The organism is Nocardiopsis sp. FIRDI 009 (assembly GCF_003386285.1).
Classification (GTDB): Bacteria; Actinomycetota; Actinomycetes; order Streptosporangiales; family Streptosporangiaceae; genus Nocardiopsis.
The window spans coordinates 57,672-101,969 of sequence record NZ_QPNC01000033.1; the positions used below are offsets into that span (position 1 = coordinate 57,672).

33 protein-coding genes and 1 pseudogene (1 of these 34 cut by a window edge) are annotated in these 44,298 nt (G+C 72.7%); 7 read left to right on the forward strand and 27 right to left on the reverse strand.

Annotated features, from left to right (window positions below; all coding sequences use genetic code 11):
• A protein-coding gene (locus tag DVR05_RS23745) for a hypothetical protein (RefSeq protein ID WP_116248130.1) crosses the window boundary here: on the forward strand, positions 1-758 show its 3' portion. The gene continues 7 nt to the left of window position 1, outside the view; the window shows 758 of its 765 coding nt (coding positions 8-765); its start codon lies off the left edge, out of view; it ends in the stop codon at positions 756-758.
• A gap of 58 nt (positions 759-816) precedes the next feature.
• On the opposite strand, the gene DVR05_RS23750 is transcribed toward DVR05_RS23745, so the two are convergent.
• Positions 817-1,560, reverse strand: a complete 744-nt coding sequence (locus DVR05_RS23750) for a spermidine synthase (RefSeq protein WP_116248131.1) — start codon at positions 1,558-1,560, stop codon at positions 817-819.
• 172 nt (positions 1,561-1,732) lie between these two features.
• Here DVR05_RS23750 and pulA point away from each other — a divergent pair, with 172 nt between their 5' ends.
• The gene (gene pulA, locus DVR05_RS23755; protein WP_232832284.1) at positions 1,733-4,519 is read left to right on the forward strand and encodes a pullulanase-type alpha-1,6-glucosidase; all 2,787 of its coding nucleotides are present in this window, start codon (positions 1,733-1,735) and stop codon (positions 4,517-4,519) included.
• An 825-nt stretch (positions 4,520-5,344) separates the two neighbouring features.
• On the opposite strand, the gene DVR05_RS23760 is transcribed toward pulA, so the two are convergent.
• Genes DVR05_RS23760 through DVR05_RS23780 form a run of 5 tightly spaced genes read right to left on the reverse strand, consistent with a single transcriptional unit; the run spans position 5,345 to position 12,763 of the window.
• Positions 5,345-6,502 (reverse strand): VWA domain-containing protein, encoded by a 1,158-nt coding sequence (locus tag DVR05_RS23760; RefSeq protein WP_116248132.1) that lies wholly within the window; start codon positions 6,500-6,502, stop codon positions 5,345-5,347.
• Positions 6,499-8,865 carry a DUF5682 family protein gene (locus DVR05_RS23765; protein ID WP_116248133.1) on the reverse strand — a complete coding sequence of 789 codons (2,367 nt, stop codon included), beginning with the start codon at positions 8,863-8,865 and terminating at the stop codon, positions 6,499-6,501. The genes DVR05_RS23760 and DVR05_RS23765 overlap by 4 nt, the downstream gene beginning before the upstream one ends.
• Positions 8,865-9,980, reverse strand: coding sequence for an AAA family ATPase (locus DVR05_RS23770; protein ID WP_116248134.1), 1,116 nt, complete (start codon positions 9,978-9,980; stop codon positions 8,865-8,867). The genes DVR05_RS23765 and DVR05_RS23770 overlap by 1 nt, the downstream gene beginning before the upstream one ends.
• Complete coding sequence (locus DVR05_RS23775) at positions 9,981-11,510, reverse strand: DUF5691 domain-containing protein (RefSeq protein WP_116248135.1); 1,530 nt, start codon at positions 11,508-11,510, stop codon at positions 9,981-9,983. It lies immediately after the preceding gene.
• Positions 11,507-12,763, reverse strand: a complete 1,257-nt coding sequence (locus DVR05_RS23780; RefSeq protein ID WP_116248158.1) for an SWIM zinc finger family protein — start codon at positions 12,761-12,763, stop codon at positions 11,507-11,509. Before DVR05_RS23780 ends, DVR05_RS23775 begins: the two co-directional genes overlap by 4 nt.
• Positions 12,764-13,233: 470 nt before the next feature.
• Here DVR05_RS23780 and DVR05_RS23785 point away from each other — a divergent pair, with 470 nt between their 5' ends.
• A complete protein-coding gene (locus tag DVR05_RS23785) occupies positions 13,234-14,643 on the forward strand; it encodes a cytochrome P450 (RefSeq protein ID WP_116248136.1) in 1,410 nt (469 codons plus the stop codon).
• Positions 14,644-14,954: 311 nt separating this feature from the next.
• Positions 14,955-15,893 carry an alpha/beta hydrolase family protein gene (locus tag DVR05_RS23790; protein ID WP_369974576.1) on the forward strand — a complete coding sequence of 313 codons (939 nt, stop codon included), beginning with the start codon at positions 14,955-14,957 and terminating at the stop codon, positions 15,891-15,893.
• Positions 15,894-15,973: 80 nt separating this feature from the next.
• On the opposite strand, the gene DVR05_RS23795 is transcribed toward DVR05_RS23790, so the two are convergent.
• The gene (locus DVR05_RS23795) at positions 15,974-16,210 is read right to left on the reverse strand and encodes a DUF397 domain-containing protein (protein ID WP_116248137.1); all 237 of its coding nucleotides are present in this window, start codon (positions 16,208-16,210) and stop codon (positions 15,974-15,976) included.
• Positions 16,150-16,956, reverse strand: a complete 807-nt coding sequence (locus DVR05_RS23800; protein WP_116248138.1) for a helix-turn-helix transcriptional regulator — start codon at positions 16,954-16,956, stop codon at positions 16,150-16,152. Before DVR05_RS23800 ends, DVR05_RS23795 begins: the two co-directional genes overlap by 61 nt.
• 108 nt (positions 16,957-17,064) lie before the next feature.
• Here DVR05_RS23800 and DVR05_RS23805 point away from each other — a divergent pair, with 108 nt between their 5' ends.
• Complete coding sequence (locus DVR05_RS23805) at positions 17,065-17,445, forward strand: hypothetical protein (protein WP_116248139.1); 381 nt, start codon at positions 17,065-17,067, stop codon at positions 17,443-17,445.
• 102 nt (positions 17,446-17,547) lie between these two features.
• On the opposite strand, the gene DVR05_RS23810 is transcribed toward DVR05_RS23805, so the two are convergent.
• The 6 genes from DVR05_RS23810 to DVR05_RS23835 form a co-directional block, all read right to left on the reverse strand.
• A complete protein-coding gene (locus DVR05_RS23810; protein ID WP_116248140.1) occupies positions 17,548-18,873 on the reverse strand; it encodes an ABC transporter substrate-binding protein in 1,326 nt (441 codons plus the stop codon).
• 15 nt (positions 18,874-18,888) lie between these two features.
• Positions 18,889-19,980 carry a branched-chain amino acid ABC transporter permease gene (locus tag DVR05_RS23815; protein WP_116248141.1) on the reverse strand — a complete coding sequence of 364 codons (1,092 nt, stop codon included), beginning with the start codon at positions 19,978-19,980 and terminating at the stop codon, positions 18,889-18,891.
• A 5-nt stretch (positions 19,981-19,985) separates the two neighbouring features.
• Positions 19,986-20,837 (reverse strand): branched-chain amino acid ABC transporter permease, encoded by an 852-nt coding sequence (locus DVR05_RS23820; protein ID WP_116248142.1) that lies wholly within the window; start codon positions 20,835-20,837, stop codon positions 19,986-19,988.
• A gap of 9 nt (positions 20,838-20,846) precedes the next feature.
• Positions 20,847-21,566 carry an ABC transporter ATP-binding protein gene (locus DVR05_RS23825; RefSeq protein WP_116248143.1) on the reverse strand — a complete coding sequence of 240 codons (720 nt, stop codon included), beginning with the start codon at positions 21,564-21,566 and terminating at the stop codon, positions 20,847-20,849.
• Complete coding sequence (locus DVR05_RS23830) at positions 21,563-22,399, reverse strand: ABC transporter ATP-binding protein (protein WP_116248144.1); 837 nt, start codon at positions 22,397-22,399, stop codon at positions 21,563-21,565. Before DVR05_RS23830 ends, DVR05_RS23825 begins: the two co-directional genes overlap by 4 nt.
• Positions 22,400-22,552: 153 nt before the next feature.
• Positions 22,553-25,405 (reverse strand): LuxR family transcriptional regulator, encoded by a 2,853-nt coding sequence (locus DVR05_RS23835; RefSeq protein WP_116248145.1) that lies wholly within the window; start codon positions 25,403-25,405, stop codon positions 22,553-22,555.
• Positions 25,406-25,790: 385 nt separating this feature from the next.
• On the opposite strand from DVR05_RS23835, the gene DVR05_RS23840 reads away from it, so the two are divergent.
• Positions 25,791-26,963: a glutamate--cysteine ligase gene (locus tag DVR05_RS23840; RefSeq protein ID WP_116248146.1), complete on the forward strand. Its 1,173-nt coding sequence runs from the start codon at positions 25,791-25,793 to the stop codon at positions 26,961-26,963.
• 71 nt (positions 26,964-27,034) lie between these two features.
• Here DVR05_RS23840 and DVR05_RS23845 read toward each other — a convergent pair whose 3' ends face one another.
• Together DVR05_RS23845 and DVR05_RS23850 are read right to left on the reverse strand one after the other, a co-directional pair.
• A complete protein-coding gene (locus tag DVR05_RS23845) occupies positions 27,035-28,030 on the reverse strand; it encodes a carbohydrate kinase (RefSeq protein ID WP_116248147.1) in 996 nt (331 codons plus the stop codon).
• The gene (locus DVR05_RS23850; RefSeq protein ID WP_116248148.1) at positions 28,027-29,334 is read right to left on the reverse strand and encodes an AGE family epimerase/isomerase; all 1,308 of its coding nucleotides are present in this window, start codon (positions 29,332-29,334) and stop codon (positions 28,027-28,029) included. Before DVR05_RS23850 ends, DVR05_RS23845 begins: the two co-directional genes overlap by 4 nt.
• A gap of 292 nt (positions 29,335-29,626) precedes the next feature.
• Here DVR05_RS23850 and DVR05_RS23855 point away from each other — a divergent pair, with 292 nt between their 5' ends.
• The gene (locus tag DVR05_RS23855) at positions 29,627-31,612 is read left to right on the forward strand and encodes a cation:proton antiporter (protein ID WP_116248149.1); all 1,986 of its coding nucleotides are present in this window, start codon (positions 29,627-29,629) and stop codon (positions 31,610-31,612) included.
• Between the two features lie 76 nt (positions 31,613-31,688).
• On the opposite strand, the gene DVR05_RS23860 is transcribed toward DVR05_RS23855, so the two are convergent.
• The 11 genes and pseudogenes from DVR05_RS23860 to DVR05_RS27850 form a co-directional block, all read right to left on the reverse strand.
• Positions 31,689-32,504, reverse strand: a complete 816-nt coding sequence (locus tag DVR05_RS23860; RefSeq protein WP_116248160.1) for an alpha/beta fold hydrolase — start codon at positions 32,502-32,504, stop codon at positions 31,689-31,691.
• Positions 32,505-32,592: 88 nt separating this feature from the next.
• A complete protein-coding gene (locus DVR05_RS23865; RefSeq protein WP_116248150.1) occupies positions 32,593-33,948 on the reverse strand; it encodes an acyltransferase family protein in 1,356 nt (451 codons plus the stop codon).
• Positions 33,949-34,224: 276 nt separating this feature from the next.
• On the reverse strand, positions 34,225-35,064 hold the full coding sequence (gene nadE, locus DVR05_RS23870) for an ammonia-dependent NAD(+) synthetase (RefSeq protein WP_116248151.1): 840 nt from the start codon (positions 35,062-35,064) through the stop codon (positions 34,225-34,227).
• Between the two features lie 82 nt (positions 35,065-35,146).
• Entirely contained in the window at positions 35,147-35,731 is a 585-nt protein-coding gene (locus DVR05_RS23875; protein WP_116248152.1) for a putative glycolipid-binding domain-containing protein, read from the reverse strand.
• A gap of 137 nt (positions 35,732-35,868) precedes the next feature.
• Positions 35,869-37,437: a sodium/proline symporter PutP gene (putP, locus tag DVR05_RS23880; protein WP_116248161.1), complete on the reverse strand. Its 1,569-nt coding sequence runs from the start codon at positions 37,435-37,437 to the stop codon at positions 35,869-35,871.
• 335 nt (positions 37,438-37,772) lie between these two features.
• Positions 37,773-38,240 carry an NUDIX domain-containing protein gene (locus tag DVR05_RS23885; RefSeq protein ID WP_116248153.1) on the reverse strand — a complete coding sequence of 156 codons (468 nt, stop codon included), beginning with the start codon at positions 38,238-38,240 and terminating at the stop codon, positions 37,773-37,775.
• 237 nt (positions 38,241-38,477) lie between these two features.
• Complete coding sequence (locus DVR05_RS27800) at positions 38,478-38,612, reverse strand: hypothetical protein (RefSeq protein ID WP_255423115.1); 135 nt, start codon at positions 38,610-38,612, stop codon at positions 38,478-38,480.
• A gap of 629 nt (positions 38,613-39,241) precedes the next feature.
• Complete coding sequence (locus DVR05_RS23895) at positions 39,242-40,690, reverse strand: DUF6177 family protein (RefSeq protein WP_116248154.1); 1,449 nt, start codon at positions 40,688-40,690, stop codon at positions 39,242-39,244.
• Positions 40,691-41,154: 464 nt separating this feature from the next.
• The gene (locus tag DVR05_RS26780) at positions 41,155-41,475 is read right to left on the reverse strand and encodes a hypothetical protein (protein WP_157982524.1); all 321 of its coding nucleotides are present in this window, start codon (positions 41,473-41,475) and stop codon (positions 41,155-41,157) included.
• A gap of 13 nt (positions 41,476-41,488) precedes the next feature.
• Positions 41,489-43,918 (reverse strand): hypothetical protein, encoded by a 2,430-nt coding sequence (locus DVR05_RS23900; protein ID WP_116248155.1) that lies wholly within the window; start codon positions 43,916-43,918, stop codon positions 41,489-41,491.
• A 236-nt stretch (positions 43,919-44,154) separates the two neighbouring features.
• Positions 44,155-44,226: pseudogene (locus DVR05_RS27850) on the reverse strand (DUF6507 family protein); the annotation flags it as partial.
• Positions 44,227-44,298 lie beyond the last annotated feature (72 nt).

Genomic DNA, 44,298 nt, shown 5'->3' on the forward strand with positions numbered 1-44,298 from the left:
CTGAGGCAACCCAGGTAATGACCAGGACCGGTCAGTTCACGACCACGACCGTCAGCTGGGAGACCCCCGTACGCAGCAGGCTCGCCGCCGCGATCGACCGCCTCTCCGGCCCGCTGGCCGAGCTGGTCGAGCGCGACGCCAACGAGGGCGACACCCGCATGCTGGTCGCCGACCTCCTCAGCGTCGGCATGAACTACAGCAAGTACCAGGACCTGACCACCGAGTACCGCACCGGCGGCGAGTCGGTCGACTACGCGATCGTCCGCGACGACGAGCTCTTCGCCCCCGTCGAGGTCAAGGGCATCGCGCAGGACCTGGACATCCGCAACATCCAGACGGCCCGCAGGGTGGCCGCCGAGCACGGGGCCGAGTGGATCGTGCTGACCAACGGACGGTTGTGGAAGGCCTACCACCTGCGTCCCGACGAGGACGGCGAGTCGACCCGCCCCGTCCTGATCGTCGACGTCGACCTCATGGACGCCGACGCCCACGACCGCAACATCGACGCCCTGTTCCACCTCACCCACGAGGCGGTCGAGCACGGGCGCCTGGAGACGCTGCGCAGGTGGAACGAGGCGCTGGAGGCCGCCCCGCTCGCGGCGGTCCTGCGGTCGGAGGCCGTGGTCGCGGCGGTCCGCGAGGAGGTCCGCCGCGCGACCGGGCACCCCGGGCACCTCGGCGACGCCGACCAGGTCCTGCGCGCGCTGACCGAGGACGTCATCGCGCGGGGGCTGCTGTCCGAGGACGACGGGGAGTAACGAGGACGTCCCCGGCGTGAGCGACGACGCCCCCGGCGCCTGACCCGGCCCGGGGCGGTCAGGCCGTACGGGCCGGACGCGTGCCCAGGTAGACCGTGTTGCTGGAGGGCCGCTCCTGGTAGGGGTTGGGGAAGGCGACCACCTCGGCGCGGACCCGGTCCAGGACCGCGCCGAGCACCTCCAGATACGCCTCGTCGGGCGGGTCGTCGGACCACAGCGCGAACACCCCGCCGGGACGCAGGTGCTCGGCGAGCCTCCGGGTCCCCTCAAGGGTGTAGAACGCCTCGTGCGCGGGGGCGAGGACGTGGCGCGGCGAGTGGTCGATGTCGACGACGACCGCGTCGAACACGCGGTCGGGCTCCTCGGGCAGCAGACCCCCGGGCGAGGCGACCGCCGCGAAGAAGTCGCCGTGCACCAGACGGCAGCGGGGGTCGGCGGACAGGTTCCCCGCCGCCGGGACCAGGCCCCGTTCGTGCCAGTCGACCACCGCGGCCAGGGCCTCGATGACGGTCAGCGAACGCACCCCGGGGTCGTCGAGCACGGTGGCGGCCGTGTAGCCCAGGCCGAGCCCGCCGACGACCACGTCGAACCCGCCCTCCCCGTCCCCGGCGCGCAGTTCGGCGAGGGCGAGCCGCGCCATCTCCTCCTCCGCCGCGGTGAACAGGCTCGACATGAGGAACTCGTCGTCGAGCCGGATCTCGTGGACGTCGGCGCCCGCCACGGGGTCCCACCGGCGGCGGAGGCTGATCTCACCCATGGGGGTGGGGCACCAGCCCAGTTCCTCGATCTTCGGTTTCGCCACGGGCACTCCTGGCCTGGGAGGAAGCGGGTACACCGGCGACCCTACGACACGGCGGGCTTTCCCCAGGGAGATCCGCAAGTTTGCGGAAATTTTCCGGAAACTCTTGCAGAGCGAGCTCGGCCCTCATTACCGTTCCGGTGACCGCCCCCCGGCGAGAGGACCGGCCTCCCCCATGAGACCCCCGTGGACCCGAACCGACGACCCTGACCACCGAGACCGCCCACGACCAGCGCGGACGATCACCTCCGGACTGATCGCGCTGCTGGTGGCGCTCCCGCCGCTCTCCACCACCCCCGGCGCGACCGCGACGACGGAGCCCGTCGGCACGGACCTCGGCGCCCAGCGCGCTCACTGGCTCGAGACGGACACCCTGCTGTGGCCCGCCGCGCTCGACCCCGACCGCACCTACTCCCTGGTGTCCTCCCGGGGCGCGGACCTCGACGTCTCCGACGGCGCACTCGACGGCTCCGACATCACCGTGGAGCTGAGCGCGGACCCCGACGGCCTGACCGACGCCCAGCGCGCCGCCTGGCCCCACCTGGCCGACCTCTCCGTCCTCACCCCGGACCGCGTCATCACCCCCCAGATACGCAGGGCCCTGACCGGTCAGCTCGCTGTCGTCGAGCACGACGAGGACGGCCGGGTCACCGCCGCGACGGGCGTCCAGATCCCCGGAGTCCTCGACGACCTCTACGCGGACGCCGCCGACGCCGACCTCGGCGCCGTCTGGGACGACCGGGGACGACCGACCGTCTCCGTGTGGGCGCCCACCGCGCAGTCGGTCCGGCTGGAGCTGTACGACGACTCCGCCACCGACGAGTTCCGCTCCGTCCCGATGCGGTTGGACCGGCGTACGGGCGTGTGGTCGGTCACCGGCCGGGAGGACTGGAAGGGCCGCTACTACACGTTCGACGTGCGCGTCTTCGCCCCCGCCACCGGACGGGTGGAGGACAACCGCGTGACCGACCCCTACAGCGTCTCGCTGGCCACCGACGCCGCCCGGTCCCACCTGGTCGACCTCGACGATCCGGCCCTCGCCCCACCGGGATGGGACGAGCGGGTCAAGCCCGAGGCCGTGCCGGTGCACGAGGCGGTCGTCTACGAGCTCCACGTCCGCGACCACTCCGTCAGCGACCCGACCGTGGCCGAGGAGCTGCGCGGGACGTTCCGGGCGTTCGCCGAGCGGGACTCGGCGGGGATGCGGGACCTGGCCGCGCTCGCCGAGGACGGCGTCGACTACGTGCACCTGCTGCCCGCCTACGACATCGGTTCGGTCCCCGAGGACCCCGCCGACCGGACCGAACCCGACTGCGACCTGGCCTCGTTCGCGCCCGACTCCCCCGAGCAGCAGGCGTGCGTCGGCGACACGCGCGGCGGGGACTCGTTCAACTGGGGCTACGACCCCGTCCACTACACGGTGCCCGAGGGCTCGTACGCGACCGACCCCGACGGCCCCGCCCGGATCACCGAGTTCCGCTCCATGGTGGGCGGGCTCAACGACGCGGGGCTGCGCGTGGTGATGGACGTCGTGTACAACCACACCTACGCGGCCGGTCAGGACGAGCGGTCGGTGCTCGACCGGATCGTGCCCGGCTACTACCACCGGCTCCTGGCGGACGGCTCGGTGTCCACCTCCACCTGCTGCCCCAACACGGCCCCGGAGCACCTGATGATGGGGCGACTGGTCGTGGACTCGGTGACCACCTGGGCCCGCGAGTACCGCGTGGACGGCTTCCGGTTCGACCTCATGGGCCACCACCCGAAACAGAACATGCTGGACGTGCGCGAGGCGCTGGACGCGCTCACCCCGGAGGAGGACGGGGTCGACGGCTCCGAGATCATCCTGTACGGGGAGGGCTGGAACTTCGGCGAGGTCGCCGACGACGCACGGTTCGAGCAGGCCACGCAGACCAACATGGCCGGGACCGGTATCGGCACCTTCAACGACCGGCTGCGCGACGGGGTGCGCGGCGGCGGCCCCTTCGACGCGGACCCGCGCGTGCAGGGCTTCGGCAGCGGTCTGTACACCGACCCGAACGCCTCCCCCGCCAACGGCACGGAGGAGCAGCAGCACGCCCGCCTGCTCGCCTACCACGACCTGATCAGGGTCGGGCTGACGGGCAACCTCCGCGACTACCGGTTCACGTCCTCCTCGGGCGAGGAGGTGACCGGCGGGGAGGTCGACTACAACGGAGCCCCGGCGGGCTACACGCTCGCTCCGGGCGAGGCGGTGACGTACGTCGACGCGCATGACAACGAGACCCTGTACGACGCGCTCGCCTACAAGCTGCCCCAGGACACCCCGATGGCGGACCGGGTGCGTATGCAGTCGCTGTCCCTGGCCACGGCGCTGCTCGGGCAGGGCACGGCCTTCGTGCACGCGGGTTCGGAACGGCTGCGGTCGAAGTCGCTGGACCGCAACTCCTACGACTCCGGCGACTGGTTCAACCGGTTCGACCGGGACTGCGAACGGGGCAACAACTTCGGTGTGGGCCTGCCCCCGGCGTGGGACAACGAGGACAAGTGGCCCTACGCCGCTCCGCTCCTCGCCGACCCGGCGCTGGTCGCTGACTGCGCGGCGACGGAGGCGAGCCGGGAGCGGTTCGGCGAGCTGCTGCGGATCCGCGCCTCGACACCGGCCTTCTCCCTGGGGACGGCCGAGGAGATCCAGGCGCGGCTGACCTTCCCGACCAGCGGCGCGGACGAGACCCCGGGCGTCATCACGATGCACGTGGACACCGCGGGGCTCGACGGCGGGTGGGAGTCGGTGACGGTCGTGTTCAACGCCGGTGTCGAGACCGCCGAGGAGAGCGTGGCCGCCCTGGTCGGCGCGGACGTGCGCCTGCACCCCGTACAGGCGGACTCCACGGACCCGGTGGTGCGCGAGTCGGCCTTCGATCCGGCGACCGGCACGCTGACGGTGCCGCCCCGGACCGTCGCCGTGTTCGTCGAAGGCTGAGGGGGGCGACCCCGGTCCGGCGCGAACGGCCGGGACCGCTGGGGGATCCCGGCCGACGCCCCTGCGGAAGGCGCGTCCCCGGGGGCGTCCCACCAGGTGGAGGAGTCAGGGGCGGAATCCGTTTCCCACCGTTCGTGCACGCCCCCAAAGCTCCGGCACGGTTCCCGTGAGAAACCCCGTAGAACACTCCCGGTAAAAATGCCATAATGCGTTTCGGTCGGCCCGTACCGACCAGGAGAAGAACGGAATCCGAAACGTCCCGCCATCGGCAGCGCGCGTGGTGGGACGGCCTCCCGCCCGCGCCGGACCGCCGCCGCGCTCCGGTTCCGCGCGTACGCGGACGGCGGTACGCACCGCTGACGGGGGTTCGGATCCCGCGCGTGCGGCCCGGCTGCGACCCCCCAGCAGCCGGGCCGCCACCCTCGCCGGGAGACGGCCCGGGACACGTGTCCACCGCCCCGCCGCACCCCGGCCCCTGCCCCGGCGAGGGCGACGGGCGCGAGGTGCGCGAGGGCGCGGTCCCACCGGCGGCGGGGGCGGTACACGCACGCCCCGAAATCACGATCGCGGGACCGGACCGGATTTCGTTTCCCCAGCTACGGGAGATCGACGGCCCGCGGGAATTCGGTACGGAGGGAATATCGCCCCTGGAGCCGGTACCACGCCTGTTCGATCCGCCTTTTCCCAACGGTCACCGCCGCACCATGACGAGGACTCGGCGGAACCGGTCGAACAGCGGCGGGGGTCCCCGGCCCTGCCCCTCCACGGGTGTTCCCGGCGGTCCCACCCGCGGGTGGGACCGCCGGGCGACCCCACCCGCGTACGTCACGCGTCCTGGTGCCTGTCCACCCAGGCGGTGAGCGGCTGGCCCTGGATGGCCGCGGCCATCAGCTCCGGGAACATGTCCGGCGTGCACGCGAACGCGGGCACGTCCATCTCCGCGAGCGCCGCCGCGTTCTCCCGGTCGTAGAAGGGCGCGCCCTCGTCGGACAGGGCGAGCAGCACCACGACCTGTGTCCCGGCGGCCTTCATCGCCGCCACCCGCTTGAGCATCTCCGCCCGGACGCCGCCCTCGTACAGGTCGCTGATCAGCACGAACACCGAGTCGTCCGGTTTGGTGATCAGCCCCTGGCAGTAGCGGATCGCCTTGTTGATGTGCGTGCCGCCGCCCAGCTGCGTCCCGAACAGCACCTCCACCGGGTCGGTCAGCTGCTCGGTCAGGTCCACCACGGCGGTGTCGAAGACCACGAGCGACGTCCTCAGCGTGCTCATCGACGCCAGCACGGCGCCGAACACGCTCGCGTAGACCACGGAGGCCGCCATCGACCCGCTCTGGTCGATCGCCAGCACGACCTCCTTCTGCACGCCCCGGCTCCGCCGCCCGTACCCGACCAGGGTCTGCGGCACGACCGTGTTGTGCTCGGGCAGGTAGTTGGCCAGGTTCCGGCGGATCGTGGCGTTCCAGTCGATGTCGGCCGCCCGGCGCGGCCGGTGCGTGCGCGCCGACCGGTCGATCGCGCCCCGCACCAGCGACGTCGTCTTCTGGGCGACCCTGCGTTCCAAGTCCTCGACGACCTTGCGCACCACGGCGCGGGCCGACTCGCGGGCCTCGTCCGGCATCACCCGGTTCAGCGACAGCAGCGTCCCCACCAGGTGCACGTCCGGTTCGACGGACCGCATCATCTCCGGCTCCAGCAGGAGCTGGTGCAGCCCCAGCCGTTCCATGGCGTCCCGCTGCATGACCTGGACGACCGAGGTCGGGAAGTACTCCCGGATGTCCCCGAGCCACCGGGCCACCCTGGGGGCCGAGCCCCCGAGCCCGGCGCTCCTGCGCCCGGAGGCGTCACCGGTTCCGTCCCCCCGGTTGTACAGGGCCTCCAAGGCGCCGTCCATGCCCTGGTCGCCCGCGCCCAGCCCGGAGCACCGGGCCTCCCTGCCGAGCACCAGCCGCCAGCGGCGCTCGCGTTCGTCCACGGCGTTCACGACCCACTCCTTCCGTTGCCGAGGATGGCCGCGACGGCGGCCAGGGCGGGGGCGGCCCGTTCGGCGTCCACCGGCCGCCGGTCGGCGGTCGGGATCCGCTCGCCGCCGCCCCCGATCCGTGCGGCGGCCTCGCCGATCTCCCGCCGTTCGGGCCCGTCGAACGCCCCGAAGGTGCGCCGCAGCAGGGGCAGGACCGACGTGAACCGGTCCTCGGGCAGCCCCAGCAGCCAGGTGTCGATCAGCCTGAGGAGCCGGTCGTCGTGCACCAGGATGAGTCCGCTGCCCTGGAGGAAGCCCTCCAGCCAGGCCGCTGCCTCGGCTGGTTCGGCGCCCGGCGACATCGCCAACCCCAGGCGGCGGCGCAGCTCGTCCGCCTCCAGCAGCGAGGAGTCCAGGAGCATCCGGTTGACCCGCCCGGCGATCCGGCCCGGCAGCGGGTCGCGCGTGGCCAGGGCGACCAGCGCCTCCGTCCACACCCGCTCGCCCTCGCCGCCGAGCAGCGTGGCGGCGGTGTGGGTCGCGTCGATCCGCGCGACGAACTCCGCCGCCGCGTCGTCGTCCAGCCCGTGCACGGCCGGGGCGAGCCCGACGCACACCCTGCGCAGGATCTGCTCGGCGACCGCGCGCAGGTGCGTGTCGTCGGTGCCGCGCACGTCCCCGTACCGTGCCGACCGCGCCAGCGGGGGCAGCGCCGCCATCAGGTGCGTGACGTCGCTGTCGGTGGCGGCCCGGTCCGTGAGCAGGGACAGCACCTCGGGCAGGGCGTCGCCGAGCTCGGCGAACAGGCACTGCTCGGTGAGCGAGGTCAGCGTGGGCAGCGGCGCCTCACGCGCCTGGTGGACGACCCTGGCCGTCGCCGCCGACTCCACCGTGGTCCCCCACTGGCTGGCCTCGATGAGCGCGACGTCCATGTCCGGTTCCCACCGGATCCGCCACGTCTCGCGGAACGTGCCCTTCTGGCCCCGGTCGGGGGTGCGCGGCACGCCCCACTCGACCCCGAGCAGCCGCAGCCGGTGCAGCAGCACCCCGCGTTCGCGCTGGCCGTCCCTGCGCAGGTCGAGGTCGAGGTCGCGGTCGAACGGCTCGGGCTTGAGCCGCAGCCGCTTCTGCGCCGCCGTCACGTCGCGCTGCAACGGCACCATCGGGGTCGACGGCGGCACCGACCCCATGCGCTCGCCGACCGACATCCGCCCGTGGACCAGCGCCGCCCGGGTCGGTTCGCCCTCGCACAGCACGGCGGTGAGCGCCTCGGACACCTCGTCGAGCCCGGCGAGCGGCCGCCCGCGCAGGACGGCGAGGCTCTCGGCCAGCCGCACCCCCTCGATGACGTGCGACGACGACACGTGCTGCCCCTCCTCGCGGAGCAGGCGCGCGGCGTCGGCCAGCCACCGGTGCACCGGCCGGTCGGGGGCGGTGAACAGGTGGTGGTACCAGCCGGGGGCGGTCACACCGGCCCCGTACCCGCTGGCGGTGGCCAGGCGGCCGTGCGTCCACGGCACCCAGGTGGCGGTGACCTTCGCCTTGGGCAGCCCCCTGAGCAGGGCGGTGTCGTCCTTGGCCGGGTGGTCGGCGACGTCGCGCAGGGCGGGCGCGTGCCAGGCTCCGCACACGACCGCCACGCGTTCGTGCCCCTGTTTGAGGACGGCGCGCAGGGTCTGACGCATGTACGCCTCGCGGCGGGCGTCCCGGCCCGTCTCCGGCCCGGCCTCGGCGCGGACGGCGGCCATCGCGTCGGCGATCGCGGGGAACGGGGAGGGCTCCCCGTCGCGCCGCTGCTCGACGACGTCGTCCCACCAGCGTTCGGCGTCGTCGTACCCGGCGGCCTCGGCGAGCACACCGAGCGGGTCGGCCCGGACGCGTTCGTCCCCGACGGCCGTCGGGGCGGTGGACGCGTCCTGATCACCCGGGGGAGGACCGTCGGCCCCGTCGCCCCAAGGCGGGCCGTCGGCGCTCCGGTCCCTCTCCCGCTCGGCCCCGGTCTCGGCGCGGGCGACCCGGTCGGCCAGGGTGTGGGCGGCGGGCAGGTCGCAGAAGCGCACCGGCACGCCGGCGGAGACCGCGTACCGCAGCGCCGCCCACTCCGGGGAGAAGCTCGCGAACGGCCAGAACGCCCACCCGTCACGGGAGGCGGCGGTCGCCGGTCCGCCCCTGGCCGCGTCGTTCACGTACGCCAGCAGGGCCACGGGGGGCTCCAGCTCCCCCACCAGGTGGGTGAGCGCGTCCGCCTCCGGCGGCCCCTCGATCAGCACCGCGTCGGGTTCGATCTCCTCCAGGGCCGCCCGGACGGCCCGGGCCGACCCCGGGCCGTGGTGCCGCACGCCCAGGACGTGCAGCCCGCTCGTGTCCAGTCGGGCTCGGGCCATCAGGCGCCCACCTCGCGGCACGCCCGGTAGAACTCGCCCCACCCGTCGCGGGTGCGCGCGACGGTCTCCAGGTACTCGCGCCAGACCACGCCGTCGGACACCCGGTCCTGGACGACGGCGCCCTGGATTCCGGCCGCCACGTCCGCGGGACGCAGCAGGCCGTCGCCGAAGTGCGCGGCCAGCGCCATGCCGTTGGTGATCACCGAGATGGCCTCGGCGGTGCTCAGGGTGCCGCTGGGCGACTTGAGCTTGGTCCCGTTGTCCTCGGTCACGCCCGAGCGCAGCTCGCGGAAGACCGTGACCACGCGCTGGATCTCGGTGAGGCTGGTCGGCACCTCCGGCAGGTCGAGCGACCGCCCCAGCTGCTCCACCCGCTGGGTGACGATGCGGATCTCGTCCTCCACGCTGTCCGGGACCGGCAGCACCACCGTGTTGAAGCGGCGGCGCAGCGCGCTGGACAGGTCGTTGACCCCGCGGTCGCGGTCGTTGGCGGTCGCGATGACGTTGAACCCGCGCCGCGCCTGGACCTCGGTCCCCAGCTCCGCGACGGGCAGCGACTTCTCCGACAGCACGGTGATCAGGCCGTCCTGCACGTCGGAGGGCATGCGGGTGAGCTCCTCGATGCGCGCGATCGACCCGCGCGCCATCGCCGTCATCACCGGGCTGGGCACGAGCGCCGCCTCGGACGGCCCCTCGGCGAGCAGCCGCGCGTAGTTCCACCCGTACCGGACGGCCTCCTCGGAGGTGCCCGCGGTGCCCTGCACCAGGAGGGTGGAGTCACCGGCGACGGCCGCCGCGAGGTGCTCGGACAGCCAGGTCTTGGCCGTGCCCGGCACACCGATGAGCAGCAGCGCGCGGTCGGTGGCCAGGGTGGCCACGGCGACCTCCACGACTCGGCGCGACCCGATGTACTTGGGCGTGATCTCCGTCCCGTCCTCCAACGTGGTGCCCATCAGGTACTGGGTGACGGCCCAGGGGGAGAGCTTCCAGCCGGGCGGGCGCTGGCGGTCGTCCGTCTTGGCCAGCGCCTCCAGTTCGGCGGCGTAGGTCTGTTCGGCGTGGGGGCGCAGTGCCTGCGACGCGTCGGTGCCGATGGAGGGGGTGCTGCTGGTCAACTAGAGCTCCTTGTGCATGTCGAGACGGAAGCGGAGGAGTTCCCTCAGGCGGAGGAAGGCGTCGGCCTCGGCACCGCCGCGCGGCGGGTCGTCCGGCAGGTCGGCGAGGTGGTCGGGGGGCAGGCGCTCGGCCGCCAGGTCGCAGAGGGAGCGGTAGGCGGAGGGTGAACGGCCCTGCTTGGGGGCCGGTCCGCCCAGCCGGTCGAGGAACAGCTCGCACAGCTCGCGGTCCCAGGGGTCGCCGACCGCATGGGCCAGGTGGGCGAGGTCGGCGTCGCGGGTCTTGGCCCGGCTCCGGTCGCGCGCGGCGGCCAGGGCCACCGAGCAGCGCTCCTTGGCGGGGAGCACGCCCAGCAGGGCCTCCACGTGGACCGCCTCGCGGCCGCGGGCGGTGTCGGCGAGCTGCCCCACCAGCCCCCCGCCCAGGAAGCCGAGCACGGCGCGCGCCCACTCAGGATCCGCCTGGAGGCCGACGGCGTTGGCGAGCGCGTCCCGCAGACGGACCTCGCGCGCCGCGTCGGCCGCGGCGAAGACCTCACCGGGGGTGGTGTCGAACAGGTCGGTCCACACGTCCAGGGGCGCGTGCGTGATCAGGGCCCAGGTCCGCTCGAAGACCTCGCCGGAGCGGGGGGGCTCGGGGACGACCAGGGCCAGGTCGCGCAGGACGTCGGTGCGGGCGGCGTCGACGTCGTCGACCACCAGTTCCCCGCGTCCGCCGAGCCGGGCGTGCTCGCGGACGTACCCGCGCAGGCGGTCGGCGTGCGCGCTGTCGGGGAGCCGGGTGAGCAGGGACAGGGCCAGACCGCGCACGTTGGCGGCCTTGTCGTCCAGGACGCGGTCCAGGAACGCGGCGTCGCCGGGGACCGGGCCGGTGGAGAAGGTGTCGAGCAGGCGGCGGCGCCATTCCGCCCTGCCCAGCCCGTCCCACACCGCCTCCAGGAGCGCGCGGGCGGCGTCCGGGTCGATCGCGCGCAGTGCGGCGAGGGCGCGGCGGCGTTCGGAGGGGGTGCCGTCGGTCCAGTCCCGCTCGACGAACGTGTCGCCGGGCAGCGGTTCGGCGGTCACGTACTCCCACCGCTCGTTGAGTCCGGCCAACCAGCGGCCCCGGGCGCCGACGGCGGCGGCGACGGCGGGGCGCAGTCGGCTGTCGCGCTCACCGCGTTCGAGCAGGGCGGGGATGTTGGCGCGGTCCACCTCGCGGCCGGTGGCCGCGACCAGTGCCAGCCACTCGGGGAGGAGTTCGGGCCGCTGGGCCAGGATCAGCGCGAGCCGGTGCGCGGCCGCGCCCTCGATCCGGGGCGGTTCGTCCCCGGGGTCCGGGGCGACGGGTTCGGCGGTTCCGGGCGTGTACCCGGCCGCCCGCCGGACCGTGGCCAGGGCCGCGCGGTCCAGCAGGGCCTCGGCGCCCTCGGCGGCGGGGGTGTCGGGAAGGTCGGGGGTGGCGGGCACGGCGCGGCGGGCGGTGCCCACGAGGGCGGTGGAGACCAGCCGGTCCCACGAGTCGGCGGGGGCCAGGGGGTCCGGTGTCACAGTGCGTCGGCCTTTCCATCCGCGTCCCACACGGTCAGGGGGGTGAGTCCGTGCCGGGGGGACCACTCGGCGACCACGGTGCGGGGGTGGCCGCCGGTCAGGGCGAGGAGTCGCCAGGGCGAACCGGCGGCGAGGGGGAGCGCGGCGCCGGTGGGGTCGGCCAGGTGCCAGCCGCCGTCGTCGTCGTGGGCGGGGGCGGCCCGGTCCAGGACCACCGGCCAGGTGTCCCGCCAGGGGTCGACCGCGAGTGCCGCGGCGAAGGCGTCGAGCGCCTCGACCACCGTCGTGCCCCGTGGCGGGGGCGCGGGGCGGGGGTCGACGTCGGCCGTGGGGACCACGCGCTGGCCGTCCGGGTAGAAGGCGAGTTCCGTGTCCACCTCGGTCCCGACGCGGAAGGGGGCGCGCGGCGCCTGCCCCGAGCGCGCGAAGCTCAGCGACAGGGCGAGGCGGCCGCTGTCCGCTCCCCGCAGCCACACGCGGTGGGCGGTCATGTCGCCCTCGGGTGTGGGGGTGTTCCGTTCCCCCAGGACGCACCAGGTGTCGCGGACGCGTTCCCCGTCGGCCAGGACCTCGTCCGCCCGGGTGGTGATGCCGATCCGGGCGCGGACCACGCCGCGCGTGCGCTCGTCCAGGTCCTCCCCGGCGCGGTGGGCGCCGACCAGCAGGTGGAGCATGCTGAGGCGCTCCAGCAGGACCTCGGGCCAGCCGGTCGCCCGAACGGCGCCGGGCAGCTCGGCGACGGCGGAGGCCGCGCCGCCCGCCTTGGCGTCCACCAGGCGCTTGGCCATGCGGTCCCAGTGGTCGTAGCGGTGCTTGGGCGCCTCGGCCAGTCCGGCGTCGATCTGGTCGTTGAGCCAGAGCCGGAGCTCGTCCATACCGCCAGCGACGGCCTTCTCCCGTTCCCTGAGCGTGGCCTCCGCCCGCTTGGGGTCGGCGGGCCCGGCCGCCTTCTTCGCCGCCTTGGCCCGGCGTGCGGCACGCCCGGCCAGCCAGGAGGCGACCCACTCGGGGCGCTCGTCCCGCGCGTCCACGTTCCCCTGGGCCCACAGGGCGAGCAGGGCGAGGACGTGTTTGCAGGGGATCTTGCGGCTGGGGCAGCTGCACTTGTAGGCGGGGCCGCCGTCACCGTCCAGGTGGGCGGCGGCGAGGTAGGGCTTGGCGCCGCTCCCCGCGCACTCGCCCCAGACCGCGGAGGCGGTGTCCGCGGGGCCGGTGATCACTCCGCTCCGGGGCCAGGAGCCCGTCTTGGCCACCTTGAGCGCCGCCTTGCGTGAGGGGGGATCCGGGGCCAGGGCCCAGACGTCGTCGGTACTCCATCGATCGCTCACGTGGTCGACGCTACGGTCCGGTACCGACAGTCCGGGGCGGGGCGCCGGCCGCCCCGCGCACGAGGCGGGGAAGGGGGCGCGGAACGGCGGAAAAGGAATACAACGGCGGAAATATCAGAATTCACGGCCCGCCCGATCCACCGCCCCGGGAAAACCCCGACGCACGTTTCCGTGAACTGTTGAGGAAGGACGGGAATCCCCTCTAGAATTCCACGACCAGGGCGGACATCCCCGTTTTCCGCCGTGTCCGGGACGCCCACCCCCGAAAGGTCCGCGCGCCCGCACGGCCCCGCCCCGACGTCCGGTCGGGTCCGCCCACCCCTCCCGTCACCCCGACGACGTTTCTTCTCCTCGAAGGGAGGGAGGCGGCCCGGCGCCCCGGGGCCGCGCACCCGATGACGACCATCCGAACGGACGGCGGCGACCCCGCCCCGTCCGCCTCGCGCTGCCCGTACCAGCTCACCCGTCTGCACGGGCCCCTGCCCGACACCGGGCTCGACGGGCTCTGGGAGCGGTTGCGCGAACGCCACGGCGCGGTCGCCCCGGTGGAGCTGGAGGACGGTGTCCGCGCGTGGGTCCTGCTGGGCTATCACGAGAACCTCACGGTCCTGCGGAACCAGCGGCTGTTCTCCAGGGACACCCGCCGCTGGCGCGAGGTGGTCGAGGGCCGTGTCGACCTGGCCACCTCCCGACCCACCCTGTCCTGGCGGCCCAACGCCCTGTACACCGACGGCGCAACGCACACGCGGCTGCGCGCCCCCATCGTGGACGCCCTGTCCAGAGTGGATCTGGCCGCGACCGAGCGGGTGGTCCGCCGCATCGCCGACGACCTGGTCGACGCCTTCGTCACGCGGGGCCGGGCCGACCTCATCGCGGAGTTCGCCGCCCCGCTGCCGGTCCTGGTGGTCAACCGCCTGTACGGGCTGCCCGACAGCTACGGCCACATGCTCGGCGACCTGACCTCGATCGTCTTCGAGGAGGACGCCAAGCGGGGCGCGGACGCGGTGTCGCGGATCCAGCAGTACTTCGCCGGCCTGGTGGTGCGCAAGCGGGAGCGGCCCGGTGAGGATCTCGTGTCGTGGATGCTGGCGCACCCGGCGGGGCTCAGCGACCACGAGGTCGCCCACCAGGCCGCGCTGATCAACAACGCCAGCCACCAGCCGACCACACACCTCATCGGCAACACCATGCGCACCCTGCTCACCAACCCCCGGCTCCGGCAGGCCCAGGCCGACGCGTGCGTGTCGGTCCAGGACCTCCTGGACCACGTGATGTGGACGGACATGCCGTTCCAGCTCATCGCCGCCCGCTTCGCCCTGCAGGACGTGCGGATCGGGGACGCCGACGTGCGGGCGGGCGACGCCCTGCTGATCGGTTTCGCCCCCGCGCACCGCGACCCCGCGGTCCGGCCCGCCTCGGAGCACGGGACCTCGGGGGTGGTCAGCGGCAACCGCGCGCATCTGATGTTCGGGGCGGGGCCGCACGCCTGCCCGGCGCGGGAGCTGGCGCGGATGATCACGGCCGTCGCCGTCCGCACGCTCAACGAACGGCTCACCGGGCTGCACCTGGCCGTCCCGCCCGAGGAGCTGCGCGCGGTCCCCTCGGTGTTCGTCCGGGGGCTGCGCGAACTGCCCGTCGCCTTCGTCCCCGGCGAACCCCTGCGACGGGTCGAGCCCGAGGCCACGGAGCCGCGGCGCGGATCCCAGCTCCCCGCGCCCCGCCCGGAGCCGGACGCGGGACGCCGCGAACCGGACCTGCTCGACCGCCTCCTGTCCTGGTGGCGGGGTCCGCGCCAGCGGGGTTGAGCCCGGCGGGGCGTCCCGGGCGGGGCGCCCGTGGCGGGGGGTCGGGCACCGCCGCCGAACCGGCCGGTCGGTCGGACTGGTGATCACACGGATTCCATTTCATCGAAACGACACCATAGTGAAACCAGGCACAGAAAGGAGAAACCCGACCAGCACCCCCGACGAACCCCGGGGCACGGAATCCGACATTCCCCCGCGAAGCCCCAGAAGAACACCGAATACGGACGGCGCGACCGTTTTTCGGCAACGGACGAACCCCCCGGAGCGCGGCCTTGTCCCGCGTTTCCCCGCTGCACGAAAAGGACACCGACGTGCGAACGAAGACCCCCCGTTCCCCCATCGACACGACCGCCGACGGCACCGCCCGCTCCTGGGCGGGCCGCGTCGTCGCGAGGGCGGCCCTGGCCGTGGCCCTGACCCTGGGCGCGGCCGGAGGGCTGGCCGCCCCCGCCCAGGCCGCCGACAACCCCTACGAGCGCGGCCCGGACCCCACGGAGGAGAGCGTCACCGCCGTGCGCGGCCCCTTCGACACCGACACGACCAGTGTGTCGTCCCTGGTGTGGGGCTTCGGCGGCGGCACGATCTACTACCCCACCGACACCAGCGAGGGCACCTTCGGCGGCGTGGTGATCGCCCCCGGGTACACGGCGAGCCAGTCGTCGATGTCCTGGTACGGGCACCGGATCGCCTCACAGGGCTTCGTGGTGTTCACCATCGACACCAACACCCGGTACGACCAGCCCGACAGCCGGGGCCGTCAGATCGACGCCGCCCTGGACTACCTGGTGGACCGCAGTGACGTGGCGAACCGGGTGGACGGCGACCGCCTGGCCGTGATGGGCCACTCGATGGGCGGCGGCGGCACGCTGGCCGTCGCGGAGGACCGCCCGGAGATCCAGGCGGCGATCCCGCTCACGCCCTGGCACACCCAGAAGGACTGGTCGGACGTGGAGGTGCCGACGCTGGTCATCGGCGCCGAGGACGACACGATCGCTCCGGTCTGGTCGCACTCCATCCCGTTCTACGAGAGCCTGGACTCCGACTTGGACTCGGCCTACCTGGAGCTGCGCGGCGCGAGCCACTTCGCGCCGAACTTCTCCGACACGACGATCGCCCGGTTCAGCATCTCCTGGCTGAAGCGGTTCGTCGACGACGACCTGCGGTACGAGCAGTTCCTGTGCCCGCCGCCCAGGACCGGCTGGGGTACGGACTTCTCGGACTACCGGGACTCCTGCCCGCACGGCTCCTGACCCCGTCCCGCCCACGGGGGCGGCGGACCGCGCGCAGCGGTCCGCCGCCCCCTCGCCGTGTCGGACGGGTCCCGGGACCGCTATCCGACGGAATCGGCCTTGAGGTCCCCGAGGAAGGAGCCCCACTCGGGGAGGGTGAAGCTCAGGTGGCCGAGTTCCCGGTTCTGCGTGTCGCGCATGAGGACGGAGTCCGACATCTCCTTGACCTCAACGCATCGAACATCGGTCGCGCTGTAAGAGGATTTGTGCCATTCGTTCACAGTACGTCCCTCAGTGCCTTGATCTTGTGCAACGAGTCGTTCGGAGAAAGTGCCCATACCTGCAGCCTGTTGTATGCGGACTCCAGTTTCCGCACGTACCTGGCCTCACTCGTCATGTGTCCGCCGATGCAGTGTTCGGTACACACAATAGGACTTTGGTCCTCAATGTATACCAGCCAGAAGGCGCCGACGGTCCACGCGAAGTCACTGATCCCCTCCGGAAGGACCTGGAGGGTGAGCCCCTCGGTCTGCGACTCCTGGATCAGCCTCTCCAGTTGTTCCCGCATCGTCTCGGCCCCGCCCACCAGGCGGGTGAGGACGAACTCCGGGATGACGACGCTCAGCCGGAGATCCTCGTTCTCCCGCAGGAGCCGCCGCCACGCCTGCCGCATTCCGACGGTCTTCTCCAGGCTCTCCCGGTCGATGTTCGGAACCGAGTGGGACGTGATGATCCGCGCGTAGCTCTCGGTCTGGAGGAAACCGGGGAGGACAAAGGGGTGGAAGAACCTTATCTCGGTCGCTTCCTTCTCATACTCGTCCGGCTGCTCGTACCAGGAGCCGCTTTCCGAACGCGCGACGTCCCGCCACATCCTGAGCAACGCGCCCCTTGTACCGAGTTCCCGGTCCAGAGCCTCGACAATTCCGACATTGGGCACCCGAACCGCGCGCTCGATCTTGCTGTGGTACGTGGCCGAGTACGTGGTCAGCCGGGCGAGGCGGTCAAGGGAGAGGTTCGCCTGGGTGCGGAGACGACGGACGTGCTTGCCGAACTCGACCCAGGCGGGCTTCGGTCGGTCCACCATGTACCGACCCTGTCAAGAATTCGGTACTGACGTGTATGGAACTGCCCAGAGCGTGATCTCTTTGTATCCTCCCTTCCCTCGCGTCGGCGCGGGTGCGAACCTCTCAGCATGACCAGTACACGCACCGACGCGGAAGGGACCGCCCCGTGGGAGGCCCGAGACCGGTGGGCGCGCCTGCCGGACGGCCCGGGCACGGGGCTCCGCACCGCGGCGACGTACGGCGCGCTGGCCGTCCGCCGGGACGAGGCGCTCAAGGAGCTGTACGCCGCCCTGCGGCGGGCCGACGTCCCCGGCACCAGACTCGACCTCTACGGCGAACCGGCGGTCTACACCCGAGGCACACGCACCCGGGTCCTCGGCCGGTACTTCCTCACCCAGCGCGTCCTCGGCGACGGCTCCGTCCTGGAGACGGGTTCGGTGCCCGTCCGGTGCACCGACGCCGCGGTCGACCTCGTCCGCGACCTGGCCTCGCCCCGCCGCGTCGCCTGAACCGCGAAGGGCGGCGGCCCGGGAGGGTTCCCGGGCCGCCGTGTCCCTGTGGGCCTCCGCTGCGCTTCGGACCGGGTTGCGGCGACCCCGGGGGTGGGCGTGTCAGTCGTGGAAGTCCAGCTCCTCGGGCGAGAGCCGCGCGAAGTCGGGCTCCTCGACGGGGCCGCCGGAACGGTCGGTCACCCGCGGCCCCTGGACCATCTCGATGTCGTCACCGGCCGAGTACTGGACCACGTACACGCCCTGGTGGCCGCCGTGGTCGTCGCCGGACGAACTGAACGGGACGAGCCCGGGACCGCGCCACTCCTGGGTCTCCAGCGCGTCGATGAGCGACTGACGGGTGAGGTCCTCCCCCGCCGACTTCAGGACCTGCGCGAACATCACCGCCTGGGTCATCCCGAACAGGTGCGTGTTGGTCAGCGGACCGCCGTCCCCGTACTCCTCGTGCACCTCGATGAAGAACTGGGACCACTCGTCCTCGGTGTCCTCCACCCTGGGCAGGTAGCTGGTGATGAGCAGCCCGTCCAGAAAGGCGTCCGCGGGCACCTCCTCGGCGTCGCTGCCCTCGGTGAACCGGGCGAGCAGCCCCTGGAGGGTCGCGGTGTCGCCGCCGATGCTGGACACCACCCACTGCGGCTCGTAGCCGATGCTCGCCGCCTCCAGCAGCGCCAGCGCGACGAAGGCCGGGATGCACGAGCACACGACCACCTCGGCGCCGGAGCGCTCCAGCTCGGCGATCTGCGACCCCAGGTCGGTCACCTCCGTCTCGTAGTGCTCCCGCGCCACGACCTCCTCACTGAGGTACTGGTCGAGCCCGGCCTGGGCGTCGACGCCGATGTCGTCGTTCTGGTACAGGTAGCCGACGCTCTGCCCGGCGAAGTTCTCGGCGACGTACTCGCCCTGGATCTTCGCCTCCTTCGTGTAGTCCGTCTGCCACCCGTAGGTGAGCGGGTGCTCCTCCGGGTTGTTCCACGCCAGGGCGCCCGAGGACGGGAACACGTCGGGAACGCCCTCGTCGTTCAGGTAGTCCAGGACACCGGTGTGCGTCGGGGTGCCCAGACCGCCGACCATCGCGAAGATCTCGTCCTCGATCACCAGTTCCCGGGTCACATCGATCGTCTGGGCCGGGTCGTAGGCGTCGTCCTCGGCGCGGTAGTCGATCCGCCGCCCGTTCACCCCTCCCTGGTCGTTGACGTAGTCGAACACGGCGGCCGCGCCCTGCGAGACCGCCGCGTAACCGGGGGCTGCGGGTCCGGTCAGCGGTTGGTGGCTGCCGATGACGACGGCGTCGTCCGTGACGCCCGGGGCGACGTCCAGGTCGACGGCGTCGGTCTCGGCGACCTCACCGGCGCCGGTGCACGCGGTGGCCAGCAGGGCCAGGGTCAGGGCCGCCGACGTGGCGGCCGTCGTTCCTCTGCGGATACGCATCGGTGTTCTCCTTCGTCAGGGGGTGGGCGCGGACGCGGAGGACCCGCGTCGCGAGATGAGGCGCTGGACCAGTCCCTGGATCCCCAGGGGCCAGAAGCGCAGGACGAGGATGAGGACGACGCCGAAGAACACCACGGGGAGGTTGTTCTCGACGTCGCGCCCGAGGTCGAGGGCGCCGGCCAGGTCCGACGCCCACACCTCCAGGTAGACGAGGGCGAGGGCGGCCCAGAGGGCGCCCCACATGCTGCCGATCCCGCCCAGGACCAGGGCGGCGATCAGGCTCAGGGACAGCGCGAGCGTGAAGCTGCCGGGGGTGACGGTGCCCAGCACGTAGGCCTGGAGGCCCCCGGCCAGACCGCCCGCGGTGGAGGCGATGACGAACGCGGCCACCTTGGTCGAGCCGACCGGGACGCCCGACATGGCCGCGGCGGTCTCGTCGTCGCGGACGGCCCGCATCCGCCTGCCCAGGCGTCCGGAGGAGATCGTGGCCAGCACGGTGAGGGCCAGCAGCACGGTCGTCCACACGACCAGGGCCCGCCAGTCGCTGGTGCTGACGATCCCCTGCAGGAAGGGCGGCGCCCCCGCCGTCCGGATGTTGAGTCCGTTGCTGCCGCCGAGGAACTCGTGGTAGCGGTGGGCCAGCCCGGGCAGCCCCACGGCGAGGATGAGCGTGGCACCCGCCAGGTAGGGGCCGTGCAGCCGGGCCGTCGCGGTGCCGACCGCGACCCCCGCCACCGCGGACACGGCGACGACGATCGCCAGGTTGGCGGCCAGCGGCAGCATGGGCTGGTGCAGGACCAGCAGCGCCATGCCGTAGGCGCCGATCATCAGAAACGCGCCGTGGCCGAGCGAGATCTGGCCGCTGCCGCCGACCAGGAGTTGGAGTCCCGCGATGGCCAGCAGGGTGTACCCCACCGCGGCGAACCGCAGTGCGGCCAGGTCTCCGGTGACGAGCACCAGGCCGCACACCCCGGTGAGCGCGAGTACGGCCAGGAGCAGGTGGCGCAGGGGCGCGGGCAGGGCGCGCCAGCGCCCGGCGGGGCTGGTCGGCGCGGTCGGGGTGGGAACGGGGGCGCGCTCGGCGCGCTCGCGGGTGGGTGAGGTCACGGCGGCTACACCTTTCGCGCGGTCGGGCGGGACAGGATTCCGTCGGGGCGCACGCTCAGGACGAGGACCACGACGGCGAGGGCGGCGAGCGTGGCCACCTCGGGCCCCGCGTAGCCGGACACGTAGGACATGGCCAGGCCCATGAGCATCCCGCCCAGGAGCGCGCCGAAGGGGCTGTCGAGCCCGCCCACCACGGCGGCGGTGATGCCGAACACGAACACGGCGTCGAAGGCGTTCGGGGAGATGAAGGGCGGTCCGGCGAGCATCCCGGCGAGGGCCCCGATGAAGGCGGCCACACCCCAGCCGACGGTCAGCATGAGCCCGACACTGACCCCGCTGAGCCGGGCGGCCTCGGGGTGGAAGGCGGCCGCGCGCATGCGCAGGCCGAGCGGGGTGAACCGGTACAGGGCGAACAGGAGCCCGGCCACGGCGGCGACCGAGGCCAGCGCGAAGGCGTCGGCCGGGGAGAAGCGCCCGACGTAACTGAACGCGTAGCCCAGCGCGTGCTGCTCGTTGCCCCACACCATCCCGACCGCGCCCTGGACGACCAGGAGGAGCCCGAGGGTGACGATGACGGCGTTGAGCTCCGAGGCCCGCGCGATGGGCCGGATGACCACCCGCTCCACCAGCGCCCCGGCCACCGGACCGGCGACGAGCGCCGCGGCGAACCCGAGCCAGTAGGAGCCGGTGAGCTGGGTGACGGTGTAGGCGGTGTACACCGAGATCAGGGCGAGCGCCGGTTGGGCGAAGTTCACCAGGCGCGTGGCCTGGTAGATGATGACGAGCGAGAGCGCGAGCGCCGCGTAGGCGGCCCCGGACGCCAGCCCGTTGAGGGTCAGGTTGACGAAGTGGGTCATGGGGTCTCCTCAGAAGCCGAGGTAGGCGTGGCGCGTGCGGTCGTCGGCGAGCAGGTCGGCGGAGGTCCCCTCGGTGACCACGCGGCCCCGGTTCAGGACGAAGCCGTGGTCGGTGACCGACAGCGCCCCCGCGGCGTTCTGCTCGACGAGGACGACGGTGAGCCCGGTGTTGTCGCGCAGGTCGCGCAGGAGGGTGAGGATTCGCTGGGTGACCAGGGGCGCCAGGCCGAGGGAGGGCTCGTCCAGGAGCAGGACGCGCGGCCTGGCCATGAGGGCGCGGCCGATGGCGAGCATCTGGCGCTCGCCTCCGGACAGGGTCCCGGCGGCCCGGTGGCGGCGCTCGGCCAGGGGTGGGAAGAGGTCCATGACCTCGTCCATCGTCGCCGTGTCGCGCCGGGAGGAGCGCCAGAGCGCCCCCAGTCGGAGGTTCTCCTCCACGGTGAGCTCGACGATCACGCCGCCGCCCTCGGGCACGTGGGCCAGGCCCCGGGTGATGACGCGTTCGGCGGGCAGGCGGGTGAGGTCCTCCCCGTCCAGCAGGACCCGGCCCGAGGTGGCCGGGTGGAGGCCGGTGAGGGTGCGCAGGAGGGTGGTCTTGCCCGCGCCGTTGGCGCCGAGGACGGCGCACATGCCCCGGGCGGGGACGGCCAGCGAGACGCCGTCGAGGGCCCGGACGGCGCCGTGGTGGGCGTGGAGGCCGTCCACGCGCAGGAGGGGTTCGGTGCTCATCGGGCCGCTCCGTCGTCGGTGGGGGTGGGGGCGGTGTCCGCGGCCGGGTCGGGGCCGTCGGCGGAGGCGCCGAGGTAGGCGCGCGTGACGGCGGGGTCGGCGCGGACCTCGTCGGGGGTCCCGGTGGAGATGACCCGGCCGAAGTCGAGCACGACGATGTGGTCGCACACGTCCATGACCAGGTCCATGTGGTGCTCGACGAGCACGACCGCCATGCTCGTGCGGAAGGAGCGGATCTGCTCGGCCAGCGTGTCCATCTGCCGTCCGGACAGCCCGCTGGCGGGTTCGTCCAGGAGGAGGAGTTCGGGGTCGCTGACGCAGGCGCGCGCTAGGGCGACCTGTTTCTGGATGCCGTAGGGCAGGGTTCCGGGCAGGCGGTGGGCGTGCTCGGCCACACCGAAGCGGTCGAGGGCGGCCAGGGCGCGGGAGCGGAGTTCGCGCTCGTCCCGGTGGTGCCGCCCCAGGCCGGTGACCATCGACAGCGGTCCGCCGCGCGCGAGGCGGTCGGCGCCCGCGACGACGTTGTCCAGGACGGTCATCCTCGCGAAGAGGTTGAGCCCCTGGAAGGTGCGGGAGATCCCGGAGCGGGCCAGGCCGTGGGGGCCGCGGCCGGACTGGGGCCCGCCCTTCCAGGTGAGCGTCCCGGCGTTGGGGCGCAGGATGCCGGAGAGGACGTTGAACAGCGTCGTCTTCCCGGCCCCGTTGGGCCCGATCAGCCCGACGACGGACCCGGGCGCGACCCGGAGTCCGACGCCGTCGAGGGCGGTCAGCCCCCCGAAGCGCACGGTCACCCCGTCCGCACTCAGGAGCTGGTCGCCTGCGGTCGTTGTCATGGCTGCCTCTCTCGCGGTTGCCGTCCGGCGGTCCGTACCGACCAGTTGGTACGGGTCAGGTGCCCGTCCACTCCGTCGTGTCCGGGCCGGTGGGGCGCGTGCCCCGGGGGTTCGGGCCGTGCGGCGGGCACCGGGGTGTGGTGCCCGCCCCCGTCAGTTGAGGAGACGGGCCAGATCCACCCGGGAGCGGATGTTGAGCTTGCGGAAGATGCCGCGCAGATGGTGTTCGACCGTGCGCGGACTGATGAACATGTGCGCGGCCACCTCGCGGTTGGTCGCGCCGTCGGCGACCAGCCGGGCGATCTGCTGCTGTTGGGCGGTCAGGTCGCCGGTGGCGGACGTGTCGGGGTCGCGTTCGGCGGTCCCGATCGCCCGCAACTCGGCCCGCGTCTGGCGGACCCAGAGCCGTGCGCCGAAGCGCTCGAAGGACTCCAGCGCGTCGTACAGGTGCTCGCGCGCCCGGCCGGGCAGGCGGGCGCGGCGCAGGAAGGCGCCGAACAGCAGGTGGGTGCGCGCCTGCTCGACGTCGTCGTCACCGCACTCCCGGTGCAGGGCCAGGGCGTTCTCGAAGTGGTCGGCGGCCCCGTCCCCCGTCGCCAGCAGCCCGCGACCGCGCGCCGCCAGGGCGCGGGCGCTCGGGCTCCCGATCCCCTCCGCCCACCGCTCGTACCCCGCCAGCGAGGTGCGGGCCCACTCGGTCTCCCCCATCCGGGTGGCCGCCTCCACGAAGTGCGGCGCGGTGAGCAGGCGCATCGTGGGGTGCCCGTGCCCCGGACCGGCGTGGACCAGGGCGCGCAGCCGGAAGAACGCCTCCGCCGCGTTGCCGCGCGACAGCTCCAGGACGGCCAGCGCCCAGGCCGCCAGGGCGGCCGGGAGTCCGAGGCTCTGCTCCCCGGCCTGGGCGGTCACCGCGCGGGCCCGGATGCGGCAGGTGTCCACGTCCCCCTGGATGGCGGCGATCATCGCCAGGGAGGCGAGGTGCTGCGTCGCCCACACCGGCTGCCCGTACTCGCGCGCCGCCCTCAGCCCGCTGAGCGCGTGCCCCGCGGCGGAGGGGAAGCGGCCGCTCCAGAACTCGGAGAAGACCTGGAAGCCGAGCGCCGCCGGGACGGTCGCGTACTCGCCCCGGGTGGTGCCCACGTCCACGGCCCGGCTGGTCACCGCGCGCACGAACGGCGCGTCCCCGAGCCGGAGCCCGCTGACGCCCGCCCAGATGAGCTCGGAGGGCTTGTCCATGCCCTCGGACAGGCGCACGGACTCCCGCAGGAGCGGGGTGGACGTCACGTAGTCGCCCCGGAAGGACAGGGCGCACCCTTTGAGGAAGGCGGCGACCAGGCGCATCGACGCGGAGTCGTCGGGACGCACCAGGGGGACGGCCAGCTCGGCGGCCCGGCCGTGGCGGACCGGGTCGCCCGCCAGGGAGGCGGAGTCCGCGGAGCGCACCAGGGCGCGCAGGGCCAGGGCGCGGTCGTGCGCGATCAGCTCCCGGCCGACGGCGAGCAGGCGTTCGGCGGCGTCGATGGCGTTGCCGCCCCGCATGGAGAGCTGGGCCTCGACGAGGTCGATGATCGCGCGGCGGCGGTCGGAGACGGCCAGCGGGCGGGCCCGGTCGAGCAGGCGCGCGGCCCGGGCGGTGCCGCCGCCCGAGTACGCCTGGTAGGCGGCGGTGGCCAGGCGGCAGGCGCGGACGTCGGGGTCGGGGGTCAGGTGGGCGGCGCGCTCGTGGGCGTGGGAGGCGGCGCTCGGCCCCTCCAACCGCTGGGCCCGCAGGGCGGCGGACTCGACGGCGTCGGCGAGGGCGGCGTCGGGGGAGCCCGCGCCGGCGGCGGCGTGCCGGGAGAACTCGACCGGGGCGTACTCCGGGTCGATCGCCCCGGCGAGGGCGCCGTGGGCCGCGCGCAGGCGCCCGGCGGGGGCGTCCTGGGCGATGGCCTCGCGGAGGAGGGGGTCGGGGAAGAGGACGGTCGCGCCCTCGACCCGGACCAGCCCGAGCTCCTCGGCGGGTTCGAGGCCGTGGACGGTCAGGTCGGGGGTGCCGCCGGCCTCGGTCAGCAGGCGCACGTCGGGGTCCGTGGCCAGGGCGGCGACGAGGAGGAGGTGGCGCACCTCCTCGGGGAGTCCGCGGTAGCCGGTGAGCAGGGCGGACCGCAGCCGGGCCGGCAGGCGCAGCGGTTCGGGGAGCGGTTCCTCACCGCGCAGTTGGGCCTCGGACAGGGAGCGGAGGTGGCTGATGGCCACCTCCGGGTTGCCGTGGGCCGCCCGGACGAGGGCGGTGCGCACGCCCGAGGCCGGGCTGAGGGGGGCGCGGTCGGTGATGACGTCGTGGACCGCGCGCTCGGTCAGGGGTGGGAGGACGTGCTCGGCGACGCCGGGGACGAGGGTGTCGGGGGCGGGCTCGTCGTGGCCGCCGCCCGGGGGCTTGCCGTGGCCGCCGCGCGCGGTGAACACGGCCGAGACGGGGAGCCCGGACAGGCGGCGGGCGACGAAGGACAGAGCCTCCAGTGAGGGGGCGTCGAGGTGGTCTGCGTCGTCGACGCAGACCAGGACGGGGGACTCCTCGGCGGTGCGGCGGAGGAGGTCGAGGACCGCCGTGTACAGGGCGAACCGGTCCGGGGCCGCGAGGACGCCCTGGGTGAGGGCGGCGCGGAGGAGGTCGCGGCGGTGGTCAGCGAGCCGGTCGGCCCCGGACTCGACGGGGCGCAGGAGCCGGTGCAGCCCGGCGAGCGGGAGGTCGGCCTCGGAGGGGACCCCGGCCGCGTGCAGGACGGTGAGATCACCGGCGGCCGAGCGCGCGTGGTCGAGAAGGGCGGTCCTGCCGCGTCCGGGTCCTCCGGAGAGGAGGACGGACGCACCGCTCCCGGACCTCGCGCCGTCGAGTACGTCCGCGAGGATCCGCTGCTCTTCGTCCCGGCCCCGGAGGCGGATGTCCTGGGGGTCCGTGTTCCTGCCAGCCACACGCCGACGATCGCACACGAACACCCCGTCGCGGCAGGTGCGAGCACACATACTGGTCGATTCACCGATACCCGGACGGAGTCGCACGAGACGGGTGCGCGACGGCTCCGGAGGGGCGGGAGAGCGCCGTGTCGGCCGAGCCGCCCAGTGTGTCACCGGAGCGTTCACCTGCGCATCCTCCATCCCGCGATGGTGTCAGGAGTCACACACGGGAGTGGCGGCGGCCTCATTCGGGGCCTCCTCGGCGGCCACCGGCCGGTTATCAAGCCGTAATCTCCCGGCAACACCACCACGCGATACCGACATTTAGGGCATAACGTCCCTCGGATAGCGTTTTGTCCTCCCGGGGACACTGTCGCGGGCGCTCGGTACGGGATATCCAGTGCGAGACGCTCCCCCGGGGCGGGGGACGGGACACCAGAAGGGACCCACGTCCATGGAGAACCGCTTCCTGGCCGCGCACGGCACGCGGGAACGCTCCCCGGTCGGCACCCGTGCCGACGCGCGGACGGCCCCTCCCACGTTCGGTGTCGAGGAGGAGTTCTTCGTCGTCGACCCCCGCAGCCGGCGCATCCTGTCGCGGGCCCCCGACGTGCTGTCGAACGTCCGCCACCTCGACGGACACCTGTGCGGCGAGTTCACCCGCGCCCAGGTGGAGAGCAACAGCCCGGTGTGCGGCACCTCCGAGGACGCCGCGCGCTTCCTCCACTCGGCCCGCCGCGAACTGGTCCGGGCCGCCGCACGGGCCGGACTGGCGGTCGTCGCCTCCGGCACCCCCGTTCTGGGCGACCCGGCCCAGGCACGGGTCAGCGACGGGCGGCGGTACGCGGACATCGCCACCCACTTCGGCGCGTTACGCGAGGCCCACGTGGTGTGCGGCTGCCACGTCCACGTCGGCATCCCCGACCGCGGGACCGCCGTCGAGGTCGGCGGACACCTGCGCCGCTGGCTGCCCTTCCTCGTGGCGCTGTCGGCCAACTCGCCGTTCCAGGCGGGGCGGGACACCGGGTACGCCAGTTGGCGCACCATCACCTGGAACCGGCTCCCGTCGGCCGGGCCGCCGCCGCTCTTCCGTTCCCTGGCCGAACACGAACGCACCGTCAGCGCGCTCGCCGGGTGCGGCGCCATCCTCGACCGGCACATGGTCTACTGGGACGTCCGCCTCTCCGACCACCTGCCCACCCTGGAGATCCGGGTGGGCGACGTCGCCGCCACCGCCGACGAGGCGCTGCTCTTCGCCGCGCTGACCCGGGGACTGGTCTCCCGGATACTCGCCGACGTCGGCGGCGGGGCGCCCGCACCGGAGATCGACGCCCCCGCGTTGCGCGCCGCCGTCTGGCGGGCCGCCCGCGACGGGCTGGAGGGCCGGGTGCCCGACCCGTTGACCGGCGAGTGCCTGCCGGGCCCCCTCGCCATGGACCGGATGCTCGGCGCGGCCCTGCCGGGGCTGGAGGCGAACGGGGACGCCGACCTCGTGGTCGGGCTGCTCGACCGGGTGCGCGCCGCCGGGTCGGGCGCCGCCCGCCAGCGCGCGTACCTGGAGCGGCGGGGCCGCATCACCGACGTCGTGGACCACCTGGCCGCCCAGACCGGGGAGGGGCTTCCCTAGGGGTGACGTCGCCCTCCACCGCCCGGGGGCGCCCCGCCGGCAGAGCGGGACACCCCCGACCGCCCCGCGCGTCAGCCGAGGCTGCCCGCAGCGCTCACCTCCTCCACCGCGGCGGCGAGTTCGTCCGCCCGGGGCGGGTCGGCCCCCTCCCGGGTCACCACGCACGCCGCGGCCGCGGCCGCCAGGGTCAGCAGTTCGCGCACGTCGCCGCCGTCCAGACCGGCCAGGCGGGCGCGCGGGCCCTCGCCCAGCCGTCCGGAGCGGTCGAGCCCGTGCAGGAGGGCGCCCATGAAGGTGTCGCCCGCACCCACGGTGTCGGCCACCCGAACCCGCGGCGCGGGGACCCGCACCTCACCGGAGTGGGTGACGGCGACGGCGCCCTCCGACCCCAGGGTGGCCACGACCAGCGACGGACCCAGCGCGGCGATCGCGTGGGCGGCCCGCACCGGGGACAGGCCGGGGTGGAGGAAGGCCAGGTCCTCGTCGCTCGCCTTGACCACGTGCGCCTGCGCGGCGTGGCGCAGCGCCAGCGCACGGGCCTCGGCCGGATCACCGATCACGTCGGCGCGGATGTTCGGGTCCATCGTGATCGTGACCCGGTCCCTCCCGTGTTCCCGTCGCAGCAGGGCCTCGATCCGCGCGGCCCCCGGTTCACGGAACAGGGCCACCGACGCCGCGTGCACGGCCCTGACCTCCGGTTCCAGCCGGTCGGGCAGCTCACCGGCCCGCCACCGCCAGTCGGCGGCGTCGTCCATCCGGAAGTCGTAGCGGGCCGCCCCGTCCGGGCCGAGCGTGGCCACGGCCAGGGCGGACGGCTCCTCGGCGGCGATCAGTCCGGACGGATCGAGCCCCTCCCGCAGGAGCCGCTCGCGGATGCGCTCGCCGAACCCGTCGGCCCCGATCCTGGCCAGCAGGCGGGTCGGCGTGCCCAGGCGGGCGGCGGCCACCGCCGTGTTGGCCGGTCCACCGCCCGGGACGGCGCGCAGCACGTCGGGCCCGTGGGGTGTGGGCAGCAGATCCATGACGTTCTCCCCGACCACCACCAGCCGGGCGTTCCGAGCGCTCACGCCGTCCCTCCGCCCGTGGTCACGCGCTTGCCGCGGGCCGCTCCGGAACCGCCGTCGAGCGCGGCGGCCAGGGAACCCGCCAGACCGACCTGGGGTAGCAGGCTCGCCTGGTAGGCATGGTAGACGTCCGGTTTGCCCGGCCAGACCGTGGCCGAGGGGCGACCGGCCGGGTCGAGTTCGTGGTGCCAGCTCCCGTGCTCGCGGTCGAGGTGGTACCGGTCGGCGTAGGCCCACCAGCGGTCGTAGTGGCGCGCGTAGGACTCGTCCCCGGTCCGGGCGCCGAGCGCCCACGCGGTCATCGTGGCCTCGGCGACCACCCAGTGCATGCGTTCGCGCACGACGGGGCCGTCCGCCCAGTCCAGTGTGTAGACGAACCCGTCCGCCCCGTCCGCGGACCAGCCCCGGCGGACGGCGTGGTCGAAGAGGCGGACGGCGTCCCCGCGCAGCCAGTCGGGCACGGGTTCGCCCGCCTCCGCCAACGCCAGCTCCAGGTGGACCAGCAGCCGCGCCCACTCCAGGAGGTGGCCGGTGGTGCTGCCGAAGGGCCGGAAGGGGTCGTCCGGCCGGTCCCGGTTGTGGTCGGGCAGGGCCCGCCAGTCGGCGGTGAAGTGCTCGGGCAGCCGCCAGTCGTACTCGGCGGCCACCCCGTGCACGAGCCGTTCGGCGATGGCGAGCGCCCTGCGCGTCCATTCGTGGTCGCCGGTCGCGTCGGCCGCGGCCAGGAACGCCTCCACACAGTGCATGTTGCTGTTGGCGCCCCGGTAGTCCTCGGTTTCGGTCCACCCCCGGTCCCAGCTCTCCCGGACGGCGCCCGCAGACTCCTCCCAGAACCGCGTCCCGATCACCCCGAGCGCCTCGTCCAGCAGCTCGCGCGCGCCGGGACGGTCGGCCCGGACGGCGCTGGCCGCGGCGAGGGCGACGAAGGCGTGCGTGTAGGCGGACTTGCGGAGGACGTCGGGCCCGCCCGCCTCATGGGAGCGCTCCCACAAAACGTGCCCGGTGGGCGCCTCCTCGAACCAGCCACCCCGCTCGGAGTCCCGTAGGGGTCCGGTGAGGGCGGCCACGCCGTGGTCGGCCAGGCGTCCGGCGTCCTCCTCTCCGCGCAGGGACGCCAGGGAGAACACGTGCGTCATACGCGCCGTGATCCAGGTGGCGGTGGGCCGCCCCGCCTCCACCCGCCCGCGCGCGTCCAGCCAGCCGAAGCCGTCGGCCACGGCCGCACGCGCGGCGAAGGAGTACAGCCGTCGCTCCTCGGTCCGCAGCCAGTCGGGATGCCCCGGTGCGGGATGTCGTGATGCCGTCAATCCACTGCCTCCTCCGCGTGTCGGTACGCGGTTCACGATATCCGTGCCGCCCCGTCCCCGGGAAGAAGCCCCCGACGCCTGTGGACGACCTCCGCCGTCCCGAGGGCCGGCACCCGCCCGACGGGACCACGGATACTCCGGTTGCCCGACGGGACCGGCGAGGCTCTCGGGACGTGTGGGAACCCGGCTCGATACGCTCCAGGTGGACACCACCGGACCACGGATCCGTCGGCACCGGTCAGGCGGCGACCGCTCGACGTACCGGGGCCGGGCAGCGTGAAGGAGGCGCTTGATGACGCTCGCCGCGGGGGAGACCCCCGTCTACCTCGGACCGATCGTCGCGCTGCTGGTCGCGGCGGGGCTGATCGGCGCGCTCTTCGTCCGGCTGAGGGTCGTCCCGATCGTGGGCTTCCTCCTGGCGGGCGTCCTCATCGGCCCGCACCAGCTCGGTGTGGTCGCCGACGAGGCGCAGGTGGAGGCGGCGGCCGACATCGGCGTGATGCTGCTGCTGTTCACCATCGGCGTGGAGTTCTCCATCCAACGCCTGACCCGGATCAGGCGGTTCGTCCTGGGCGGCGGCACCCTCCAGGTCCTGCTGTCCACCGCGGTCGTGACCGGGATCTGCCTGCTGTTCGGCCTGGACTGGCGCGTCGGCGTCTTCACCGGGTTCCTGGTCTCGCTCTCCTCCACGGCGATCGTGCTCAAGGTCATCGCCGCCAAGGGGATCACACAGCGCCCCGTCGGTCAGGCGTCCGTGGGCACCCTCATCCTCCAGGACCTCGCCATCATCGTCATGGTGCTGCTCATCCCGATCCTGGGCGGGGAGGGCGACGGCGGTTGGGGGATCGCCCAGGCCCTCGGAACCGCCGCCCTGGTGCTCACCGCCGTCATCGTGGTCGCGCGCAAGGTCATGCCGCCGCTGCTGGAGCGCATCGCGCGGCTGTGCTCACCGGAGATCTTCCTGCTGTCGGTCGTGGCCATCGCGCTCGGCGTGGCCTACCTGACCTCGCTCGCCGGGGTGAGCAACGCCCTGGGCGCCTTCCTGGCGGGCATGGTGCTGAGCGAGTCACGGCACAGTGCCCACGCGCTCAGCGAGATCATGCCGCTCCAGATGATCTTCAGCGCCGTCTTCTTCGTGTCGGTCGGCATGCTGCTCGACGTCTCCGTCCTGGCCGAGCTGTGGTGGATGGTCCTGCTCGCCGCGGTCCTGGTCGTGGTGGTCAAGACGGCGACGACCTTCGCTGCGGTCTCAGCGCTCCGGGTGAGCACCCGCACGGCCGTGGCGTCGGCCCTCCTGCTCGCGCAGATCGGCGAGTTCTCCTTCGTGCTCCAGCGGTCCGGCGCCGAGTACGGGCTCTCTCCGGCGGGGATGGGCGCCGAGGGCGGCCAACTCCTCGTCGCCGTCACCGTGGCCCTGATGACCCTGACCCCCGCGCTCGGAGCGCTCGGCGAGGCGATCTCCCGCCGCCTGCCCGAGCGGGCGGGCGCCCCCGCCGAGGCGGTCGAGAGGATCGACGACACGCGCCACCGCGTCCTGCTCGCCGGATGGGGCCCCGTCGCCCGGAACCTGGGCGCCTACCTGAACGCCAACGGGGTCCCCTCGACGGTGACCACTCTCAGCCCGGATCTGGCCGCCGACGCGGAGAACTGCGGCCACACCGTCGTGCGCGGCGAGGTCACCAAGGCGAGCGTGCTGCACGAGATCGACATGGACCGGGTGCGGCTCATCGTCATCGCGGAGAACTCGTCCGAGGAGGCCACGCACATCGCCCACATCCTCGACGGCCTGGCTCCGGGTGTGCCGATCGTGGTGCGCCCCACGGACTCGCCCGACATCGTGGGCCTGTACGACGCCAACGTCCAGCGGATCGTGGACCCGCACCGGGCGGCGACCGAGCCGCTGGGCGGAACCGTGCTGGACCTCCTCGGCATCGACCACACGCACCGCGGGCACCCCGACCCGACCGTGGTCACCCGGTTCTCCCCCGACCCCGACACCGCGTGCGCGCACATGGAGGACCTCCCGCCCGTCCTCCCCAAGAGCCCCGGCTGCACCGACTGCCTCCGCAAGGGGCGGCGCGACTGGGTCCACCTGCGGATCTGCGCCGGGTGCGGATTCGTGGGCTGCTGCGACGACTCCCCCGGCCGCCACGCCAGCGCGCACGCGACCACCTCCGGGCACCCCGTCATGTTCTCCGCCGAGCCCGGCGACGACTGGGCGTGGTGCTTCCTGGACGCGCACCTGGTCCACAGCGCGGAGACCCCCGCCGGGGCGTGATACCTGCTTGCCCTGGGCCTCCGCTCCGCTTCGGCCCGGGTTCGAACGCCCTCAAGGCAGGGATTCCGCCCGCCCGTCAGCCCGGGAGCACCTGGTCCCGGTCGGCGGTCCGGCAGGTCCACCGGATGTGTTCGGCGACCGTCCGCGGGTCGTCGGCCATGGGGATGTGACCGCTGCCGATCAGCGACACCATGCGCGCGTGGGGCACCCGCCGACGGGCGCACACGGCGCTGGACGGCAGCAGAGTCCGGTCCCGGTCGCCCCAGGCGATGGTGACGGGACAGCCGAGGGGGCGGGGCGTGAACACGTACCCGGCGACGCTCGGCATCATCCGGACGAAGGGCGACCCCGGTTCCAGGACGTCGACCCCGAACCGGACCGATCTGGCCTCGGGCGCGGACGGGTTCCCGCGCAGGACCGCGCGGGCGAGCGCCCGGGCCGGGGCACTGTCGGCCGCCCTCTCCTTGAGCGGCCCCGGGACACGGGCGACCAGGCGGGCGGCGGCGCCGAGCACGTGGATGCCGGACCGGGAGAGCGCGGCGGAGAAACCGACGGGTGAGAACACGGTCACCGAACCGGCGACCCCGCGCACCCCCAGTTCCAGGGCGATCGACCCGCCGAGCGAGTTGCCCGCGAGGTGGGGGCGGTCCAGGCCGTGCAGCGCGCAGAACCCCTGGAGCGCGTCGACCAGCGTCCCGACGTCGTAGGGCTCACCGGGTTCGGGTGCCGGGGAGGCCCCGAAACCGGGGAGGTCGACGCAGACCACCTCGTACTCCCCGACCAACCCCGCGGCCACGGCGCGCCAGCACTGCCGCCGGTCCCCCAGCCCGTGCAGCAGGACCAACGGGCGCCCGGTGCCGTGCCGCTCGAACGCGATACGTGTGGGATCCATGTGCATCGGTCTATCCCGTCCGCGCCGTTCCGGGCCACACGACGTGCCCGGGAGGTGGGGAATCGACCCCGCGGGCGCCGAGCGCGGCTCAGGCGCGCCGCGGCCCCCGGGTGAGCAGCAGACCGGCCGCCACGGCGCCCAGGCCGAGCACGGGCGCCCACCCCGTACCGAGTCCGGCCGCCACCAGCGTTCCCAGGCCGCCGCCGACCAGCGCGGCCGCCGCCAGCGCGCGGAACGGCCCCGGAACCCCGCGCAGCCGTGCCGGGGGCGTCTCGAACCGCGCCGCGAGGTGGGCCAGCGCGGCGGTCAGCGGCAGCAGCGCCGCCGTCCCGGCCAGGCCCCACCCGAGCCACGCGACCGTCAGCGGGTCGGGGGTGTCGACACGGAGGGCGTACACCTGGACCCCGGCGACGAGGCTGACCGGGATCATGTGCCACAGGTACACGGCCATCAGCGTCGGGCGGACCCCGTCCAGGACGCGCGCGGGACCGGGGCGGTCGGCCCAGGCGGCGATCCACCGGCGGAGCAGCACCGCCGCCCCGACCTGCACGGCGCCGAGCGCCGCCAGGGCCAGGGTCGGCGGACCGGCGTTGGAGGTCTCCGTGGCGAACACGCCCGTCATGTTCGGCGAGTACCAGCCGGCCAGCGCCAGGGCGGTGAGCGCGACCGCGCCACCCGCCGCCAGCGCCCCGGCCCGGCGCGGGCGCAGGGCCCCCGCACCGTACAGGAGGCCGAGCTGGTGCACGCCCAGCCACACGAAGACCACGTTCGCGTAGCCGACCGCGTCCACCCCGGTGGCGAAGCGGGCCAGGTCGACCGCGGCGGCGCCGGCGAACAGACCCGCCGCCACCCGCCAGCCGAACCGGTCCTGGAGCGGGAGGAGCACCGGGGTCGCCACGACCACCAGGACGTACACGGCCAGGAACCACAGCACGAGCCCGGCGGCGTCCGCGGCGACCGCCACCGGCTGTTCCGGTACCCCGCCCAGGGCCAGCAGGTGGGTGGTGGCGAGCCACACCACGGCGAGCGGGACCACGGGCCAGGCGAGCCTGCGCAGCCGCCGCGCCACCCAGGTCGTGGGCGCGACGCCACCGGACGAGGCCGAGCGCCGACTGATGAGGTTGGCCGCGCCGCCGACGAAGAAGATCAGTGGCATGACCTGGGCGACCCACGTCATGACGAACGCCCCCGGCACGGAGAGCACGCTGTCCGTGGCCAGGCCCTCCGGCCCGCCGCCGAGGACGGGGAACCACCAGTGCTGGAGGACGACCAGCACCATGACCAGCAGGCGGAGGACGTCGAGGAAGCGGTCGCGGCCGGACGTGGCCGGGGCGACGACGGGCCCGGGGCGCGGGCCGGTCCCGGAGCGGGCGGGCGGCCCGGCCGGGGGCGACGGCGGGGTCGGCGCCCCCGCCCCGGTGCGCGGTCGGAGGGTCGTGGTCATCGGTCGCTCCCGGGTCGGGTCCACCACGGGAGCGGGCGGGCGCCGCGCGGTGGAGGAGGTGTCGTGCCGACCGGGATCAGGGGGCGACGACGCGTGGTCCGACGGGCCTCGGGGGGTCGGAGGAGTCCGTCCCCTGCCGGTGCGTCGTCGAATACGACCCTAGGTCCGCGGCGGGGTGCGCCGCGATGGCTCTGGGTCCACTCTCCGCCGGGCGGCCCACCCACCCGTCGGCGGTGGTGCTGACACCACCGCCGACGGCGGGCGGGGACCGGTGACTCAGGCCGAGGGCGGCGGGGTGGGCAGGGCGCGCTTGTGCGCGGTGGCCCGGTAGCGGTCGACGAGGGCCGTCTCGACGTGCTCGGGGACCGGCAGCCCCTCCAGGAAGTCGTCGATCTGGTCGTAGGTGAGGCCGAGCGCCTCCTCGTCGGGCTTGCCCGGCGACAGGGTCTCCAGGTCCGCCGTGGGCACCTTGTTCACCAGGTCGTCGGGGGCGCCGAGGGCGGCGGCCACGGCGCGCACCCGGCGTTTGGTCAGACCGGTCAGCGGAACCAGGTCGACCCCGCCGTCGCCGTACTTGGTGAAGAAGCCGGTGACCGCCTCGGCCGCGTGGTCGGTGCCGACGACGAGGCCGCCGAGACCGCCCGCCACCGCGTACTGGGCGATCATCCGCTGGCGCGCCTTGACGTTGCCGACCACGAAGTCCTCGGCGGACACGCTCGTGTAGGACATCCCGGCGGCCGTGAGGGAGTCCGCCATCGCGTCGCTGGCCGGACCGACGTCGACGGTGAGGCAGCGGTCGGGGGCGGTGAACTCGACGGAGCGGGCGGCGTCCGCCTCGTCCTTCTGGACCTTGTAGGGAAGGCGCATGGCCACGTACTCGGCGGTGTGCCCGGCGGCGCGGGCACGGTCCACGGCCAGACGGCAGAGGCGGCCGGCGGTGAGCGAGTCGACACCGCCGCTGATGCCGAGCACGAGTGCCGCGGCCCCGGTGGCGGTCAGGCGTTCGGCGAGGAAGGACACGCGCCGCTCGATCTCGGCGTGGACGTCGAAGCGCGCGGGAACGTCGAGGTCGCGGATGATCTCGCGACGGGCCTGGCTCAGCTCGATTTCGGTCACTGCGGTCCCCTGTGGGTGTGGTGGGTGTGCCCCGCAGATTATCGCCGGTCCGGCGTGGGAGGCGCACTCCGGGGTGCGGGGCTCAGCTCCCGGCCCCGACCCGCCGGGCGAACCGCTCGTAGTCGACGACCAGCCCCTCGGAGTCCACGGACAGCCGGTACTCGTCGCGCAGGGGGCCGCGGTAGGTGTAGTGCTCCAGACCGCCCTCGGAGGGGTGGCGGGTGTAGCGCTGGCGGACGCGCCGGACCCGCAGGGAGGGGATGTCGATCCAGGCCACCGCGATGTCGCGGTGCTCGCCGGGGCGCAGCCCCAGGCGTCGGATGGGGAGGGTGTTGGTGAGGGGGGTGGCCGCGACGTCGACGTCCAGGCAGCCCACGAGGTCGGGTCTGGGTCTGCCCTCGCCGTCGGTCCAGGTGCCGCCGTGCGCGGTGAGCGTGACCGACTCCGGTCCCCGGGCGGTGACGACCTCGACACGGACCTCCCGCGTCGTCCACGCCAGGTCGGTCCGGACCGTGAACCGGGTGAGGAACCGCTCGTCCCCCTCCACGACGGCCTCCCCGGCCTCCAGCCGGTACCCGTCGGGCTCGGGCAGGAGGGCGCCGAGACCGAGCCCCTCGGAGACGTCGGTCCGGGTCCACGCGGCTGGGTGTTGTGTCAGTGACGACATGTCACCGTTCTACCGTTCCGCGCGACCACCACGCCAGACGGGTCCGGGCCCGTACCGACGCGCGGTACGGGCCCGGATCACGGGTGGGTGCGGGGGCGCGGCCGCCCCGACCGGTGCCGGGGTCGGCCGCGCGCCGGTCAGCCGACCTTGCCCGCGGGGCCGTCACCGCTGACCGCGGCGCCCTTGACCTCGGCCTCCATCCGCTCGAAGTCCTGCGCCATCGAACCGGTGACCCGGCCGAGGCCGTTGCAGAGGAAGATCGCCGCGAAGGCGAGGACGACCGCCGGGACCATCGCGTACAGCCCGATACCCAGGTACTCGGTGTCGACGATGTCCCAGACGATCGCGGTGGCGCCGCCGACGACCATGCCGCCGAGCGCGCCCGCCCAGGTCATGCGCTTCCAGAACACCGCGAGCAGCAGCACCGGACCGAAACCCGCGCCGAAACCCGCCCAGGCGTAGCCGACCAGGTCCATCACCGAGCTGTTGCCCCACAGGGCGATGCCCGCGGCGGCCAGGGCGACGACCACGACGGTGCCGCGGCTGATCCACAGCAGGACGCGCGGGTCGGCGTCGCGCGAGACGAAGCCCCGGTAGACGTCCTCGGTGAGCGCGGAGGCGGCGACCAGCAGCTGGGAGTCGGCGGTGCTCATGACCGCGGCGAGGATCGCCGCCAGCAGGACGCCCGCGACCAGCGGGTGGGTCATGGCCTCGATGAGCTGCGGGAAGACCTGCTCGGGGTTGTCCAGCGGGGTCTCGAAGTAGGCGATGCCGACGAAGCCGACCAGGAGGGCCAGCGCCATCGCGGTCACGGCCCAGGAGACGCTGACGATCCCGGCGTGGCGGATGTCCCTGACGGAGCGGATACCCATGAAGCGGGCGAGGATGTGCGGCTGGCCGAAGTAGCCCAGGCCCCAGGCCAGACCGGAGACGATGACGACCCAGCCGAGGGTGTCGGTGCTCTCCCAGGCGAGGGTCTCGGTGTTGAGCGAGGTACCGCCGACGACCGACAGCAGGCCGTCGCTCTGCTCGGCCACGCCGGAGGTGAGGCCGCCGAAGCCGCCGAGGGCGACGATCGCCATGATCGGCACGACGAGCAGGGCGAGCCACATCATGACGGCCTGCACGACGTCGGTGTAGGAGACCGCGAGGAAGCCGCCCAGCACGGTGTAGAGGACGACGATGCCGACGCCGATGGCGATGGCGGGAGCGGGGTCGAGGCCGAAGACCTGGTCGAACAGGGCCGACATGGCGACCAGGCCGGAGGCGACGTAGAAGAAGTAGAAGACGACGATCAGCAGGGCCGACACACCGCGCAGCAGGCGGGTCGGGTCGTTGAACCGGTTCTCCAGGAAGGAGGACAGGGTCAGCGAGTCGGACTCGCCACCGGTCCGGGCGTCGGTGACGCGTTCGGTGTACACGCGCAGGCGGGGCGCGAGCAGGATCCAGCTTCCCGCGAAACCGCAGGCCAGGCCGACCGCGATCCAGGCCTCGCCCAGACCGGAGACGTAGATGGCGCCGGGCAGACCGAGCAGCAGCCATCCGCTGAAGTCGCTGGCGTTGGCGCTGAGGCCCGCGACCCAGCTGTTGAGTTGCCGACCACCGAGCACGAAGTCTGACTGAGAGACAGTGCGCCGGTACACCCAGAGGCCGATGCCCACCATCACGGCGAGGTACACCGCGAAGGTCGCCACCGAACCGAACATGGAGCCGTTCAAGACCGTCCCCTCCTTTCCTAGACGCGCGTGGCCGTGACCCTTACGCGCTGCTTACGAAGTATGTGGGTGATCATGACTCCGTGTTCGCCGAGTCACAACGCCCGTTGGTGGAACATCACCTCTTTGATACCGGGCCGAGTCTTTGACCAGGCATGATTGTCCCGCCCACCACGCCGGGCCGGTTCTGTTTGTCCGGTCGGACATACGTGACAGCCCGTGATGGGATCTTTGCCGTTCATCAGGGTGTGCACGGGTCGTCACCCGTCCCGGAGGCCGGGACGGTCACACCGTGGACGTCGCCCGACCGGTGCGCGGAACACCGGTCAGCCCGCGTGGGGCGCGTCCCCGCGCAGAGCGTGCCCGACCCGCAGCCGCTGGGTGTGGTGCATCGGCAACCCGTCGACCTCCCCGGCCGCGAACCAGCCGACCTCGTGCGACTCGTCGCTGACCGCCAGCTCTCCCCCCACCACCCGGGCGCGGAAGCACACGTTGAACTGGCCGCGCACCTCGCCGTCGCTGTAGGCGATGACGTGCCGGGCGTCGGTGTAGGTGCCCACCAGACCCGTCACCTCCACCTCGTAGCCGGTCTCCTCCCGCACCTCGCGCACGGCCGCCTCGGGCAGGCTCTCGGTCATCTCCATCGCTCCGCCGGGCATCGCCCACAGCCCGTTGTCCACCCGCCGTTGCAACAGCAGGCGCCCCTCGTCGTCCACGACGGCCGCGCTGGCCGCGACCACCAGACTGTTGGGAACGGGGGCCGACGGATCGTCGTAGTACTCGGTCCGGGACATGCTCTGACTCACTCCCCAAGAGGTCGGGCGGTACGCCACACGGCCTCCATGCTCGCGGCATAGGAGTCGAAGAGTCCCCCCGGGGCCATGCGTTTCAGCCGCAGCAGCCGTGTACGGCGCCATCGCCGCCGGCGATGGCGCCGACCGAGGTCGTGCGGTCCCTCCACGGCGAGGACGGCCCGATCACTGATGTGGCGACCGGGCTCGTCGGGGCACGCCCGGGCGCACCCGCGGCGGTCAGGCCCCGAGGGCGTCGGTCAGCTCCCCGGCGGCGGGATGCCCGTCCAGGTCCTCCACGAGGCGGAACAGCCGGGAGCGCGTGTTCGCGCGCAGCGACCCCGCCAGGACGGCCTCCAGGACGGACATCCCCAACGCGACCGCGCTCCCGGCATCCCGTGCCGCCGCGTGCGCGCGCCAGGATCGCGGTGGCCGCCGCCCACCCCGGCGAGCCCACCCGCTTCAACCGGATCGACGTTTCCGCGTGCCGGGCGGCCTCGCTCGGGTCGTGACCGACCAGGGCCTCGGCCAGGTGCTGGTGGAACTCGGCCCGGGCGCGTGTCCGTGGAGGTGGCGCTGCCGTCGATGAGCAGGAAGCGGCACCGCGCGACCTCGGCGGCGAGCACCCGCGGCGGGTAGTCGCCGTAGCGGGCGGCGTAGAACTCCACCGCCCGCTCGGCGAGGTCGACCACCCCGGTCCCGAGGCCGTTCAGGGCGACGCCGTCGGCGACGCTGCGCCCGGCTTCGACCAGGTCCAACACCTTGCAGCGAAACTCAGTCGGGTATCCGCGACGTCCCACGATGTCCTCCTTGAGGTCACGTGGCACCGGAGTCCAGGAATCCGACTCCGAAAAACGCAGCACACACCGGTCTCTAAACAACCCGGGGAGATGCAGGCGTGTCAGCCGCCCACACACCCCGGCACGGGCCGGGCCGGGCCGGGCCGGGCCACGGACGATACCCATGCCCCGGCTCCAAGTGCGCACGCAATCCTGTGGCAGTGGTCAGCTGCTCTCCCGCTGCCCAGCCGGAGAAGAACTTCCGGAACGCAGATGAGCCATGAGAGCGCGCAAGCGCTCCGGCGAGTCGGGTTCGGTGCCGTTCCCGATCCTGTACCAGACTGAGTGGGTCAGGGGCGGACCGAACGCGACGGCGGGCACTGGGGCGTTCAGGGCCCGTTCGGATCCGATGGAGGATACGCCCTCCACGCCGATACCCAACCCGACCGGAAGAGAGGGGCCCGACCAGCGGGCGTCGAATTCGAGATCGTCTCGTCCGGTGCGCCTGTGCACGCTGATCGTTTGCAGGACACCCCGGGAGGTGAACTCCTCAACCAAGGTGGACAGCACGGACAGGTCCGGTTCCGCACCCGGCGGGTGTCCGACCGCCAGAGTGATGCTTTCCTTCACTCCTTCCGGTACGCGAGTGACCAGCAGGGTTCCGGTGAACGGTCGGACCGATCCGGAGCGGAGGCCGTTGGGCGGACCGGTGAAGACCAACCGCGAACTTTCCGGGGCGCGTTTGCGAGCCAACGCCGTCAGGTCTCGGGTATCCCAGGCCAGCGTCGCGGGCTCCGCCGTGCCCCACACGGCGGGCAACGCGCCCGCGAGGGTCCGGGCGAGGAACTCCACCGATCGGCCCAGACGGAGCCCGGCGTCGGCGGGATGCAGGACCTTCAGATCGACCAGGAGCTGGGTCCCCCACTCCTTGTCAACCTCCTGGAAGGCCGGATGCGGCACGGTCCCGGGAGCCGTGGCACGGTCGCGGACGAAACCGGCCTCCTCATGCCAGGCCAGCGGAACGCCAGAGAACCCGTCGTAGTACCGGCCATCCGATGCCTGGGCCACCCAGCGCGCCATCGGGTTACCCATGACCGAACGCAGGGCGTGGGTGAGCCGAGAACTCGAAGGGGTCACCAGTTGGAAGCCCCGTCCGGCATGGGCGTGTTCGGCGATGGCGTCCACCAGCCACGTGGTGAGCGGTACGACAGGGCGGTCCTGGACGGCCACCGCGACCTTGTCCGTGGCAAGGGTGACCGCAGGGTGACCTGTGGCGCCGACCAACAGGGGGTCGTCGCGGTTCAGGCTGGGCTCGGGTTCCCAACAGAGCCCCCCGAACTGGGACACGAGGGCATCGGTGAACCGGCGGACCATTCCGACGGTGTCCGCGCCTTCCAGCCCCGTCTCGGCACCGCGTGCCTCCACCCACCAGGGTTGGGCCGGCAGGTCGTCGGTGATCCCCGCCCCGAGCAGACGGTCGGCCTCGGCGGACAACGCGAGCTGCTGAGCCGCCTGCACGGCCGCGACCATCCGTCCAGACTCGTCACGAAGCTGAATGACCGCCCCGTCGGCGACCGAGCGCATCCGCAGCTTCGGTCCAGCCTGGACCAGGGCGCGGGTCATGCCGCGCAAGGTGGGTGCCCTTTCGAGCAGGGCGACCACGTCATGTGTCATCTGCGTCCTCGCGCTAGAGACGGTCGGTCACATCGAGTCCCCCACCGGCCGCCCCGCCACGGGGAGCTTTCACGGTGTGTGGGAGCCGTACCGACGTGTGAATCAAGGCTAGTCCGCCGCATCGAAACTGAGGTCCTCTTCTTCAGTTGTGGGCACCAGGATTCCGCATTTCTCCGGATTTGCGAAGCACGAGGTGCTCGCGCCTTCATAGATCAAGACGAGGGATCGGAATCCAATGAGACCACTGCCCGCGCGACACCACGAGACTATCATCTGCGACATGTCAATCAACCTGCGACCTTCCGAGAATTTCCGCCATGGAGAATGCGAAACGAGGGCCGCACTCAAGATTTCCGTTAGCACTCCCTTTCCATCTCAACTTTCCATCTCAATCTTCCAACCCCATGGGGCAGCGACTTCTGGAGAGCCGAGTGACTTCGCTACCAATCCCCCCTTCGAGCAAATCAGAGTTCCGGGCGTTCGATGATGGGGGAGTCGTTTTCGTCAAAGCCCAGAGCCAGACGCCATGGCGTGGCCCCCGCGAGTTGATCAAACAATGAACGCGCATTTTCCTTGGCGTTCTCTCGCGAACTTCCATAGACGTCTATGGCCGCAGAAAATCCCTCATAGATGTCGAGTTCCTCTATGTCCAAGACAAGGTTTCCCATTCGAACCTCCGTGACGCCACCACTACGCCCAGGAAGAACCGAGACCCCCATGTTCCGCATGATTGAAACGACCTCTTCGGGGGCCACTGATACCATTATTGTTTCTGAGTATGCCATCTATTCATCTTCCTCAAGGCCATGAGATAACGTAGTAGGATCCGATAATGAGAACTTCCTCGATATCTCCCCCATAGCGGCGGAGTGAATCCCGAAGCGCTGACATCGAAGTTTCCTGCGGCGTGTTGACAGAACGGACGTCGATGACGATTCGGCTCGACTGCTCACGACCCTTCCGCAGGTTTTGGATGATCGCGTTCTTCGAAGCTGTCTCCGGCGTCTTGAACTCGATGGTCACGTCTCTGCCGACGACCACGGAGTCAGGCGACTTGATTCCGTCAGACCGGGCAACATCCACTGACTGCACCTCGATGCCGTGCTCACGGAGATATTCCGCAATGGCCCGCTCCTTGTCATCGTAGTACTCCCAGCCTTCACCTATACGATCGCGCAACTCGTCCACCGTGGGCTGGTTGTACTTGGGTGGCGCCGTGTCCTCGGGTCTGGGCAACCGGTCGTGCGGAACAGCGTTATCGAAATCGCCCAGAAGTCGGAGTTGGTCGCCTGGAGGATCGATGCTGGGGTCGGGGGATTCAGGAAAGGGGCCTCGGCTCTCAGGCATACCCGGTCCTGTTGGTGGTTCCGGGGTACCTCCGGAGGGCGGTCCCCCAGTGGTCGGGTCAACTGGGCGCGGATCCTGTGATTCATGGATCGTGACAGGATCGTCGTCGCCGTCGAGCCGAGGTCCCTCCCCGCCGTCGACACTGTTGTTGACGTCGTTGTCGCTTCGCATCTCCATGCCGTCGGGGGTGACCGGGACACGGGCCTCGTTGCCCTGATCCGGAACATCGCCCCGTCCGTTCGAACCGGAGTCCTCCAGAGCGCCCATGGTCCAGCGCTCGCTTCCGTCGAGCTCGGCCATCTGGCCGTCGTCGACACGGTCCATGTTGTCGGCGACGTCCTCGTTGCGGCGTGCGATCTCGGCGAAGGCGGCGTCGGCCTCCTCCGTGGTCAGGTCGCGCTGGGTGTCCTCGTCAGCACCCCGATTGGGCGAGTTGGCGTCCTGGGGGGTACCCTGCGGTGCCTCGTTGTCTCTCTGTGGCGAGTCAGCACCGTCCGATCGCTCGGGTGTGGCCTCGTCGCCCGGAGCGGAGTCGGACCTCGGGTCGGGGCTGGTATCCGGAGTAGGGGTCGGATCCGGTCGCGGGGCCGGGTGCTGATAATCCTCCAGATCGTTCAGGGTGTCGTTCATGTCCCCGATACCGGACTGGTGGTCGGAGCCGTCGGACTCGATGTGGTCGGGTGCCGTGGGTGCGTCCGGATGGGTGCCATCCGGCCTGATGGAGGAAGACGTCCCGTTGCTGCCGTTGTTCGAGGAGCCGTTGCGCGATCCATCTGTGCCGCCCGCGTCGATATCGCCACTGATCGGTCCGTCACCGGTTCCGGCACCACCCAGGATGCGGGAGACGCGGGCACCAATCACCGGCACCCCCACGACCGCACCGTAACCGGTGGCGCTCAGCGCCGCTCCGCCCGCGATCATGGCGATATTGGTGGCCACGGTGCCGACCACGTACCCGGGCCGCTCCCCCAACTCGGTCCAAGGGAAGAAGCCGTGGATCGCGTCGCCCCAAGCGCCCCTAGCGGTGTCCCACCACTCTCCGGTACTGTTCACCATCTCGCCCGTCTGGGGGTTGTAGAAGCCGGTCATGGCTCCGAGCCCCTCGATGGAGTCGCCCCAGTACGAGCTGAAGTTGTTCCACCAGCCGCCGTCCCACCAGCCCTCGGAGCCGTGGGCGCCGACCGCCCCTCCCATATCCTCCAGGCTGCCGCTGAGGACGTCCCAGCCGCCGTGGAGGGCGTCCACGTGCCACATGTGGTCGGTGCCCTGGGGCGTTCCCCACGGGGCTTCAACGTCCTCGGGCGCCTCCTCGAACCCGTAGACGGCCTCGCCGTCACCAGGTTGGGTGGTGCCCTCAGCGTTGCTGGCAATGAAAGTGGTACCGCCGAACAGCGTGGTGATGGCGTTCGCGCACTCGCGTTCGGCGGCCTGGTATTCGTTGTGTAGCGAGTTCACACGGTTGAGCAGGTTGTTGTGCTCCTCGACCAACTCGCTCTCCCCGCCGAAGAAGCCCCCCTCGTCCCAGTCCTCATCGTTTTGGATCTTTGCGACGAGATCCTTGGCTTCCTGGCGGGCCTCGACCAACTGGGAACGCAGGTAACGAGCTGTCTCGGCGAAGTCCTCCAGGGCAGTGGCCGCATGGGCGAAGTCGGTCTCTACCCCGTCACCCGTCGTGGCGACGGGGTCCACCGCCGCGAACAGCTCCGAGGCTTCGGGCGCGCTGTAGAACTCCTGGAGTCCAGCCCACGTGCTTTTGATGTCCTGCCCGGCTGCGGCGATGTTCTCGCCGTCAGTCCTGATGCCGCTGGCGGCGCTCTCCAGCAGCACGGTGTTCACGATGGGTACGGGGATCTCATCCGGGTCGATGATGCCGTCACTCACAGGGCATTCGCCATCCGTGTTCTGGGGGTTGTTCCAGCGGTCGCTCAGGCAGGGCCAGGAACGGGCCCCACGGTTGGGAAGTAATCGTCTTGGTCCGTAACGTACGACGGCGACGTAGCGGAGGGTGCTCCCGGGGCACGGTCGGGGTTCGGATACCGCGCCGCGCTACCAGGGGTCTCGACGCCGGTGTGTGGCACAGGTCATTCGCGACGGGAGGCGTGGTCCGGTCAGGGTGGCTACTCGACCTCCCCCGCGTTGGCCTGTGCTTCGGCGGCCATCTCCAGGTTGCCGTTGGTGTAGTGCATGGTGGCTTCCCCTGGGGCTTAACCCTGGATCTTGGACACGCTGAACCCGACAGGTGTCGGGAGGAAGCGAGAATC

Bases quoted from the DNA above. Each gene is read 5' to 3' on its own strand.
- pulA (WP_232832284.1), top strand. From the start codon at position 1,733: ATGAGACCCCCGTGGACCCGAACCGACGACCCTGACCACCGAGACCGC.
- DVR05_RS23810 (WP_116248140.1), bottom strand. From the start codon at position 18,873: ATGCGTATCCGCAGAGGAACGACGGCCGCCACGTCGGCGGCCCTGACC.
- DVR05_RS23855 (WP_116248149.1), top strand. From the start codon at position 29,627: ATGACGCTCGCCGCGGGGGAGACCCCCGTCTACCTCGGACCGATCGTC.
- DVR05_RS23800 (WP_116248138.1), bottom strand. From the start codon at position 16,956: ATGGTGGACCGACCGAAGCCCGCCTGGGTCGAGTTCGGCAAGCACGTC.
- DVR05_RS23835 (WP_116248145.1), bottom strand. From the start codon at position 25,405: ATGTGTGCTCGCACCTGCCGCGACGGGGTGTTCGTGTGCGATCGTCGG.
- DVR05_RS23885 (WP_116248153.1), bottom strand. From the start codon at position 38,240: ATGTCCCGGACCGAGTACTACGACGATCCGTCGGCCCCCGTTCCCAAC.
- DVR05_RS23830 (WP_116248144.1), bottom strand. From the start codon at position 22,399: ATGACAACGACCGCAGGCGACCAGCTCCTGAGTGCGGACGGGGTGACC.
- DVR05_RS23875 (WP_116248152.1), bottom strand. From the start codon at position 35,731: ATGTCGTCACTGACACAACACCCAGCCGCGTGGACCCGGACCGACGTC.
- DVR05_RS23795 (WP_116248137.1), bottom strand. From the start codon at position 16,210: ATGGGCACTTTCTCCGAACGACTCGTTGCACAAGATCAAGGCACTGAG.
- putP (WP_116248161.1), bottom strand. From the start codon at position 37,437: ATGTTCGGTTCGGTGGCGACCTTCGCGGTGTACCTCGCCGTGATGGTG.
- DVR05_RS26780 (WP_157982524.1), bottom strand. From the start codon at position 41,475: ATGGCATACTCAGAAACAATAATGGTATCAGTGGCCCCCGAAGAGGTC.
- DVR05_RS23895 (WP_116248154.1), bottom strand. From the start codon at position 40,690: ATGACACATGACGTGGTCGCCCTGCTCGAAAGGGCACCCACCTTGCGC.
- DVR05_RS23860 (WP_116248160.1), bottom strand. From the start codon at position 32,504: ATGGATCCCACACGTATCGCGTTCGAGCGGCACGGCACCGGGCGCCCG.
- DVR05_RS23785 (WP_116248136.1), top strand. From the start codon at position 13,234: ATGACGACCATCCGAACGGACGGCGGCGACCCCGCCCCGTCCGCCTCG.
- DVR05_RS23865 (WP_116248150.1), bottom strand. From the start codon at position 33,948: ATGACCACGACCCTCCGACCGCGCACCGGGGCGGGGGCGCCGACCCCG.
- DVR05_RS23840 (WP_116248146.1), top strand. From the start codon at position 25,791: ATGGAGAACCGCTTCCTGGCCGCGCACGGCACGCGGGAACGCTCCCCG.
- DVR05_RS23825 (WP_116248143.1), bottom strand. From the start codon at position 21,566: ATGAGCACCGAACCCCTCCTGCGCGTGGACGGCCTCCACGCCCACCAC.
- DVR05_RS23765 (WP_116248133.1), bottom strand. From the start codon at position 8,865: ATGGCCCGAGCCCGACTGGACACGAGCGGGCTGCACGTCCTGGGCGTG.
- DVR05_RS23805 (WP_116248139.1), top strand. From the start codon at position 17,065: ATGACCAGTACACGCACCGACGCGGAAGGGACCGCCCCGTGGGAGGCC.
- DVR05_RS23820 (WP_116248142.1), bottom strand. From the start codon at position 20,837: ATGACCCACTTCGTCAACCTGACCCTCAACGGGCTGGCGTCCGGGGCC.